Source organism: Thalassotalea montiporae (assembly GCF_053485855.1).
The window spans coordinates 57672-115342 of the sequence record NZ_JBQRUO010000003.1; the positions used below are offsets into that span (position 1 = coordinate 57672).

Annotated in this window: 54 protein-coding genes (1 of these 54 only partly in view); 25 read left to right on the forward strand and 29 right to left on the reverse strand. The window is 43.4% G+C overall.

The genetic code is table 11. The annotated features are described in order from the left end of the window. The 3 genes from ACSLUR_RS10910 to ACSLUR_RS10920 all read right to left on the reverse strand — a co-directional run. A protein-coding gene (locus tag ACSLUR_RS10910; protein ID WP_448554478.1) for a flavin monoamine oxidase family protein crosses the window boundary here: on the reverse strand, window positions 1-495 show its 5' portion. It extends 693 nt beyond the left edge of the window; the window shows 495 of its 1188 coding nt (coding positions 1-495); it begins with the start codon at window positions 493-495; the stop codon falls past the left edge of the window. Then, a complete protein-coding gene (locus tag ACSLUR_RS10915) occupies window positions 488-1171 on the reverse strand; it encodes a cupin domain-containing protein (protein WP_448554480.1) in 684 nt (227 codons plus the stop codon). The genes ACSLUR_RS10910 and ACSLUR_RS10915 overlap by 8 nt, the downstream gene beginning before the upstream one ends. A 102-nt stretch (window positions 1172-1273) precedes the next feature. After that, window positions 1274-2047: an SDR family NAD(P)-dependent oxidoreductase gene (locus tag ACSLUR_RS10920; protein ID WP_448554482.1), complete on the reverse strand. Its 774-nt coding sequence runs from the start codon at window positions 2045-2047 to the stop codon at window positions 1274-1276. Between the two features lie 307 nt (window positions 2048-2354). On the opposite strand from ACSLUR_RS10920, the gene gcvA reads away from it, so the two are divergent. Next, window positions 2355-3272 (forward strand): transcriptional regulator GcvA, encoded by a 918-nt coding sequence (gene gcvA, locus ACSLUR_RS10925; protein WP_448554484.1) that lies wholly within the window; start codon window positions 2355-2357, stop codon window positions 3270-3272. Window positions 3273-3320: 48 nt separating this feature from the next. On the opposite strand, the gene ACSLUR_RS10930 is transcribed toward gcvA, so the two are convergent. Beyond that, the gene (locus tag ACSLUR_RS10930; protein ID WP_448554486.1) at window positions 3321-5513 is read right to left on the reverse strand and encodes a winged helix-turn-helix domain-containing protein; all 2193 of its coding nucleotides are present in this window, start codon (window positions 5511-5513) and stop codon (window positions 3321-3323) included. A 229-nt stretch (window positions 5514-5742) separates the two neighbouring features. Here ACSLUR_RS10930 and ACSLUR_RS10935 point away from each other — a divergent pair, with 229 nt between their 5' ends. Next, entirely contained in the window at window positions 5743-6909 is a 1167-nt protein-coding gene (locus tag ACSLUR_RS10935) for an alpha/beta hydrolase-fold protein (RefSeq protein ID WP_448554488.1), read from the forward strand. 124 nt (window positions 6910-7033) lie between these two features. Next, window positions 7034-7579 carry a DUF2306 domain-containing protein gene (locus ACSLUR_RS10940; RefSeq protein ID WP_448554490.1) on the forward strand — a complete coding sequence of 182 codons (546 nt, stop codon included), beginning with the start codon at window positions 7034-7036 and terminating at the stop codon, window positions 7577-7579. Between the two features lie 101 nt (window positions 7580-7680). Here the strand turns inward: ACSLUR_RS10940 and ACSLUR_RS10945 are convergent, their stop codons facing one another. The 12 genes from ACSLUR_RS10945 to rnm all read right to left on the reverse strand — a co-directional run bounded on the left by ACSLUR_RS10945 (window position 7681) and on the right by rnm (window position 19102). Next, window positions 7681-9069, reverse strand: coding sequence for a M20/M25/M40 family metallo-hydrolase (locus ACSLUR_RS10945; protein WP_448555099.1), 1389 nt, complete (start codon window positions 9067-9069; stop codon window positions 7681-7683). Between the two features lie 377 nt (window positions 9070-9446). Continuing rightward, window positions 9447-10088: a hypothetical protein gene (locus ACSLUR_RS10950; protein ID WP_448554492.1), complete on the reverse strand. Its 642-nt coding sequence runs from the start codon at window positions 10086-10088 to the stop codon at window positions 9447-9449. 333 nt (window positions 10089-10421) lie between these two features. Next, a complete protein-coding gene (locus ACSLUR_RS10955; protein WP_448554494.1) occupies window positions 10422-10982 on the reverse strand; it encodes a YcgN family cysteine cluster protein in 561 nt (186 codons plus the stop codon). Window positions 10983-11128: 146 nt separating this feature from the next. After that, window positions 11129-11806, reverse strand: coding sequence for a fumarylacetoacetate hydrolase family protein (locus tag ACSLUR_RS10960; RefSeq protein ID WP_448554496.1), 678 nt, complete (start codon window positions 11804-11806; stop codon window positions 11129-11131). Window positions 11807-11863: 57 nt separating this feature from the next. After that, window positions 11864-12856 (reverse strand): lytic murein transglycosylase, encoded by a 993-nt coding sequence (locus ACSLUR_RS10965; protein ID WP_448555101.1) that lies wholly within the window; start codon window positions 12854-12856, stop codon window positions 11864-11866. A gap of 236 nt (window positions 12857-13092) precedes the next feature. Then, complete coding sequence (locus ACSLUR_RS10970) at window positions 13093-13410, reverse strand: YcgL domain-containing protein (RefSeq protein WP_116000729.1); 318 nt, start codon at window positions 13408-13410, stop codon at window positions 13093-13095. 223 nt (window positions 13411-13633) lie between these two features. Further along, a complete protein-coding gene (gene rnd, locus ACSLUR_RS10975) occupies window positions 13634-14773 on the reverse strand; it encodes a ribonuclease D (protein WP_448554498.1) in 1140 nt (379 codons plus the stop codon). Window positions 14774-15027: 254 nt separating this feature from the next. Beyond that, window positions 15028-15891 (reverse strand): 23S rRNA pseudouridine(2605) synthase RluB, encoded by an 864-nt coding sequence (gene rluB, locus ACSLUR_RS10980; protein ID WP_116000731.1) that lies wholly within the window; start codon window positions 15889-15891, stop codon window positions 15028-15030. A gap of 110 nt (window positions 15892-16001) precedes the next feature. Further along, window positions 16002-16628 carry an SMC-Scp complex subunit ScpB gene (gene scpB / locus ACSLUR_RS10985; RefSeq protein ID WP_448554501.1) on the reverse strand — a complete coding sequence of 209 codons (627 nt, stop codon included), beginning with the start codon at window positions 16626-16628 and terminating at the stop codon, window positions 16002-16004. A gap of 13 nt (window positions 16629-16641) precedes the next feature. Continuing rightward, a complete protein-coding gene (locus ACSLUR_RS10990) occupies window positions 16642-17418 on the reverse strand; it encodes a segregation and condensation protein A (protein ID WP_448554503.1) in 777 nt (258 codons plus the stop codon). A gap of 42 nt (window positions 17419-17460) precedes the next feature. Then, on the reverse strand, window positions 17461-18084 hold the full coding sequence (locus ACSLUR_RS10995) for an L-threonylcarbamoyladenylate synthase (protein ID WP_116000734.1): 624 nt from the start codon (window positions 18082-18084) through the stop codon (window positions 17461-17463). A 130-nt stretch (window positions 18085-18214) separates the two neighbouring features. Then, window positions 18215-19102: an RNase RNM gene (gene rnm, locus ACSLUR_RS11000; protein ID WP_448554505.1), complete on the reverse strand. Its 888-nt coding sequence runs from the start codon at window positions 19100-19102 to the stop codon at window positions 18215-18217. 482 nt (window positions 19103-19584) lie between these two features. Between rnm and aroF the strand changes: the two genes are divergently transcribed. From aroF to trpA, 7 genes are read left to right on the forward strand one after another with little or no spacing between them, the layout of a single operon-like run. Further along, window positions 19585-20604, forward strand: coding sequence for a 3-deoxy-7-phosphoheptulonate synthase (aroF, locus tag ACSLUR_RS11005; protein ID WP_448554507.1), 1020 nt, complete (start codon window positions 19585-19587; stop codon window positions 20602-20604). A gap of 27 nt (window positions 20605-20631) precedes the next feature. Then, a complete protein-coding gene (locus ACSLUR_RS11010; RefSeq protein ID WP_448554509.1) occupies window positions 20632-22245 on the forward strand; it encodes an anthranilate synthase component 1 in 1614 nt (537 codons plus the stop codon). Between the two features lie 38 nt (window positions 22246-22283). Beyond that, the gene (locus ACSLUR_RS11015) at window positions 22284-22946 is read left to right on the forward strand and encodes an aminodeoxychorismate/anthranilate synthase component II (RefSeq protein WP_448554511.1); all 663 of its coding nucleotides are present in this window, start codon (window positions 22284-22286) and stop codon (window positions 22944-22946) included. Between the two features lie 18 nt (window positions 22947-22964). Continuing rightward, window positions 22965-24011 carry an anthranilate phosphoribosyltransferase gene (gene trpD, locus ACSLUR_RS11020; protein WP_448554513.1) on the forward strand — a complete coding sequence of 349 codons (1047 nt, stop codon included), beginning with the start codon at window positions 22965-22967 and terminating at the stop codon, window positions 24009-24011. Continuing rightward, window positions 24011-25402: a bifunctional indole-3-glycerol-phosphate synthase TrpC/phosphoribosylanthranilate isomerase TrpF gene (trpCF, locus tag ACSLUR_RS11025; protein WP_448554515.1), complete on the forward strand. Its 1392-nt coding sequence runs from the start codon at window positions 24011-24013 to the stop codon at window positions 25400-25402. Before trpD ends, trpCF begins: the two co-directional genes overlap by 1 nt. 1 nt (window position 25403) lies before the next feature. Then, window positions 25404-26648, forward strand: a complete 1245-nt coding sequence (gene trpB, locus ACSLUR_RS11030) for a tryptophan synthase subunit beta (protein ID WP_448554517.1) — start codon at window positions 25404-25406, stop codon at window positions 26646-26648. After that, window positions 26648-27475, forward strand: a complete 828-nt coding sequence (trpA, locus tag ACSLUR_RS11035; protein ID WP_448554519.1) for a tryptophan synthase subunit alpha — start codon at window positions 26648-26650, stop codon at window positions 27473-27475. The genes trpB and trpA overlap by 1 nt, the downstream gene beginning before the upstream one ends. 116 nt (window positions 27476-27591) lie before the next feature. Here the strand turns inward: trpA and ACSLUR_RS11040 are convergent, their stop codons facing one another. Both ACSLUR_RS11040 and ACSLUR_RS11045 read right to left on the reverse strand, forming a co-directional pair. Beyond that, on the reverse strand, window positions 27592-28017 hold the full coding sequence (locus ACSLUR_RS11040; RefSeq protein ID WP_448554521.1) for a DUF4124 domain-containing protein: 426 nt from the start codon (window positions 28015-28017) through the stop codon (window positions 27592-27594). 113 nt (window positions 28018-28130) lie between these two features. After that, window positions 28131-29651, reverse strand: coding sequence for a hypothetical protein (locus ACSLUR_RS11045; RefSeq protein WP_448554523.1), 1521 nt, complete (start codon window positions 29649-29651; stop codon window positions 28131-28133). A 181-nt stretch (window positions 29652-29832) separates the two neighbouring features. On the opposite strand from ACSLUR_RS11045, the gene ACSLUR_RS11050 reads away from it, so the two are divergent. The 5 genes from ACSLUR_RS11050 to ACSLUR_RS11070 all read left to right on the forward strand — a co-directional run bounded on the left by ACSLUR_RS11050 (window position 29833) and on the right by ACSLUR_RS11070 (window position 34918). Then, window positions 29833-30180 carry a 5-carboxymethyl-2-hydroxymuconate Delta-isomerase gene (locus tag ACSLUR_RS11050; RefSeq protein ID WP_448554525.1) on the forward strand — a complete coding sequence of 116 codons (348 nt, stop codon included), beginning with the start codon at window positions 29833-29835 and terminating at the stop codon, window positions 30178-30180. A 68-nt stretch (window positions 30181-30248) separates the two neighbouring features. After that, window positions 30249-30434: a DUF3012 domain-containing protein gene (locus tag ACSLUR_RS11055; RefSeq protein WP_116018012.1), complete on the forward strand. Its 186-nt coding sequence runs from the start codon at window positions 30249-30251 to the stop codon at window positions 30432-30434. A 642-nt stretch (window positions 30435-31076) separates the two neighbouring features. Continuing rightward, window positions 31077-33143 carry a TonB-dependent receptor gene (locus ACSLUR_RS11060; RefSeq protein ID WP_448554527.1) on the forward strand — a complete coding sequence of 689 codons (2067 nt, stop codon included), beginning with the start codon at window positions 31077-31079 and terminating at the stop codon, window positions 33141-33143. A gap of 230 nt (window positions 33144-33373) precedes the next feature. Continuing rightward, window positions 33374-33895 carry a PaaI family thioesterase gene (locus tag ACSLUR_RS11065; RefSeq protein WP_448554529.1) on the forward strand — a complete coding sequence of 174 codons (522 nt, stop codon included), beginning with the start codon at window positions 33374-33376 and terminating at the stop codon, window positions 33893-33895. A 57-nt stretch (window positions 33896-33952) separates the two neighbouring features. Next, the gene (locus ACSLUR_RS11070) at window positions 33953-34918 is read left to right on the forward strand and encodes an enoyl-CoA hydratase/isomerase family protein (protein WP_448554531.1); all 966 of its coding nucleotides are present in this window, start codon (window positions 33953-33955) and stop codon (window positions 34916-34918) included. 5 nt (window positions 34919-34923) lie between these two features. On the opposite strand, the gene ACSLUR_RS11075 is transcribed toward ACSLUR_RS11070, so the two are convergent. Continuing rightward, window positions 34924-35535, reverse strand: coding sequence for a DJ-1/PfpI family protein (locus tag ACSLUR_RS11075; protein WP_448554533.1), 612 nt, complete (start codon window positions 35533-35535; stop codon window positions 34924-34926). Window positions 35536-35738: 203 nt separating this feature from the next. Here ACSLUR_RS11075 and mfd point away from each other — a divergent pair, with 203 nt between their 5' ends. From mfd to ACSLUR_RS11090, 3 genes are all read left to right on the forward strand, one after another. Then, the gene (gene mfd / locus ACSLUR_RS11080; protein WP_448554535.1) at window positions 35739-39281 is read left to right on the forward strand and encodes a transcription-repair coupling factor; all 3543 of its coding nucleotides are present in this window, start codon (window positions 35739-35741) and stop codon (window positions 39279-39281) included. A 74-nt stretch (window positions 39282-39355) separates the two neighbouring features. Continuing rightward, the gene (locus ACSLUR_RS11085) at window positions 39356-41131 is read left to right on the forward strand and encodes a CsiV family protein (protein ID WP_448554538.1); all 1776 of its coding nucleotides are present in this window, start codon (window positions 39356-39358) and stop codon (window positions 41129-41131) included. Beyond that, window positions 41124-41414 (forward strand): DUF1244 domain-containing protein, encoded by a 291-nt coding sequence (locus ACSLUR_RS11090; RefSeq protein ID WP_448554540.1) that lies wholly within the window; start codon window positions 41124-41126, stop codon window positions 41412-41414. Before ACSLUR_RS11085 ends, ACSLUR_RS11090 begins: the two co-directional genes overlap by 8 nt. A 229-nt stretch (window positions 41415-41643) precedes the next feature. Here ACSLUR_RS11090 and ACSLUR_RS11095 read toward each other — a convergent pair whose 3' ends face one another. From ACSLUR_RS11095 to rsuA, 3 genes are all read right to left on the reverse strand, one after another. Further along, window positions 41644-41772 carry a hypothetical protein gene (locus ACSLUR_RS11095; protein ID WP_448554542.1) on the reverse strand — a complete coding sequence of 43 codons (129 nt, stop codon included), beginning with the start codon at window positions 41770-41772 and terminating at the stop codon, window positions 41644-41646. Between the two features lie 132 nt (window positions 41773-41904). Then, window positions 41905-42591 carry a signal peptidase I gene (gene lepB, locus ACSLUR_RS11100; RefSeq protein WP_448554544.1) on the reverse strand — a complete coding sequence of 229 codons (687 nt, stop codon included), beginning with the start codon at window positions 42589-42591 and terminating at the stop codon, window positions 41905-41907. A gap of 227 nt (window positions 42592-42818) precedes the next feature. Continuing rightward, window positions 42819-43511 (reverse strand): 16S rRNA pseudouridine(516) synthase RsuA, encoded by a 693-nt coding sequence (rsuA, locus tag ACSLUR_RS11105; RefSeq protein WP_448554546.1) that lies wholly within the window; start codon window positions 43509-43511, stop codon window positions 42819-42821. A 138-nt stretch (window positions 43512-43649) separates the two neighbouring features. On the opposite strand from rsuA, the gene ACSLUR_RS11110 reads away from it, so the two are divergent. Genes ACSLUR_RS11110 through ACSLUR_RS11120 form a run of 3 tightly spaced genes read left to right on the forward strand, consistent with a single transcriptional unit; the run spans window position 43650 to window position 45011 of the window. Further along, entirely contained in the window at window positions 43650-44108 is a 459-nt protein-coding gene (locus ACSLUR_RS11110; protein WP_448554548.1) for a hypothetical protein, read from the forward strand. A gap of 6 nt (window positions 44109-44114) precedes the next feature. Continuing rightward, the gene (locus ACSLUR_RS11115; protein ID WP_448554550.1) at window positions 44115-44339 is read left to right on the forward strand and encodes a helix-turn-helix transcriptional regulator; all 225 of its coding nucleotides are present in this window, start codon (window positions 44115-44117) and stop codon (window positions 44337-44339) included. A 60-nt stretch (window positions 44340-44399) separates the two neighbouring features. Further along, entirely contained in the window at window positions 44400-45011 is a 612-nt protein-coding gene (locus tag ACSLUR_RS11120; RefSeq protein WP_448554552.1) for a uracil-DNA glycosylase family protein, read from the forward strand. A gap of 27 nt (window positions 45012-45038) precedes the next feature. On the opposite strand, the gene ACSLUR_RS11125 is transcribed toward ACSLUR_RS11120, so the two are convergent. The 6 genes from ACSLUR_RS11125 to ACSLUR_RS11150 all read right to left on the reverse strand — a co-directional run bounded on the left by ACSLUR_RS11125 (window position 45039) and on the right by ACSLUR_RS11150 (window position 51637). Next, window positions 45039-45587: a PepSY domain-containing protein gene (locus ACSLUR_RS11125; RefSeq protein ID WP_448554554.1), complete on the reverse strand. Its 549-nt coding sequence runs from the start codon at window positions 45585-45587 to the stop codon at window positions 45039-45041. Between the two features lie 169 nt (window positions 45588-45756). Then, complete coding sequence (locus ACSLUR_RS11130; protein WP_448554556.1) at window positions 45757-47082, reverse strand: ATP-binding protein; 1326 nt, start codon at window positions 47080-47082, stop codon at window positions 45757-45759. Further along, the gene (locus ACSLUR_RS11135; RefSeq protein ID WP_448554558.1) at window positions 47079-47786 is read right to left on the reverse strand and encodes a response regulator transcription factor; all 708 of its coding nucleotides are present in this window, start codon (window positions 47784-47786) and stop codon (window positions 47079-47081) included. Before ACSLUR_RS11135 ends, ACSLUR_RS11130 begins: the two co-directional genes overlap by 4 nt. A gap of 128 nt (window positions 47787-47914) precedes the next feature. Then, window positions 47915-49855, reverse strand: coding sequence for a TonB-dependent receptor domain-containing protein (locus tag ACSLUR_RS11140; protein WP_448554560.1), 1941 nt, complete (start codon window positions 49853-49855; stop codon window positions 47915-47917). A gap of 279 nt (window positions 49856-50134) precedes the next feature. Then, on the reverse strand, window positions 50135-50989 hold the full coding sequence (locus tag ACSLUR_RS11145; RefSeq protein ID WP_448554562.1) for an ion transporter: 855 nt from the start codon (window positions 50987-50989) through the stop codon (window positions 50135-50137). A gap of 3 nt (window positions 50990-50992) precedes the next feature. Next, window positions 50993-51637: an MBL fold metallo-hydrolase gene (locus ACSLUR_RS11150; RefSeq protein ID WP_116000765.1), complete on the reverse strand. Its 645-nt coding sequence runs from the start codon at window positions 51635-51637 to the stop codon at window positions 50993-50995. 183 nt (window positions 51638-51820) lie between these two features. On the opposite strand from ACSLUR_RS11150, the gene ACSLUR_RS11155 reads away from it, so the two are divergent. Beyond that, window positions 51821-53146: a sodium-dependent transporter gene (locus ACSLUR_RS11155; RefSeq protein WP_448554565.1), complete on the forward strand. Its 1326-nt coding sequence runs from the start codon at window positions 51821-51823 to the stop codon at window positions 53144-53146. A gap of 149 nt (window positions 53147-53295) precedes the next feature. Next, entirely contained in the window at window positions 53296-54387 is a 1092-nt protein-coding gene (locus ACSLUR_RS11160) for a GGDEF domain-containing protein (RefSeq protein ID WP_448554567.1), read from the forward strand. A gap of 31 nt (window positions 54388-54418) precedes the next feature. On the opposite strand, the gene ACSLUR_RS11165 is transcribed toward ACSLUR_RS11160, so the two are convergent. Next, on the reverse strand, window positions 54419-55720 hold the full coding sequence (locus ACSLUR_RS11165; RefSeq protein ID WP_448554569.1) for a DNA recombination protein RmuC: 1302 nt from the start codon (window positions 55718-55720) through the stop codon (window positions 54419-54421). Between the two features lie 483 nt (window positions 55721-56203). Between ACSLUR_RS11165 and ACSLUR_RS11170 the strand changes: the two genes are divergently transcribed. After that, window positions 56204-56737 carry a hypothetical protein gene (locus ACSLUR_RS11170; RefSeq protein ID WP_448554571.1) on the forward strand — a complete coding sequence of 178 codons (534 nt, stop codon included), beginning with the start codon at window positions 56204-56206 and terminating at the stop codon, window positions 56735-56737. Window positions 56738-56838: 101 nt separating this feature from the next. Then, window positions 56839-57378, forward strand: coding sequence for a hypothetical protein (locus ACSLUR_RS11175; RefSeq protein ID WP_448554573.1), 540 nt, complete (start codon window positions 56839-56841; stop codon window positions 57376-57378). The last annotated feature ends 293 nt before the right edge of the window (window positions 57379-57671 follow it).

Sequence of the window (57671 nt, forward strand, 5' to 3'; positions counted from 1 at the left end):
GGCGCTCTCTTTTCTAGCACTAACGGATTTAACACAAGTACCCAGTCGCAAATTGGCAGAGGTTAACGATGAGCTTAACGCTTGAATAAGTGAAGACATGCCACCTTTTAAACGCATTGAGGTTGGCACATTAATGTAACCATTCACCGCGTTTGGAGTTTGATTGTGCGTATGTTCTACCAGTGTTTTCCCTTGCTCATATTGAGCGAAACTGGCCAAACCAAGCTCACTAATCAACGCTGCTAATTGCGGCTGATAATCCGACCAATACCAAGTGGGTCCTAAATCAAACTGTTCGTTACCTGGCGCTGATTGCACGGTTAGGCTTTCAATTCGACCACCAAGCCACTCTCTTGCCTCTAGCAACACATAGTCAGTAATACCGTGCTGCTCAAGTAAATAAGCTGCGTATAGACCGCTTAGTCCGCCGCCGACAATGGCGATTTTAGTATGTTCTACCGATGTAATTTCACTTTCAGCCGTTGCCTTAATCACGAGTTACCTCTAATTGAGTATTTTTAAACTCACCCTGTTTTAGAAAAATTGTCGCACCATTTTTTCCCGTAACGATATCTGTTTGCTCACTGTTAGGCAGACGCAGCCAACTGCCTTTTGTGAATTCTTTTTCGTTACTGAACAAGCTGCCATCGACCACTAAAAGCTCAATAGGCTGTTCAGGCATACCGTTATCAAATATAGATTCATTCGCTTTGCGCTTTTCAAGTATTGTGACTTCACTGTCATTTTCAAAAAGCTTGCAAACAGCACGTCCGTTTTCAACTACCCAATTAGCTTTGTCTAGTGTATTAATGCGTACTGTCTCATTCTCGCAATCATCCATTTGCCAAAGCTTGACGAAAATCGCGCATCCTTGCTCACTAAATGGCTGATGCACAGAAGCAGGCGGATTACGTAAATACCAGCCTTCGGAATAATCACCTGATTCGTCAGAAAATGTGCCTGACAACACCAAAATTTCCTCACCACCAGGGTGCGAATGGCTTGGGAAGAACGACTTTGGCGCATAACGGACAATACTGGTTGCTCGTGCTTTTTCATCGCCAATTCGATCCAGCATTACACGGTCAACACCTTGCTGAGTAGAACGAGTCCAGCGTTGCTCGGTAGCTGCGGCATACGCACTTTGATTAAAGTCGGCATTGATATGCATAGATAACTCACTAGAAACAGTAAAAACGTAAGGGCGACAATTGGTTTATGATCTGTCGCCCTTTAACTTTAAGAGGGTTTAGAACGAAATCGCTGAGCTAAATTAGTTGCGACCAGCCATTACACCGCCATCAACATCCCAAACGGCGCCCGTTACCCAACTCGCCTGCTCCGACAATAAGAATACGATACTATTTGCGACGTCTTCCGGCGTGCCAACACGACCAATCGGGTGGAAACCATTAAAGCCTTGCATGGCATCGTTTACTTCTTCTTTTGGAATAAAGCCTTCGTAAATTGGTGTTTGTACTACCGCAGGCGATACCGCGTTTACGCGAATGTTATTAGCAGAAAGCTCCATCGCTAAATGCTGCGTTAACGAATGCAAACCTGCTTTCGCCATTGAATACGCCGATGATGGTGTTGCCGCAATAGCCTGTTTTGCCCACATTGAACCCACATTAACAATGGCACCAGCGCGTTTGTTCGCCACTAAGTTAGCTGCCACTTTTTGGGTGATAAAGAAAAATGCACGGTTAATGCTCATGTACTGATCGTAATCGCTACCAGCATGCTCCAAAAATGGCTTAGGGAAGAAAACACCCGCTGCGTTTACCAATAAATCAACATCGGCGTGTTTTTCGTCAATCGCGGTTAACAGAGCTTGAACGCCAGCTTCACTGGTTAAGTCGGCAGTTAATGCTTCTACGTTACCCAGTGCTGACAGCTCTTGACGTGCTGCTTCGGCTTTTTCAGCGCGATGACCAACTACCACGGCTTTGCCACCAGCTGCTAACACTTTGCGAGCGGTTTCTAAACCCATGCCGCTGGTGCCGCCAATCACTAATAATTTTTTACCTGCAAATTCGTTACTCATTTTCAATCTACCTTTTCATCTGTTTGCCGTGTTTTTGCTGTACTCTGGCTCGCCCTGAGCAATGAATTAACTAATCCGGCAAAGTTAATATTTAATGGCGCTTGCCATGTTTTACTTGCACATACGAAAAAGAAAAGCTTTTACAGTGCAACTGCTAAATAGTGTTTACCTGAAGTTGAGCTAAATTATTTTGGCAGCTAATGCCTTTAAAAAGTCAGCAACTTCGAATTCGGGTGTATTTTTCACCGATTTACTTCACTTCACAAACGAGATAATCTAACACCACGATAAAGAAAATATTTAACGCATGAAATTACCTATACATCTCAACGCACTTCGAGCATTTGAAGCGAGCGCTAGGCATAAAAGTTTTTCCGCTGCGGCAGAAGAACTCCACGTCACCTCGGCAGCAGTAGGGCAATTAGTACGCTCATTGGAAGAATGGTTAGACGCGCCATTATTTATTCGTATGAAAACCGGCAAAGTTAGGCTTATTCCCACAGAAACAGCCGAGAGAGCCCTGCCCGATATTCGCGCTGGCTTTGATAAGTTGCAGCTAGGGCTTGAGCGCCTGCAAGAGAATTCAGTTAGTGGTGTCTTAACCCTTACCGCTAGCCCTGCGTTTGCGGCTAAATGGTTATTGCCAAAACTGAATCGTTTTCAGGAAGTTTGCCCAGATACCGATGTTCGCTTGGAAACTACCATGAAACCTGTCGACTTTGCCGTGCAAAGAGTGGATATTGGCGTGCGTTACGGACGCGGCGACTGGCAAGGATTAATCGCGGAAAAATTAATGGAAGAAGAAGTGTACCCGGTGTGCTCGCCTGCCCTGTTTAAGAGAGAAAATAGCTTAAATGATGTTAATGAACTGCTGAAACAAACCTTAATTCACGACTTATCGCTAGACGAATTTACTGGCTTTCCAACATGGCAAGAATGGCTTAAACGGGCGGGCATAAAACAAAAAACAGGCGCTAAAAATATTCACATTAATAACTCCGCAGCGGTGCTACAAACTGCAATAGACGGCAGTGGTATTGCTCTGGCACGCAGTGTTATGGCACATGATGATATCGCTGCAGGGCGCTTAGTTCGCTTGTTTCCTCAAACGCATTTTGACTCACCACTTGCCTACTATATTGTTTATCGCCCTGAAAATGCCGAACTTGCCAGAGTAAAAGCGTTTAGAGAGTGGCTTTATCAAGAAAGTCGGCAAAGCACCTAATTGATATTGGCCATTAAAGCGAATAACCGAAGATAGTCGCAAACATACCTAATGAAGTGTTCGATGAATATCTCCTTCTAGGCTATCTATATCACTGACAATAGTTTTTCCGTTAGCGACATCGTAGCTCGAAAACCCTTGAACAAAATGTTTAGTTTTTGAACCTGCGTTTTTCAAAGAAATGGTATTTATGTACTCTTTTTCATTTTCACTAAGAACGTAATACAGCGTGCCATTGTCTACTTTCACATGATAGAAACCCACTGGCAGCGATATATTCATCGCGACCAAGGTGTTATCTTCGAGGTCAACGCGATATAAATTATTGCTCTTTTGCTCAATGAGATAGTAGTGGTCAGAATTCTCACTATCCGTTAATCCATATGCCCATAAACCATCCTGCTGAACAATACTTTTATTCTCTAAATCAATAACTATTAATTCAGGATTACCACTGTTGACGGCGGTAATTGCAGCGCTGCTATCACCTAAAAAGTCCAAAGAAATAATTGGATCTGTGCTCGTGTATAAAAGGTACTGTTCCGATAACTCAGTGATTGGCAGGCCACCCATGAGCGTTTCAATGGGTAACAAGTACACTTGGTTTCGGGCGTTGAGCAAGATATGCGAATCATCGGCAGAAACAGCCAAATACCCTATCCAATAAGGCTGAGCAAAATTGCTTACCGCCTGGGCATAGTTGGCTTTATGATCGGATGAAAACAGCTGCCGATAGCCATTGCGCTCCGATATAAATAAGTGCTTTTCGCTTTGGTGAAACAGCGCAGGATAAATATCATTTACCCTTGAGTTATCAATAGCAACACCATTATTCTCAGCATCCAACCATCTAAGGTTATAATTTTTTTGCTCCGTGCTAAATACAATATTTTTGCCATCGGGAAACAACGACATGCCTGACGATAGCCGCTCAGCGGTATTGATAACCACACTCGCGTTATCGCCACTTAGTTCACTTTTCAAAATTTGATTTACTGGCGGTGCGCCGTAGTAATAAACTTGCGTGGAATCATGGTGCCAAATCGCCTCGTAAACAGGCTGGTTGAACTTAACTCCTTCGGTAACCTTGCCACTGCTCAGATTGATCGACAAAAGCTGCGTTTTAAAATCGCTATCCGTGCTCATGATCAATAGCTTCTCGCCATCAGGAGAAATATCAAGGCTGTGATGCCCCCAACCATCAGGTTCAACTTGAGAAACCAAATGATGTGCTTTACTTGCTATATCAAAAGCATAAATTTGATTCGGCCAAAAATTTTTTGGTTGAGCTGCGTAGTACAGCTTTTGTTGCTGCGCGTTGTAGTCGATATCTTTTAAGCGCTTATCACTGCAATCGAATAATTGTTCAGTTGCACTTAACCGTTGTTTGGTTTGACTAGGCGAAGAAAGCTCAGCGCGATATACCGCGCAGCGCCGTTGCTGTTTGTCGAGAAAAAATAGCTCGGTAGTTTGGCCTGCTTCACCCAAAACGATAGCGATAATTTGGCTGATGTTGTGCTCATTGGTGTCGATTTGTTTGAGCGTTGAAGTATCTAAATTTTTAACCCAAAGCTCATATTCGCTGCCACTCTGCCTTCTTTTTAAACGTTTTTTCAGACTTTTTTTCAAGTAGTAAAGATGTTTACCATTTGGGTGCATACGCGCAGAGCTTTCAATGCCGGATGTCCGTGTCAGCGCTTTTGAAGAATAACTTTTATTATTTTCAATACCGATGCTGCGATAAACCATGAAAAAAACAGAGGCCATTAGTATGAATATAAATATCGCTATGAGGGTTTGGTGTGGCTTTTCTGCAAGCCTATTCAATCGTTCCTTCGATTGGCTAACGGGGTGGCTAGTGGATTGGCTAATTGACTGACTAATTGAGCGGGTCACACAATCAGCTTGCTCACTATGGTTAATCTCATCGCCCGCAACAACTCCGCAAATTAACCGATAGCCACGCTTTGGCACCGTCTGAATATAGCGAGGGTTTTTAACATCATCGCCCAGCGCTTTACGCAAGTTTGCAACCTGTTTATTAATGGCATTATCAGTAACTAGCGCCCCTTTCCAAAGCTTGTCGAGGATATTTTGTCGTGACACAAGATTATTGGGCTGTGCACTAAACAGCAGCAAAAGCTCAAACAACTTTGGCTCAATTATAATCTCTTGCTGTGTTTCCTTGTGTCGTAAAATTCCCTGCTCAACATCAACGACAAACTCACCAACTTGCTTCATAAGGTATTGTATTAATAACTAAAAATAATTGACCTATTTTGAGCTTACCACACGCTCCTCAAGATGGGAAAAACACTAAGTTAGGCCACGTTCACGCTTGGAACACCATCATCAAATAGCCAAATTCACCTTTTCATCACCTTTTTTCCTCTGTTTTTCATTATTTTTCGTTGAAAAAAAGCAAGGGTAGCTCTGCACATTTAAGTGAGTTAACAAGCAGGAAGATCTAATGACTAAAAACCTCATCATAGTGATAACATTAACCCTATTGGCCTTAATACATAACGCACAAGCAAAGGTAAGAGGCAGCTCAACACTTGATGGGCTTTACTCAACAATACTCGACGAGCAACGTGACTTAATCGTACAGCTACCTAATAGCTATAATTTAAACAAAAGCCGCAATTACCCTGTGCTGTACCTGCTCGATGGTCAAAGAAACTTTCAACATGTCGTCGGCACGTTAGATTTACTCAATCAGTCTCACATGGCTGACGAAATGATCATTGTTGCGATTAAGAACACACATCGTACACGCGATTTCACCCCAACATATGACGAGAGCTACAACCGATGGGGAGTTTCTGGCGGTGCTGATAAATTTCTCGACTTTATCGACCAAGAGCTTTTTCCTTATGTGAACAAAAAGTATCGCACTAACGGCTTCGATATCATCTCAGGGCACTCGCTCAGTGGTTTACTGGCAATATACTCGCTACAAACAAGGCCATCACTCTTTCAAGCGCACTTTGCCTTTAGCCCGAGTTTATGGTGGCACGAAAAGACCGTCATAAAGAATGCAAAAACGTTTTACGCAGGTAAACAGCCATTAAACAACTATTTGTATACCAACATGGGCAATGAAGGTGGTCATATGTTGGCTAGCTTTCAGCAGTATAAAGAGCTACTGAAAAGTACCGCTCGGCAACGCTTTGGTTACCACGCCGATTTAATCGAGCAGGAAGGCCATAACACCACTGCCCTTGTTGGCCATAACCAAGCTTTTACTCAACTATTTAAACACTTATCGCCTCCGCAAACTGATATTAACCAGGGCTTAGAGGCTGTTTTGCAATTCTACAAAGAAGCTGCCAAGCAGTATGGCTCAGCACTCAAGCCAAGCTACCAAACGTATAAAAATCTTGCTTACGCTGCTTTAAAGGAAAAAGAATTCGTAAAAGCCATTCAAATATTTGAAGCATACATCGATGCCTACCCCAACAATTCAGACGCTTATTTTCGTCTAGCACAGGTACACGAAATGAATAATGAGCCCAACAAGGCAATTGAAATGGTGGATAAGGCTTTGTCGCTAAGCCAGATAGAAAATGTCGAAAACAACGCATTTAAAACTTATAAAACTCACCTGCTGGGGCTAAGGGAAAAAGCGCATTAGCAGTGCTTATCGCCTGTATGTCGGGTAATTGTCTTGTCGGTAACGTTGTCATGACGTCCTAAAAATAACGCCTAGTTTCTAGAATGTTGATAACAATTTATCTCTATTCACGGGAAGGTAGGCTATGGACAATTTTATCAACGAGCCAATTGGAGCAATTCATACATTAGCTGCGGTTGTCGCACTTATCACTGGTGCGACAGTACTTGCCTCAACAAAAGGTAATGCTCGGCATAAAACATTAGGTTATACGTATATCGTTAGTATGCTTGTGGTTAATGTCAGTGCGATACCAATCACCAATATGTCTGGCAATATTGGGTTGTTTCACCTGTTTATACTGCTCAGTTTGCCAACCACTCTACTAGCAATTTATTACCCCTTGTCTGCTCGATTCTTTAGTAAGTTGTCTAGCAGCAATAAAGATAATTGGCTGATGCAACACTTTGCATTCACGTACTGGAGCTACGTTGGTTTAGTCGCCGCTTTTATCGCTGAAGTGATGGTGAGATTGCCAAGTATTATGCTTGTCGCTGACCGACAAGCCGTTAAGGAAACTGCTCTCGCCACAAATCACAGTGTTATCTGGGCATTTGCCATTATGGGCATTGTGATGTTTATTGCAGAATTACTGTTTCGCGTATGGCGAAAAAGACTCACAGTTGCCTAGTGCTTGTCGCCAATAAAGTGAGTCTGTTCAAATAAGTTACAAACATAAAAAAGGAAGGCACTTAGCCTTCCTTTCCATATTTTATGATTAATAAAATCAGATTAACGTTTCGCTTTTAAATCAACATCGGTATCAGCGAATAGATAAATAGTTGCGGCATATGCGGCAACGTTTTGTGCTAATTCGTCTGGGTTGATTTTATCTAACGTATCATCCGGCGTATGATGTAAATCAAAGTAGTCTGTACCTTCTTGGCTTAAGCGAATTGTTGGCACGCCTTTGTTATCCAATGGAATTATATCTGGACCGCCGCCTTTAACGTCTGAACCGCCGCGAACAATGCCTAACGGTGCAATAATTTTAGCAATCTCATCAACTAGCTTGGTCGCTTCTGGGTTAACGTTAGAAACCAGTTGCCAGATATTGCGCGCTCCAAAGTCAGACTCTGTCGCTAATACGTGATTGTGAAGGTTTGCTTCGTGCTTTTTCGCGTAAGCAAATGCGCCTAATAAGCCCACTTCTTCAGCACCAAACATTACCACGCGAATGGTACGTTTCGGGCGCTTAGGTAAGTTGGCAATTAACTTAGCTGCGGCAGTGGTGATCGCCACGCCAGCACCATCGTCAACTGCGCCAGTGCCTAAATCCCAGCTATCCAAGTGACCGCCAATTAACACAATTTCCTCAGGCTTTTCACTGCCAATGATATCGAGTACAACGTTACCGCTGGTAACTTCGCCTTTCCAATCAGAGCCAGAGTGAAGTGAAATCGCTAGTGGCTTGTTTAGGTTGTGTAAACGGCGTAAGTGGTCGGCATCAGGGTTAGAAATCGCAATCACTGGGATATTCGCCCATTTATCGCCATTTTTGCTCATCATGCCAGTATGCGGGAAACGGTGAGAATCAGAGCCAACAGAGCGAATCACTAGTGCACTAGCACCGCCGCGCTCAGCATGTTGCCAGCCAATTCGACGTTTTTGGTTTGACGGGCCGTAGCCAGCACCTGTTTGGCTTTTCACCATAGGCTCGCCATCAACAAAGGCGACTTTACCTTTTAAGCTGTCATCTTTAACCGCCGTTAATGCGTGAATATCTCGAAAGTAAACAATCGGTGCATTAATTTCTTTTTCACTTGGCGCGGCACCGCCAAGTGCTGACCCGTATAATTCTTGGTTGTAAGGTGATGTTAGCGCGATGTGTAAATGACCACGATCCCAAAACGGCATGGTGAATTCTTCAATCGCAACTTTGTCAAAACCTAACTCTTTACCTAAGTTCGCACCCCAGTCACGTGCACGCTTTTCAGCTTCAGAACCACCTAGGCGCGGGCCAATTTCCGTCGTTAATGACTCAACAATGCTAAAACCCAGCTCGCTTTTAAGCGCTGTTGCCATCAACTGCTGCGCAGTTTCTTTTTGTGCTGGCGTAATCGGCGATTCACCAGCGAATAGCGGCATACTCGCCACAGCTAACAAAGCACCACCTAACATAGCTTTGAGCGGTGCGTTTTTTAATAATTTCATTTTTGCTCCATGGGGTGAAACTATAATCTTTACATTATTTTTATTAGAAAGAGGCAAAGTCTATAACGTTAGCAGTGCTGACGCCAATTTTTTGGGAAGTTCTATTTAGTCTTAACTATCGATTATAGGAGGTCATAGACTAACTTCTGCGTGAATGAGTTTAAGCCTAGTGCATGTTAGAGCGAGTTGAAGTGGTAATACTCCCTAATATAAAAGATGTTTTTTAAAGCTGACGTTTGATAGCCTCTACTTGATTAGCGACTCTCAACATAAAGCGAGAGTCATGATTAAGCAATGTTAGTCGCTATACTGTTACAAGCTAATACTCAAAGTAGTGTATTAACTTAAGAAAATATATGCCTTAATTTACGCCAAAAACTCATAGACTCTTTGCTTTCGATGGATTTCGTAATAACCGGAACCTTTTTTAATGGAGATAATGCTTCTATTTCTTTTATTAATAGCTCTCCTGAGATTTGTGCCAATTCAATCACCTCAATCAATTTAAAAAAATTATCAATATCAAAGTAAATGTGGGCCCCTTTAGCTCCCGCATTGCTAATTAATAATGAAATACTGATTTGATCCGATTGTTTTTTTACAAAAATAGTAGGGGCTCCAGCGCAGTACTCTATATTCTCATAATCAGAAGAAATTTGGGCTTTTTGCAACTTAATAACTGTTTCCTTAGCTGCTTTTAAAGTGATAAGAAAACGCCAAAGACAGGACTTATTTAACGATTCTAGTGCAGGCTTTAGGCGACCATCAGTTGGAATTGCAAAGAAATCTAAGGTCCAATAATAAAAAGGCTGTTTACTTTCAAAGCGTTTTTCAAATGCACTAATACTAATAGGTTTATTAATTTCTTTATCAAACCAGTACGGACTAGTGTCATGAGGCCCATGGCATTTAGTAGCTAGACTTAATAAAAGTGTATCACCTGTTGAAGTCGGTACATCCAACTTCTTAGTTAAACTTTCTGACATTTGACATCCTTATCATATTTATACATTTATTTTGTTCCTACGAAAGAGCTCCTAGACAACCTCAGATTCAATACAGCCTTTGTTAAATAAAGGACATAATCAAAACAAACCGTTAATATTTATTTCTTAACCGCTTGATCTTAAAGGATTGTAGAAACCATCAACAATTAGCAGGAACATGCAAATACATTAGTACATTAACGCAAGAGTACAAAATAATAAAATTGAAGCTTTGAAAACAAAACTTACTTCGAAACTGAAAACGTCAACTAACCGAGCGTAGCTGAGATAATGAGCAATCGACGGTTATAAAGTGCAGCTTAGTTTTTTAACCTAATCAATATCATCCAGTGGCCAAGTAACGATATAGTCTTCATAAAACGATAAGTCGACTTCATTGTCTTTGATGATTTTACCTCGCACCGACATCCCTGCTTTGTGCATGGCTGCTTTTTTGCCTTTATGCAGCAGTGGGTGCCAGCTTGGCATGCCGCGGCCTTCACGCAAGCGGCGATAAGTGCAGCTTGGTGGCATAAAGAACACATCGTCTAAGTTGTCTTGGGTTAAACGCACGCATTCTGGTACTAGTTGGGTACGTTTTGCGTATTGGGTACAACCACAGGTTTTATCATTGAGTAGGTGGCAAGCAATATTGGAATACAACATTTGCTCGCCCTCGTTGATATAGTCGGTAGGTTTTAGCTCGTCTTCTTCTTCCGTTTCATCGTCTTCAATAAATTTGTGCAGACAACATTTGGCACAGCCGTCACATAATGACTCCCACTCTTGTCGAGTCATTTCTTCCAGCGATTTCACTTCCCAAAATGGTTTAATATCGGGCGTATTTTTTACTGCTGGTTTCTTTGGTTTAGCTGATTTTGCTTGCTTCGCCATAATTGCTGTGTCTGCCTATTGGATATAGAAAATTAAGAGCGGCGCATTATACACACTCTGCGGCGATGATTCTTTCTTGTTTTATCCTATTTAACCAAGCTACTTAAGCGAAGCCGATTGCGATAATCGGCTTCAGCTTATTTAAGTTAAGCAACTTGTGTTGAAAATTGCTGGTTGAGTATGTTTAAGTCTAGCTGATCGCCGCTAACAAGTGGCGCAACGCCTTTTGGCGTGCCTGTCATCACAATATCGCCCGGCAATAAGGTAAACTCGCGGCTAATAATCACTAATAAATCGCGAATGCTGCGCATCATCAGTTCAGTATTGCCTTGCTGCCTAAGCGCATTATTTACGCTCAAATCAAAAGCAATACTCGTTAAGTCATGACCTTGCGCCTTAATCTCTTCAAGCGCTATAAACGGTGACATTGGCGCTGATAAATCAAACGACTTAGAACGCTCCCATGGGCGACCTAATCGCTTTAACTCTTTTTGTACATCGCGCAAGGTTAAGTCTAAACCGATGCCGCAGCCCCAAATCGCAGCATCAATTTCTTCAACTGAAGCGTTAGACAGGGTTTCTTTGATCAGAATCGTCACTTCCACTTCGTTATGGCATTCACCGCGATCGTCAGGAATAACCAAAGGCTCAGCCAATGCGCAAAGCGCCGTATTTGGTTTTAAAAACAGCACCGCCTCTTCGTTGGCAATGCTGTTCATTTCCTGAATATGATCAAGATAGTTTTGACCAACACAAACGACTTTGCCAATAGGCAAATCAATCGCTGCGCCGCTAATATCCTTATGTTGATAATTGTTTATCATTTACTACTCCTGCTACTCAACCTTCCAGAACAACAACTATTGGTATATTAGTGCTAACTATTTAATTGGCGGAAACTTTATATGATCTGATAAGTGCCCTACCGAGCTAACAAAGTAGTACGACAAGTTCCAGTGCATTAAGCTTTTGTAGTTATCGTAAGCTAGGTAAGCACGCCCTTTTTCATCGTCAGGGAAAACCAGTGCAGCTTTAATATCGACTTTTGGCAGTGCGGTACCATCGGTACGACGAATGCCTAGTTCTTGCCATTCTTGCAAAGTTTTTTCGGTATTTGCCCATGCTTTTAGCCAGTTTTTGCGACTGCCGGTATTTTTAGGGATCGCCAGTGAAATATCGAAATCTTCAGGTAATTTCACTTGTCTGCCCCAAGTTAGGTCATCATTCCAACCTTCAGATTTTAGGTAGTTTGCCATAGAAGCAAATACATCTGCCTGATTACCCCAGATATCTTTTTTACCATCGCCATCACCATCAACCGCGTAGCTGATAAATGAGGTTGGCATAAATTGGTTTTGTCCCATGGCACCAGCCCAAGAGCCTTTCATATTTTCAACTTTGATATGACCTTCATCCAAAATGGTTAAAGCTGCCCAAAGTTGCTTTTTAAAGAAGGCTTCGCGGCGACCTTCATAGGCAAGCGTTGATAGCGCAGAAACAACATTGTAGTTACCCATAATTTTGCCAAAGTTGGTTTCCAGCCCCCATAACGCGACAATAAACCGCGGTTGAACGCCGTACTCTTCACCCACTTTAGTCAATAGCTCTTTGTGCCCTTTATAAAGCTTACGGGCGCGATCAATTTTCCACTTTGGTAAGCGCTTTGGTAAGTAGGTATCAAGGGTTTCAACGCGCTCTGGCTGATTGCGATCCGCTTTTACCGCGCGCTTATAAAAGGTGATATTGGCAAAGGTTTGGTCAACAAAGGCTTGGCTAAAGCCTTTGGCTAGCGCTTCTGTTTTTAACTGCTCAACATAAGTTTCATAGCTTGGCTTGGTTTGCTCTTGATTAGCGACATAATCAGCGTTTGCCATCGCTAGTTGAGGTAAACTTACCGAGCCCGCTAACATAGCAATTACTGAGGCAGTTTTAAGAATACGACTCTTGATAATTTGATGATAAAAACGATTCATTACGCGTCCTTTTTATTTTTAATATTCGGGGCTGCTAATATTGGGTAATTTTTACTTGCTGGCTCTATTTAGCTCTTTTTTATATAGGCATAGTGCTTACTGGAATAGCAGCATGCCAGCTTATTATTCCGAGGCAATTACTCTTCCGAAGCAATAGTTTTGCCTTGTTGCTTTAACATTTCTTTATGTTGGTCGAGCAAATTTTCTTGTGGTGGTGGTAGTTGAAGATAAAAACCTTGTTCACTCAAGCTTTCTTTCACTTTATCAATATCTGCCAGTGCTAGCTTTTCCTGCTTGGTTAAGTTCACCATGGTCACTAACACAGGTGTGCCAAAGGTTTTCATCAAGGCTTCAGGCACATCAGAGAAATCGTCGCGTTTGTTAATAAACAGGTAGGTTTGGTCTTTTTTCGGACTACGGTAAACCGCACATAATCCAGTCGGCGCAATTGGCATTTTTGTCAGCCTATTCATGGAAAAACAATAGAGGCCGCAATATAACATGTCGCGCTGTGTATGTTTATCATTAGTGGCTGATAATTGTTAACAATTGAGGTGGCGCCAAACGGTGATGATTCGGCGCTATTAATTAGATGTAGGATTAGCAGCTAGCGGGTGCTAAGTGAGATTGTTTTTTGAATCCCTAACGACTTAAAACAATGACTACTTAAAACAATGGCTACTTAAAACCACCATCGGCAAACTCGATTAGCGCTTCACCTGCAATTGGCTTACGCCATGAGTTGATCAAATCAACTGCCGCTGGTGATTGGTCAGCGCCGTTCAATTTAAAATAAAACGATAAAAACTGGTTAATTTGTTTCTTCGAGGCCAAACATTCAATCGCCAACTCGTGCTTATCTGCCACTTGCTGTAAAAAGTGTTTTACCTGCTTAAAGGTTTGTTTGTAACCTGGGTATTCGTCTAAACGGCGAAGTTTTGCAGGGTATGCGTCTTCTGGCGTTTGTGCTGCTTGCTTGAGCACGTTAATCATCGCCTTACCTTGATAACGCACATCTAGCGCTTCTACCCCTTCAATATTGGCCATCGCACGGACACTCATCGGCGAACGCTGCGCCACTAGCTGTAAGGTGTGATCTTTTGCGATAAAGCTGAGTGGCTGATCTTTCTTCACCGCTTTTTGATAGCGCCAACTGGCTAAAAATTTAAGGTTGTTAAGCTGCTTAGGTGATAACTTCCACGCCTGTTTCACGTTTTGATACAGCGTGTCTGGATCAATTGCCTGATACTTTTTCGCGATCATATTGGCTGACTCTTGCTGGCTCGCCGCTAACCAGCCTTTTGCTTCAATATCAGCCAATAACTTAGGAAATAGCGTGTACAAATGCTCAACATCGGCGGCAGCGTATTTCAGCTGATTATCAGTCAATGGTCGCTTCGTCCAATCGGTGCGAGATTCCGACTTATCCAGCTCAATATCTAAATAATGCTTAACCATGGCCGCATAACCCAGCGATAAGCCATGGCCTAAGAAAGTCATCATCACTTGGCTATCAATGAGGTTTTGTGGCGGCTTAGCACCTGCGGTCAGAAAAACCTCTAAGTCTTCAGAGCACGCATGCAACACTTTGGTGATAGCAGGGTTTTCCAGCAATTGCCAAAAAGGTGATAAATCGTCTAATGCCAATGGGTCAATCAGCGCGACTTGCTCGCCATCGCACACTTGCAATAAACCAAGCTTAGGCACTAAGGTTCGAGTACGAACGAACTCGGTATCCACGGTTAGCAGCTTTGCGGCTGATAATGATTCACATAGGGCAGTAAATTCGGCTTGGGTTTGGATAAAACGTTTTTGCACGCAAGCACACCTTTTTAAATTCTGAATATTTATATCGCTTGATTAACTAAACGCTTTACTGGTTGCATTCGACTACACATTTACTGAGTGCCAATTTCTCTCGTTAAAAAGAACCAGTCAGGCGCTTTTAAGGGAATGAAGAATAGCAAGTTACGCCAGAAACTAAAACAGCCCATCTGCAAGCAGAAGGGCTGTTTTGTTAATTTGGCTATTTTTTGCAACAAGCGCTAGCCATAAGCGCTTAAAATAAAAAGCTATTTGCGGTTGCGGCGTACCGATTGTTTATGACGTTGTTGATGCTTCTTAACGCTGCGACGAATACGGCGGTTCTTAGCGTTGTCGATCATCTTCTCGTTCACTTTTACTTTCGATTCGGTTTCTGGCGCAAGCTGTACCGCTTTGCGATAGTAGTTAACGTCTTTTAAGCCAAGCTCAGTCCAACCGCCCACGGGCAGTTGACGTTGCAACTCGATATCACCGTAGCGCACGCGAATTAAGCGGCTAACCTGCACGTCTTGGCTTTCCCATAAACGGCGAACTTCGCGATTACGACCTTCTGAAAGCACCACATGGAACCAGTGGTTACGACCTTCACCACCGCGATACATAATTTTTTGAAACTTGGCTGGGCCATCTTCCAGTTTTACCCCGTGGCGTAGACGCTGCAACATGGCTTCGTCGACTTCACCGAATACGCGCACTGCGTATTCACGTTCAATTTTATGTGATGGGTGCATTAAACGGTTGGCAAGTTCACCATCTGTGGTGAATAACAACATACCCGAGGTGTTAATATCTAAACGACCCACGGCAATCCAGCGACCACTTTCTAACGGTGGTAGGCGATCAAATACCGTTGGGCGACCTTCTGGATCTTTGCGCGTACACATTTCACCTTCCGGCTTGTTGTACATTAACACGCGACAAATTTGCTCTTGCTCGGGTTTGATGTTGACCTGATGACCGTCAACTCGTATCTGCTCGGTTCCTTCGACACGATCGCCAAGGAATGCTGTTTTACCGTTCACACTGACGCGTCCTGCGCTGATCACCGCTTCCATTTCTCGGCGGGATCCTTTACCTGCTCGCGCAAGCACTTTCTGTAATTTTTCAGACATAGGTCTTTATCTCGATACGTCAGTAGTTAGGCACTTCTGACTCATTAACAACATATTTGTTTTGTGCTGCTTTTAGTTACTGCTTGTGAGCTGGATTGCTACTATTCTTGCTAGCTCTCTTGCTCCAGTAGCGACGCTTCAACAGCATGGCTAGCATGATCGGCTTGACTAATTGGCATTAACTCAGGCAGCTGAGTTAGGGAGTTCAAGCCAAAATACGCTAAAAACTCAGGTGTTGTGACATAAAGTGCTGGTCGACCTGGCACCTCTTTATAACCGTCAGTTTTTACCCAAGCGCGTTCAGTAAGTGTTTTTATTATATAACTACTTACCGCAACTCCGCGAATTTCTTCAATTTCTGCGCGCGTGATGGGTTGCTTATAGGCAATTACTGCTAGGGTCTCCATCATCGCCGGCGAGATTTTACTGGTTTTCTCTTTTTGGATCGACTGAATTAATGGTTTTACTGCAGTATTTGTTTGAAAACGATAACCGCCAGCCACCATTGCCAATTGAATACCGCGATGTTGATATGTATTAACTAGCTCTGCCAGCTCGTCTTTAATCGCTTTTAAAGTGAAGCCTCGCCCCGTTTGCTCTTGAATATAGCTGCGCAACTGCTTTGGCGTTAAGGGTTTTTCTGCGGCGAAAATCAAAGCTTCGAGCATGGCGCTGAGCTTAGTTGTATTGTTGTTGGTTGTATTATTGCTGGCTGGTGTGTCGATTTCAGTTGTCATTGGTTGTTATAAGTTAAGCTGTATTTAGTTGCACATAAAGCTGTTCAGCCACTATGTCGCAGCTAATTTTTTGTAGTTTTAATAATTCCAGTAGCGCCAGAAATGTTACCACTGCGCCTTGACGCCCTTCTTCAATGATCAGCAATTGCACCAAAGTCTTCGGCTCTACCGTTGACGCCAACACCGATAAAATGTGTGCCATTTTAACGTGAGTAGCAATCGCTTCCCGTTGCACGTGGTGATGCTCAAAATTGGCTTGGCTTTTTAGCACCCGCTGAAAAGCACTCACTAAGTCGGCGAGTGATACTTCATCAAACTTGGTTGGCTGTTCGTGTAGCTCGCCATAGCCTTTAATAAAGAAATCACGCTCTTCTCGCGGTAAATGCGAAAGCTCATAAGCGGCAGTTTTAATTTGCTGATATTCCTGCAAGCGTTTGACCAGTTCAGCACGCGGATCGTCTTCGTCTTCTTCCACTTCAATAGTAGGCAGCAGCAATTTGGATTTAATATGAGCGAGGGTTGCTGCCATCACTAAGTATTCGGCTGACAAATCCATTTGTTGCTGTTCCATTTGCTCAATATAACTAAAATACTGGGCGGTGATTGGCGCTATCGGCAAGTCGGCGATATCAAACTTTTGTTTTTTGATCAGGTACAGCAATAAATCAAGCGGCCCCTCGAATTCATCTAAACGAATTTCTAACGCCGCATCGGGAATATACAGATCTGAGGGTTTATCAACGAATGCTTCCCCCCTGATCATTGCAAGGGGTAATTCTTGCTGTTCCATATCGCCTATTACTTGTCTTACTTGTTTTACTTGGCAGCTAGCTTATGAAGAGAATGGCTCAGCATCGCCTTCGCCAACACGTAAGATTTCCACCTCACCTTCGGAGAAGTCGATAACCGTCGTTGGGTGTTCGCCCAAGTAACCCCCGTTAAGAATTAAATCGACGCGCTTTTCAAGAATATCGCGGATATGCTCTGGGTCGTATTCCGCCATCGCCTCACCCGGCATAATTAAGGTGGTCGACATTAACGGCTCACCCAATTCTTCCAAAAGGGCTTGTGCGATTGCGTTGTCTGGGATGCGGATACCGATGGTTTTCTTTTTCGGATTCATCAGGCGGCGCGGAACTTCTTTAGTCGCTTTGAAGATAAAGGTATAAGCGCCCGGCGTATTGTTTTTCATTAAACGAAATGCTGTGTTATCCACTTTCGCATATTCTGAAAGCTCAGATAAATCGCGACAAACTAAGGCAAAATCGTGATCCATATCGATATGGCGAATTTGGCAGATACGCTCTAACGCTTTTTTGTCCCCTAAGTGACAACCAAGTGCATAGCCTGAATCGGTCGGGTAAACCACGACGGCGCCCTCTTTGATCATGGCTGCCGCTTGCTTCATTAAACGCCCTTGCGGGTTTTCTGGGTGTACGTAAAAAAACTGACTCATAACAGGTACCTTAGTGTCACTCGCTGCGGTTACCAGTGAGCATTTATTTAGTTTATGTATTTAGTAAATGTGTTATTGGAATATGTTGCTTGAATGCATTAATTCACTAGCACTGAGCATATCCCGAGATTTAATGGCCAAATAACTGCCAAATCGGTTTGACTTGCTCCGGCATGATTAAATTGCGCCCTAAGTCGCTCCACTTACTCGGATAATGAAAATCTGAGCCAAGCGATGCATATAAATCATATTCTAGACAAAAGGTTAGCATAAGTCGCCTTTGGTCTGGATTCATTTGTGGTAGCACAATTTCCATACCGTCACCACCTGCCGCTTTAAAATCTAAAATCAGGCGACGTAACCATTTCGAGGTCATATCGTAACGCATAGGATGCGCCAACACTGCTACGCCGCCTGCTTGATGAATCACATCGACGGCTTTTGCAATATCGCACCACAATGGTTTTACAAAAGCGCGTTTTCCTTTGCCGATATACTTATCAAACGCTGATTGCATAGTGCTTACCTGCCCTTCGTTATGCAGTACACGGGCAAAGTGCGCACGGGTGATCGTCCCTTCACCGACCAGCGCCTTAGCTTTTTTCAGCATGTCAGGAAAGCCGCATTTGGCGAGTTTCTCACCCATTTGTAAGGCACGCGATTCACGGGCGTGTTGCTGCTCGCTGATCAAGGCTTGCAGCGCTTGGCTTTCTGGGTTTATGTTCAGGCCAACAATATGAATTTCAAAATTCTGCCACATCGTAGAGATTTCTATACCCGATACCAAGCTTAATGGCAGTGCTTGCTCACTAATATGCTGCTTTGCGACCTCAAGCCCTGCCACCGTATCGTGATCAGTAATGGCCAATACATCCAGTTGAAAGTTTACCGCTCGCTCCACTAGCTCCTGCGGTGATAACTTGCCATCGGAAAAGTTGGTGTGGGAATGTAAATCAAAGCGCAAAGGTTTGCTTGCTTTTTCAGCAGGTGCAGAGCTTTCTGGTGCAATTAATGACATAAAATAAAATCAGGTGTTGACATAAAAACAGAATTGATGTCTTCTATTAGGGCTTTTATTCTACGAGAATAAAGTGATTTTTCATAACTAAACACTTAGATAAGTAAAAATTAGTTAAACACAAATTAAAACGATTAAAAGAAATAAAGCAGCAAGCGATGACACAAGCACAACAATCATTACAAGCAATTTGGTGGTGGCATAATCCAACGTAGGTGGGTTGTGAGCTTTTGTGCATGATGTGAAAACTGTGTAACAAGAAAAGATTCCGAAAACCCGCCTACTGGCGGGTTTTCTCGTTTTAAGCAAGAAAAAATTTTAAACCTAAATTATTCAAAAGAAAGAAACTAAAACGCAAACAGCGTTAAAAGGAAAACAGCAATGTTAACAACCAAAGTAAAAAGTTGGTTTATTTGGTGGCTTCAGCCCATTTATGCCGGATGACAACTCAAAGTAAAATCACACATAGGATCAAATAAACCATGATTATTGTACTTAAGCCGCAAGCAACCGAAGCGGACGCAAACGAAATTCTCGATAAAATAGCCTCACTTGGGCTAAAACCTTTATACATGCCAGGCATTGAGCGCACGGTATTAGGCGCCCTTGGCGATGAACGCATTCTTAACCAACTTCATTTAGACGCCTACCCTATGGTGGATGAAGTCAAACCTGTCCTTAGCCCATACAAGCTCGTTAGCCGTGAACTACAAGCGCATGACTCAATTGTTTCCATCGGTGGAGTAAAAATTGGTGGTGGCAATTTTACTGTGATTGCAGGCCCTTGCTCGGTGGAATCAGAGCAGCAATTATTTAGCGTGGCAGAGATGATCAAAGGCCACGGCGTTCCCCTGCTTCGCGGCGGCGCGTTTAAACCGCGCACCAGCCCATACAGCTTCCAAGGGCTAGGTGAAGAAGGCTTAAAGCTGTTAAAAGCTGCCAAGCAAGCTTATGGCCTGCCAACCGTTTCAGAAATTATCGACCCAAGTGATGCCAAATTGATGGCAGATTACATTGATTGCTTCCAAATCGGCGCCCGTAATATGCAAAACTTCCGCTTACTAGAAGCCGTTGGTGCTGAGAAAAAACCGGTACTATTGAAACGCGGTATGAGCGCGACCATCGAAGAATTGCTATTGGCTGCTGAGTACATTATCAACGCAGGGAATCCGAATGTGATTTTATGCGAACGCGGTATTCGCACCTTTGAAACGGCCACTCGTAATACGCTTGATTTAAATGCCGTTGCCTTGTTGAAAGAAAAAACCCATTTACCAGTTCTAGTAGACCCATCACATGGCACTGGCGTAAAATCCCTGATTAATCCTTTATCGCGCGCTGCCGCGGCAGTTGGCGCTGACGGCATTATTGTTGAAGCCCATTTAAATCCGAAAGCAGCGCTTTCTGACGGGCATCAAGCATTAACCGCCGATGATTTTGCCAAGCTAATGGCCGATATTAAGCCCTTTGTGCAAGCCGCAGGCAAAAGCTTGTCAGCTTAAGATACGAATTACTGATTGAGAGACACGATGCAAACTACCCTCAATGCGACGCCCGGCGCGGTAAACACCTTATCAGGTGCCGCCGAATATCAACCAGATCCACTGGCGGTTTACCAGCAATTATGTGGTATTGATGCTGGTAACAAGCCACATACGGTACTGTTAGAATCTGCTGAAATTGATAAAAAGCATGCGCTAAAAAGCCTGTTAGTGACTGACGCGGCGGTTAAAGTTACCTGTCATGGTTTAACCGTTACCCTTGAGCCATTATCGCTCAATGGTGAATCGGCCATTGAATTTGTCAGTAATGAACTGGCGGCCTATGCCAAAGTGAGCAAACAAGCAGCGCATACATTAATTGAGTTTTCGCCTGTTGATGGCAACCTTGATGAATTAACTCGCTTAAAAGCCCATAATGCTTTTGATGCACTACGTGTGTTTAAGCAAATTAACAACACTACTCACCATGAATTAGCGGTGATGCTGGCAGGTTGTTTCGCGTTTGACTTGATGGCAGTGGCAGAAAAGCTACCTGAGGTTGATAACAGCCCAAATAGCTGCCCAGACTATGTGTTCTATCTCGCTGAAACCATTGTCGTGATTGACCATGAAAAGCGCTCAACTGAGCTGATTGGCAATGTGTTTTCAGGGCCAGAGCAGCAAAAGTGCTACTTTGAAATTAGCCGCCGTTTATCAGAAATTAAAGCGCAGCTATCGAGCGTGATTGTTGCTAAGCCGCTGCAAGAAAAACCGAATGCACAAGTGGCTGAAGTAAGCGTTGATATTTCAGACCAAGCCTTCTGCCACACGGTTGATGCACTGAAAGAACACGTGCGCGCCGGTGATATTTTCCAAGTAGTGCCGTCACGTACCTTTACCTTACCGTGCGAACAACCGATTGTTGCCTACAAGAAACTTAAAGCATCGAACCCAAGCCCTTACATGTTCTTCTTGCAAGACAAAGACTTTGCCATGTTTGGCGCTTCACCTGAGTCGGCACTGAAATATCAAACCAGCAATAACCAAGTAGAACTGTACCCAATTGCCGGTACACGCCCTCGCGGTTTTAATGCGGATGGCAGCTTGTCGCTTGATTTGGACAGCCGCATTGAATTAGAGCTGCGCCAAGATCAAAAAGAAATGGCCGAGCATATTATGCTAGTAGACTTAGCCCGTAACGACATTGCCCGTGTGGCAGCGCCCGGTTCGCGCTACGTCGCAGAGCTGTTAAAAGTCGATCGCTACTCGCATGTCATGCACCTAGTATCGCGTGTTTGCGGCCAATTAAAGCCGGAATTAGACGCCCTGCACGCTTACCAAGCTTGTATGAATATGGGTACGCTATCTGGCGCACCAAAAGTAAAAGCAACCGAGCTTATTCGCAAATTTGAAGGCAAGCGCCGTGGCAGTTACGGCGGTGCGGTTGGCTATATCACAGGCGAAGGTGAAATGGATACCTGTATTGTCATCCGCTCAGCCTTTGTGGAAAACGGCTTAGCCCATGTACAAGCTGGCGCTGGTGTGGTGTACGACTCAGACCCACAAGCGGAAGCCAACGAAACACGCCAAAAAGCACAAGCGGTGATTAACGCCATTAAAGCGGCTGAAATCTTGGCTGAAGTAGAAGCAGTAGGAGCCTGATTTTGAGTAGTACAGTGATAGGTACAATGACAAACACAATGACAAATTCAAATAGCCCTGCTCGACATATCGTAATGCTCGATAACCTAGATTCATTCACCTACAACCTAGTGGATGAATTCTACCAGTTAGGTTTTGAGCCAAAAGTATTTCGCAATACCCTATCTGCTGATTTTGTTATGTCGCAGCTCGAAGCCCTATCAGGTGATGTAATGTTAGTTTTATCACCGGGCCCGGGAGCGCCGCATCAAGCTGGTTGCTTAATGGAACTGATCAGCAAGGCAGCAGGCAAATACCCAATTCTTGGGATTTGTCTAGGGCACCAAGCCTTAATTGAACACTATGGCGGTACGGTTGGCCGCGCCCCAAGTATTGTGCACGGTAAATCATCGCCAGTTCATCACAATGGTGAAGGCGCGTTTGCGGGGATTAATAATCCATTACCTGTCGCCCGTTACCATTCATTGGTGGCAACCTCGATGCCGGATAACTTAACCGTGACCGCAACAACAGAAGAGCCGAATCAAAGTTTGGTGATGGCGATTGAACACAGCGATGATGCCGTGGTCGGCTTTCAATTTCACCCAGAGTCTGTGCTAACCACCTATGGTAGCAACTTATTGGCACAAGCCATTGAGCGCGTTTTCACCCTGTTTTCGTCATCTGAAAACGCTACCTCAATAGCTAATAGCAATAAATAAGCAAGGAATACGCAAATTATGTCAACTGTTCTCAATACGTTAATCGACCAAGAAGCCCTTAGCCAAGCACAATCGCAGGACTTCTTTGAGCAAATGATTCAAGGTGAAGTGGCACCAGAGCTGCTTGCTTCCGTGCTAACTGCATTAAAAATCAAAGGTGAAACACCTGCTGAAATTGCCGGAGCGGCACTGGCAGTAAGAAATAACGCTACCGCGTTTCCTGCGTTAGATTTTGAAGTGACTGACTGTGTTGGTACGGGTGGTGATGGCGCGAATACCATTAACATTTCGACTACAGCAGCTATTCTAGCGGCAGCGTGCGGTATTAAAATGGCAAAACACGGTAACCGCAGTGTGTCGTCAATGTCTGGCTCAGCGGATTTATTAGAAGCGCTTGGTGTGAACCTAACCATGTCGCCAGAAACCGCGGCGCAGTGCTTACGCGATGCAAACTTATGTTTCTTATATGCACCTGCTTATCATCCGGGCTTTAAACATGCTGCGCCCGTGCGTAAAGCCATGGGTGTTCGTACCCTGTTCAATATTTTAGGGCCGCTGGTAAACCCTGCTGCGCCAAGCACTATGTTGCTCGGCGTTTATACACCAGACTTGTTACCTGTGATGGCCGATGCGCTAGCCCTTACTGGCGTTAAGCGTGGCTGGGTAGTGCACGGCAGTGGTTTAGATGAAATTGCCCTGCATGGTTCAACCCAAATTATTGAAATTACACATGATGGTGAAAAGTGCGAGCAAGTCGCGAAAACTATCACTCCAGAAGATTTCGGCCTGCAAGAATACACCTTGGAAGATATCAAAGGCGGTACACCGCAAGAAAATGCTGAAGCAATTCAAGCCATATTAGCAGGTCAAGGTAAGCCAGCGCATAATGCCGCTGTGATCATCAATGCTGCCGCTGTGCTCTATCTGCACGGCAAAGCGGAAACCTTAGCAGGCGCCGCTTCACTAGCGGAAGATATGTTACTTTCTGGCCAAGCAGCTAAGACCTTAGCCGCGCTGGTTGAAATTTCTAATAAAGAGCCAAATAAAGACGGAGTGCCAAGCTAATGGGTTCTTCACCTACAAAAAATGTATTAGCAAAAATCGTTGAAGACAAAAAAATAGTGGTAGAAGCGTTGAAAAAATCGCTACCACTGGAAAGCTTTATCAATGATTTAGTGCCAACACAAAAAAGCCTGTACGACCGCTTAAGCGAGCCACAAGCAGGCTTTATTCTCGAATGTAAGAAAGCTTCACCGTCAAAAGGCTTAATTCGTCCTGACTTTGATGTTGAGGCAATTGCGACCATTTACGATAACTACGCAGCAGGTATTTCGGTATTAACCGACGAAAAATACTTCCAAGGTACCTTTGAGTACTTGCAACAAGTGACCGCAAAAGTAAAAGCGCCAGTGCTGAATAAAGACTTCTTTATCGACACTTACCAAGTTTACTTGGCACGTCACTATGGTGCCGATGCCATTTTATTAATGCTGAGTGTGTTAGACGATAATGAGTATCGCGAGCTGGCTGAGGTTGCACAAAAATACAATTTAGCGATCCTCACTGAAGTTTCAAACCAAGATGAGTTAGACCGCGCATTAGCGCTAGATGCCAAGCTAATTGGCATAAATAACCGCAACTTACGGGATCTTTCAACGGATATCGAACGTACGTTTGAATTCGCTCCACAAATTCCAGACGGTAAGTTAGTGATCTCTGAATCCGGTATCTACACCAACGAGGAAGTTCGCTATTTAGCACCAGCGGTAGATGGGTTTTTAGTTGGTAGTTCGATCATGGCGCAAGACGATGTTGACAAAGCGTGTCGCCAGTTAATTTTTGGCCAGCACAAAGTATGTGGCTTGACTGACGCAGCAACAGCAACGGCGGTCAAACAAGCTGGTGGTTTATACGGCGGATTGATTTTCGCAGAAAAATCGCCGCGCTATGTCACGCTAGCGCGAGCAGAGCAAATTGTAAAAGCCGAGTCTGGCTTAGATTATGTTGGCGTATTTGTTGATGCTGAAGCTCAGCAGGTCGCTGAGTTTGCCAACACACTAGGGCTTAGCGCTGTGCAACTTCATGGCAATGAGTCAGCCGACTACATTGAATCGTTATCACCACTTTTGCCAGCGGGCTGCCAAGTATGGAAAGCCAAAGCGGTTACCGAGCAAGTGCCACCGCTTGATTTAGACGTTAACGGCTGGGTATTAGATGGCAAATCGCCCGGCTCGGGTCAGCCATTTCCATGGCAAGCGTTAGCTGACACCGAACAAGCCTTATCAACTTGTTTATTGGCCGGTGGTATTGGCGTTGACAACATTGGCGACGCCATCAAGGTAACGAACAAACAGCAATTAAAAGGGTTAGATATCAACTCAGGTGTTGAAACCAGCCCAGGTAAAAAATCACCAGCAAAAATTAATCAGGTTTTTGCTGAAATTAGGAATTACTAACATGACAGACACAGTTTCTACGAACATAGAGTCTACAGATACCGCTGAAAAGCGCCTGTCACCCTACTTTGGTGACTTCGGTGGCATGTATGTCAGCGAACTTTTAGTCCCTGCCCTTGAGCAGCTAGAGCAAGCATTTATCGACTCACAAAAAGACGAAGACTTTCTAAACGAGTTTAACTCACTGCTACAGGAGTACGCAGGTCGCCCAACACCATTAACCCTATGTCGTAATTTGGTGAAAAACCCATTAGCGAAAGTCTACTTAAAGCGTGAAGACTTATTACACGGCGGTGCTCATAAAACGAACCAAGTGTTAGGCCAAGCACTGCTGGCAAAACGCATGGGTAAAACTGAGATCATCGCGGAAACGGGCGCAGGCCAACACGGCGTGGCTTCAGCAATCGCTTGTTCACTGCTGGGCTTAAAATGTCGCGTTTACATGGGTGCGAAAGACTGTGAACGCCAACAACCTAACGTGTTTCGTATGCGTTTAATGGGCGCGGAAGTTATTCCAGTAACCGCAGGCAGCGGCACACTGAAAGATGCGTGTAACGAAGCACTTCGCGACTGGTCAGCAAGTTATGAAGATGCCCACTACCTATTAGGTACGGCGGCTGGCCCTCACCCATTCCCAACCATAGTGCGTGAGTTCCAGAAAATGATTGGTGAAGAAGCAAAAGCGCAATTGTTGGCACAAGAAGGTCGTTTACCGGATTACGTAATTGCCTGTGTTGGTGGTGGCTCGAACGCCATTGGTATGTTTAACGACTTTATTAAAGAAGAAGGCGTTAAACTTATTGGTGTTGAAGCAGGTGGTAAAGGCGTTGAAACCCAGCACCATGGCGCTACTTTAACTGCGGGTACTAAAGGTATGCTGCACGGCAACTACACCTACATTATGCAAAATCAAGACGGCCAAATTGAAGAGTCTTACTCGGTTTCTGCCGGTCTAGATTACCCTGGTGTTGGCCCGCAACACGCCTTCTTAAAAGATACTGGCCGCGCTGAGTACGTTGCTATTAACGACGATGAAGCACTAGAAGCCTTCCAAGCGTTAGCACGTAATGAAGGTATTATTCCTGCACTTGAATCTTCTCATGCCCTTGGTCAAGCCTTAAAAATGGCTGAGCAAGTGACCGAAGAAACGATTTTCCTAGTAAACCTTTCAGGCCGAGGCGATAAGGACTTAGCGCACGTTCACACGATTTTATCACCAGAAACCGCTGAAGGAGGAGTAGCGTAATGACTAAAAGTATTAAAGCAGGTCAAGACCGCTACCAACAGATGTTCGATAGCTTAGCTGAGCAAAATGAAGGGGCATTTGTGCCGTTCGTGACGCTTGGCGACCCTGGAAAAGCGCAATCAATTAACGTGATTAAAGCGCTTATCGACGCTGGCGCCGATGCGCTAGAGCTTGGTATTCCGTTTTCAGACCCAAGTGCTGACGGTGTGGTTATTCAAATGGCTGGTATTCGCGCCCTTGCTGCGGGTATCACCACGGACGATTGCATTGATATTTTAAAAGAAATTCGCGCCTACGCACCGCAAGTGCCAATTGGCTTGCTGCTCTACGGCAACTTAGTATTCTCGCGTGGTATTTCACGTTTTTACGAAGAAATGAGCGATGCTGGTGTCGATTCTATTTTGATTGCCGATGTGCCAATTCGCGAAAGTGCGCCATTTAGAAAAGCCGCTCGCGACAATGGCATTGCGCCAATCTTTATTGCGCCGCCAAACGCAACGCAAGCAACGTTAAAAGAAGTGGCAGCATTTAGCCAAGGCTACACTTATGTACTAGGTCGCGCCGGTGTGACGGGCGCAGAAACTAAAGCGACGATGCCAGCGGATAATCTGATTAACAGCTTAACCGAATTTAACGCACCTCCACCGGTACTGGGATTTGGAATTTCAGCACCTGAGCAAGTGGCTGCGGCCATTGAATCAGGTGCAAAAGGTGCGATTAGTGGCTCTGCAACCGTAAAAATCATCGAGCAAAACCTCAATGATGAAGACAAGATGTTAGCTGAGCTAACGACATTTGTTTCTGCGATGAAAGCAGCAACTAAATAAGTCTAATCCACTTGTTCTGAACGCAAAAAAGAGGGCTTAATTGCCCTCTTTTTAATTCAGTTTATTTTACGACAACTTTTACGACAACGCTGTCATAAAAAATGACTCACTTTATCCTATTGGCAGTTACCGCTTTCCAGCAGTTTTTCCGCCAACGTTAAGAAAATTCTCGCTTGTCTTGCTTTTTCCGGGTTACCGGCATTTAAATCACGTGAACGCTGATTCATTTCTACCCGTAAATCACGACAGGATTCTGCGCTATTCGGCGCTTCCCTAAATGCTAATTGGTCTTGAGCTTGGGCTAAGTCTTGATCAGAAATAGCGGTACTGTTATCAGCTACTTGTTCGGGAAATTGTGCCGTGTCGGCTTTTGATGTGATACCAGGCTGAACAAAGATAAGTTTGGCGTTCGGATTGTTCGGCATATCTGAATAGTGCACGTTGCCGTCTTTATCCACCCAGCGATAAACTTCAGCAGATTGAAATGCTGCAACGCTTGCTGAAAGTGTCAAAAACATTAACACTAATAAACGGTTAGCCAAAACTTGCTCCTTGTTGTTCGCCATTTTGCTCAGTATAGCCCGAACATTGCTGTAAGCCAACTGTTCGAGCTTTGAGCAATTAATCACTGAAAAATTTCGTAAACCACTCAACCCTAGGTTTGTGGCTTTTGATCGGCAAATGTCATTGTGTAGCCTGTTGCAGAGCTTACATCATTGGTTAGAATCAAGTATTGCTCGGCTGAGTCTTCATCAAGCGTTAACGATTGAGTCGCTAATATCACATCACTACTATTAACTTGTGCAACCACGTAAACCTGATAGGTATTGTTCAATAACAGCATGCTTTCATTAGACGCATAGGCAATTGTGTCTTTGTACTCGGCAGTCTCAATAAGCTCGTCACTTCGCACAAAATAGACATTAACAGAGCCAAAATCCTCGTCATCAATCAAATTCACAATATTCACATTGTGCTGATAGATGCCTTGGTAGCTGCTGTTACTGACAACGAGCGAATTAATGGTTACGTCGATTTCATCGACAATGCCATCGCCATTTTCGTCAACATCGCCGTCACCGTCTTCGTCGACAAATTCTTCAGAGGCATAGAAGAAAACCGTTCTGTCAGCATTTTCAGTTAAGGTCACCAAATGGTTTTTAAGCAATTGCTCGCTTGAATCGGGTAAAGTCAGCGCAAAGCTGTAATCTCCATAGGCGGTTGCAATCGCATCACTAAACTGACCAATAGCCAAACTCTCAATTGTCGCCTCTTGGTCAGCGGTATCCATAAACAAATCAAATTCGCCCTGATAAATTGCCAACTGCTCTGTTAATTGGATCGCGTTATAAGCGCGAAAACGGGCAGTTGAGCCAAGTTGTTGGTACTCAGTAGCATTGCTACTAGAGATCACATCGATAACAAAAGGCGTGCTATCAACACCTAAGTTTTCACGTACCGCTAACACATACTGAGAAGTGTATTGAAATGGCACCTCTTCCGACTGGAATAATACTTCATCACCACCATTTTCGGTGATATAGAAAGTGTAATCGTCTTGAGCTAGTTTGTGATTGATCGTCAGCTCTGTATAGGCAGTGCTATCAAGCAGCTCAGCTTCATTAAAGGTTTCGCTACTTTTCGACACGTATACATCTAGATTGTCAAAATTTGCATGTAGGTTTAGCACGCGAAGGTTGAATAAGTCGTCAGTGCTATCGTCTTCATCATCAACAATAGGAATGTTGTAGCTTAGAATACTTGGAGCCGTTATATCTCCTGCTAACACTAAGAAATTAATCATATTGCTTTCTATCGCGATTTCTTGCTCATAAATAATGGTCAAATCATCATGGTCATTACTATCTTCACTTTGCCAACCTAAATCGACAAAAAAGCTATCTGTGGGCAATTCGTTTCGACTACTGACATTGGTAAAATCTACCGCTGTGTAAGTACGTTCTATTTCATCATCGCTGTCTTCTTCAGGATCTTCATCAACCGTCATGTAGATAGCTGGCGCGTTTGCTGATGCATTGTAAAGCTGGATGTAGCCTATGTCTGAGCTATCATCAGAGCTTGAACCACAAGCACTGAGCAAGAATAAACAGGAGAGAATTGATAAGCCTGAACGGGCTTTAACAAGTTGAGGTGTTGGCAAAAAACTGGAAAGCATAAATCATCCTTTTGTCGTTATTAATACGCAGTTAGCACAAGCGAATATTCGCTGTTAAATGCGCTTAATAGAGTGAGAGGATTTAGCTTAGTTCCAGAGGTTTGCCCTACTTTACATAGCTTTACGCTTCTTTACGTCACTGCTAAATTACACTTATAAAAACTCTCTATAGGAAACTCGAATGCCGCATTTTGTGATTGAATGCTCGAAAAACATTACTGAACTTGTTGAGGAAACTGAGTTAAACCTGGCTGTTCATCAAGTTGCTGTCGCTAGTGAGCTATTTACGTTAGGTGACATTAAGGTGAGAACCAACAGCTACAGCACATATTTAGTTGGCGGCACCGAAACAGGGAGCTTTATTCATGTTTTCGCCAACATCATGCAAGGTCGAACGGTCGAGCAGAAAGCGGCGCTGTCAAAAGCGGTGGTAGAGCGCCTCACTGAACTGTTGCCCAGTGTTTCTAACATTGCCATGAATGTTAATGATTTTGAGAAGGCGAGCTATTGCAATAAAGCTATGCTTTAATTGTTTTGCGACACGACGAAAAAAATTACTAGAAAAACACAATTAGAAAAACAACAAGGATCAAAAGGATGACACATCAATACAGCACTTCAATAAAAAAATTAATCAGCGTTAGCCTGTTAGCACTATTTGTTTCGGCCTGTGCACCTGAAGTCGGCAGCGAAAAATGGTGCAAACAAATGAGCGAAAAGCCTAAAGGCGATTGGACCGCAACTGAAGCAAAAGACTACGCCAAGCATTGCGTGTTTAATTAACCTTTCTAATAACAAATGGAAGTACACTAGCTTTAGCCACCATTTAGTTAAAGTTAGTGTTAATAACCCCCTACTAATCAAGCGATTCCAACCGCCACTTTCATTGAATTTTTCGCCTTTTTATTGCGCTAAAACAAAGAAAAAATCCTTGCTCACTCATTTGCCGTGTTTGCGTTAGTAAATTCTGCGACATATTGTCGCACTTGCCACTTTTCCTTTGCTAACAGCAGTTTAGCTAAAGACAATAAGATTAAATTATTCATCTACTTTATACCAATTTGATTAATTATTTAGTCTCTCAGAATGGCATAAGCAGTATTAGAACAAACGAAATTTATGACGATATAATTGTTCTACATCAAGTGAATTTTGTGCAGTTATCATGCTGCTTATGCATTCCCAAGGGCGAGTTTTAAAGGCTCATATACTGCGTTATGCCGTTTGACAAGGGAGTAACCATTCTCTACACGCCAAGCCTTGTCTATGAGCCTTTAAATTCTCGCTGAGTGATCAAATAATTATTCAATTTGGTATTAATTAAATTGAGCTAACCTCGTTATGTCATGCTGCAATAAAAATTCTTGTGCTCTTTACAACAAACCTGTCAACCCAATTACCAAATCAATCATGCTTGCTGGTTTAATGCTAGCCACCAATTCGATCGTAGCTTATGCCGACGATAATATTGAAAAAATTAACGCACTGGAAGTGATCACCATTAGCCATCAACGTCATGGCTTAGAGGAGCATTCAGCGATTGCAAAAGGCAGTACCAGCGTGCCTGATTTAGCGAACTGGCTAGCTTCCGTGCCCGGTGCCAATATCAATCGCAATGGTCCAGTCACGGGAATTGCCCAATATCGTGGGTTATTTGGTGATCGCGTTGCCACCACGATTGACGCTCATCCGATCATAGGCGCAGGCCCAAATGCCATGGATACGCCACTCAGTTACTCAACACCGCTAATAGTTGACGCACTAACCGTTTACCGCGGCGTCGCCCCTGTTTCTGCGGCAATTGATACGCTTGGCGGGGCAGTGCAAGTAAAAATGCGTAAAGCGGAAGTAAGCCAAGAGCAAAAATTGACTATAGCTGGCGATTTACAACTGGGTTATCGCAGTAATAATGACGCAGAAACTGGCGCTGGCGTTATTAACCTTAGCCAAGGCGATTGGGGCGCCATGGTATTTGCTAATGTGCAGCAAGCGGACGATATGGAAACCGGTGATGGCAAAGACATTAGCCCGACTGAGTTTCAAAAGCGTCAGTTTGGTGGGGATTTTCGTTTTGATAATGGTAATAAAAATATCGGCCTCACCTATCACTACTTAGATACGCAAGATTCAGGCACGCCCGCGCTACCGATGGATATTGAATATATTTTTAGCCATCGTGTTAGCCTAGACGGCGGCTTTAGCTTGGCGAATTGGCAAATAAACTGGCAGTTAGGTTATTTAGATGCCGATCACAAGATGACCAATTTCTTGCTGAGGCAAAACAACAACCCAATGCGTCATCGTCGCAATCACGCTGAATCTGAAACGATTGACGTTAAGTTAAGCGCCGAGCAAGCCTTTAGTTTTGGCGACCTCACCTTAGGTATTGATGGCTATTTTGCTGAGCATGATTCATTTATTTCTAATCCCAACAATGCCATGTTCTTTGTCAATAACTTTAATCAAGTGGAAGATAATCGCTATGGCCTATTCGCCGAATTAGTGACAAAGCTTGCTAACAGTGAGATTAGCTATGGATTGCGCCTAAAACGTGCAGAGGCTGATGCGGGTAATGTCTCAACATCGATGGCGTCTATGCCAACAACAATGCCAATGCCAGCCATGCTATTAAATCGCTTCAACAATGCAGATCGCAGTGTCAGCGAAACCGATATCGACCTAGCGATTAATAGCGAAACAAGGCTCACTGACAACTTATCACTTTCAGCAGGCGTTGGCGTAAAAACGCGTGCCCCCTCATACCAAGAGCGCTTCTTATGGCTGCCAATGGAAGCAACAGCAGGCTTAGCAGATGGCCGCACTTATATTGGCAATATCAATCTCGATTCAGAGCAAGCTTACCAGCTAGATTTAGGCGTTAACTACCTTGATCAAAAACTCTCGATTAGCCCTCATATCTTTTATCAGCGTATTGATAACTATATTCAAGGCACGCCGTTACCGATAAGTGAAATGGCCGCGCGTATGGTGGCACAGATGATGGCAGGCGATTCAAATCCGCTGCAGTTGACCAATGTGGATGCTAAGTTGTATGGGGCAGATATCAATTGGCAATACAAGTTTAATGAACATTGGCAAATATCAGGCATTGCCAGCTATGTGCGAGGCGAGCGCCGTGATATTGATGACGAACTTTATCGCATTGCGCCGCTCAATGGCCAAGTGACTCTCAGTTACCAAGACACTGACTTTGCCACTAACCTAACATTGGTCGCGGTTGCCAGCCAAAATAAGGTATCTAACACTAACCTAGAGCAAACCAGCTCAGGCTATGGCTTAGTCAATCTAGACGCTCAGTATTTCGTTAACACGTCACTGACCCTTAAAGCAGGAATTGATAATGTATTAGATAAAGATTATCGCAGTCATTTAAGTGGTTATAACCGAGTGCAAGGGAGTGATATTCCGGTGGGTCAACGGGTACCTGGAGAAGGTGTGAGTGCTTGGTTAGAAGCGAGTTACTCGTTCTAAACTTACGTTAACAACCTTATTAATTAGCTCAGGCTGAACCAACTCAATTGATTCAGCAGAGCTAATTTCTTTTTAGTATTTTAATATCTCTTTCAAGCCAATGTCTTAATTGAGCCTACATCCGCGCGGACAATCGTAAACATAAACAAAAATCTTTGCCATATCACTCAACTGATTTAAGCTAAGTTTTCTTGTCTAAAAAATAACAACGAAAACAATTGGCTTAACCCATGGCAAACAACACAATAGACACTTCTTTAGCTGAAAACACTCTGGCTGAAAAATCTATCACTAAAAACAAAGCTGAAAACAAACAAGCCGTTGATCCACGTAAACTTAGTGGCTTAGAGCTGCTTACCGCTTTAACTAACCAGCAAGTGCCGCCACCTAGCATTGCCGATACGATGGGCGTTTACTTAGTTGAAGTGCGCGAGGGCTATGTAAAATTTGAAGCAACAGCCTCAGCACAGCATTTAAATCCGATGGGCGGCGTACATGGCGGCTTTGCCTGCACTGCACTTGATTCTGCCACTGGCTGCGCGGTTCATACCATGCTCAAGCCGGGGGAAGGATATGGCACTATCGATATTAACGTAAAAATGATGCGCCCTATTCCAGTGGGTAAAACCCTTTACGCGGAAAGTCAGGTCATCAATATGTCAAAATCACTGGGTGTGTCAGAAGGCAAGTTAGTAGATGATGAGGGTAAGATCTATGCATATGCTTCTTGTACCTGCAAAATCATTCGGTAGCTCAATTGCTGCTGCCACCTAACGGCATTATCAAAATTATTTTTCCTAACGAGTATCATGAGTATTCAAGTTCACACCCGTATCGCTAATCATACTGCGACGATTGCCTTTACCAGCCATGAGCACCACTTTATGACCCTTGAGCTGTTAGAAGCCATTCAAGCAGCTTTCTCGAAACTAGCGCGTGACCCGCAAGTGCGCGTGATCATTTTGACGAACTCATCGCCCGGCTATTTTATTACTCATTACTCGCTGGATGAAATCAATCAGCACATGCAGCAAGTGAGAAAAATCAAAGCACTAACCGGCCCCTTGTTCCCTTTATCCGTTCGTCTAGTCATGGCAATGTCAAAAGCCATCGTACGCCTTGATCGCTTTTCCTCTTTGCGAAATGTTATTAACCTCGCTGCAAAACATAACTTTATTGAAACAACACTGACTTATGCGCGGGTGAATCGCTTTTTACAGCAAGTAAGAAATAGTCAAAAACCGGTAATTGCGGCAATAGGTGGCAACGCCCAAGGCTTTGGTATGGAGCTAGCAATGGCCTGTGATTTTCGCGTGATGGCAAGAGGTGATTACTACCTTGGCCAAATTGAATCACTCATCGGCCTAATGCCAGGCTCAGGAGGCATGCATAGTCTTGCAAGACTAATAGGTGAAGCCAAAGCAATTGAATTAAGTATGTTAGGTAACCGTTTAACCGCCGACGAGGCCAAACAGTTAGGGCTTATCTATCAAGCAGTTGACGAAGCTGATTTAGCTGAGGCGAGTGGTCAACTTGCCGAAAAACTCGCAAGAAAATCGCAACTATCGCTTAGCTATATCAAGCAAGGTATTCACAAAGGGCATGTTCAAAGCTTTAGCCAAGCGCTAGCACAAGATGAAGTCGCTTTTGTTGATACCGCCAGCACTGACCAAGCAACAAAGGCTTATCAACGCCAGCAAGCTAGCCTAGTTGAGGGTAAGACAACAAATGCAGCGTTTGACCTTCAAGAAGTTAGAGATATTAACGAGGAGTAACTAACCTATGGCGTCTTTGCCCGTTCAAACTCCATTTGCCGAGCGGTGCGTGCAGCCAACTCAACTCCATCGAAATCAGCACTTTTGCTTTGCAGCACAAGCTCAATCAGTCGAAAGCTCATATCAATGCCAGCGGAAATACCTGCTGAGGTGAGGATATTACCTTGCTCGACCCAGCGCACATTTTCTTGCACGGTTAGGCAGGGAAATAAGGCGCTCAACTCACTAATATCTTGCCAATGAGTCGTTACTTGATGGTTAGTAATCACCTGAGCTTGTGCCAGTAAAAAAGCGCCTGTGCAGACCGAGGCAGTGAACTTTACTAGCTTGTGTTGGTGTGCAATCCAATCAATCACATTCTGCTTTTGCATTTCGTCGTTATGAACACCGCCGACAACAATCAGAATATCTAGCTTAGGATGATTATCAATACTGTATTGGCTCATCACTTTATAACCAGCGCGAGCCGTTACCAAACTGCCCTGTTCACTGATTAAAAAGGTATTAAATACTGGCTTGTCGCTAATGCGCTCTGCTGTAGTAAAGACTTCGAACGGGCCAGTAAAGTCCAGTACTTCCGCGTTATCATAAATATAAATACCGACATTTATTGCCATTGTCTAATACCCTCTCAAAACCTAATTCGCTCGATAAACTAAGCGCCTACAATGTAATCCCTGTCTCTTGTCTCAACGTAGCTTCAAAGTGACCTCAACGCAGCCAAAACATAACTGAGCACACTAGTTGAGAATAGCGAGTTGCGTGTTACACTAGCGCTTCAAATTTTTCCATCAATTCGACAATCCACTATACAGGTTTCATGAGTAATTTTACTAGTCTGCTGACCCCGTCACTTACCGAAAATTCAAGTAGCAAAATTGATAAAAAAGAATGGGTTAACCTACCGGGTTCTAGTGCCAGCGTGGCGCTGTACTATGCTGCAAAAAGTGCGGCAAAAAATGCTGCCAAGAATGCGGTAAAGAGCGCAGAAAAAAACAGCCAGCAACCATTTTTAATTATCACTCATGACACCCCAAGTGCGATTCGACTTGAGCATGAATTATTGAGTTTAGACAGCCAAAACGAACTCAGTATTTGCTTATTTCCCGACTGGGAAACCTTGCCTTACGACAGCTTTTCACCGCATCAGGATATTATTTCGCAGCGTTTAGCAACATTGTACGACTTGTCACGTATGGAGCATGGCATCGTTATAGTGCCGGTAACGACCTTAGTGCAACGACTCGCGCCAAAAGCCTATCTTGATGCCAATGTGCTACTGGTGAAAAAAGGCGATCGTAAAGACTTACCTGAGCTAAAACGGGATTTAGAAGCGAGCGGTTATCGCCATGTTGACCAAGTGATGGAGCACGGTGAATTCTCTGCTCGTGGCGCGATTTTAGATTTATTCCCAATGGGCAGTAACCAGCCGTTTCGCTTGGACTTTTTTGATGATGAAATAGAAGAGATTCGCCTGTTTGATCCAGATACTCAGCGCTCTAGCGACAAAGTTGAAGAGATTAACTTACTGCCAGCTCATGAATTTCCAACCGATCAAGACGGCATTAACTTATTTAGAAGTCAATATCGCGAAAACTTCAAAAGCACGATAGATAAAGAGTCGGTTTATCACCAAGTCAGCAATGGCATTATGCCAGCGGGCATTGAGTACTATTTGCCACTGTTTTTCGAGCAAACCAATACGCTATTTGATTACCTGCCACAAAATACCCTGCCGTTTGTAATGGGTGATATTGAACAAGCACTTGGCCAATACTGGCATGATATTGAATACCGTTACGACGACAGACGGTACGACCCAACGAGGCCATTACTACCACCAGCGCAGCTGTTTTTATCGGTAGAAGAATTATTTAGCGCGTTAAAACCCTTTGATCGCATCACGATTTCATCGCCAAGACCACCGCGTAAAAAGCCATCACAACATTTATTTAACTGTGAAGCGCTGCCAGAGTTGGCGATTGATCATCAACAAAAAACACCATTTGCTGCCTTAGACACTTTTATTGCAGCGCATAAAAAAGCGCGTATTTTATTTGTTGCCGAATCGCAAGGCCGCCGTGAAAGCGTGCTTGAACTGTTAAAACGCCACGAGATAAAGCCCGCGAGTGTTGAATCGCTTGACGAGTTTATCGAGAGCGACGATGCAACCGCCATTACCGTTAACACCCTTACCAATGGTTTTTTCTTCACGTTAGACGAGGAAGGTAATAAACAGGCAATTGCCGTTATTACCGAAACGGAATTACTGGGTGATCGCGTCAAGCAAACCCGTCGCCGCGCCAAAGCGCAAGACAGTCAAGCGGATGCAATTTTCAAAAATTTAGCAGAGCTCAGCCCCGGCCAGCCGGTGGTGCATATCGACCACGGTATTGGTCGCTATCTTGGCCTGCAAACGATTGATACCGGCGGTTTAACTACCGAATTTTTAACCTTGAGTTATGCCAACGATGCCAAGCTCTACGTGCCTGTTGCATCATTACACTTAATCAGCCGCTATTCAGGTAACGATCCAGATCAAGCACCGCTTCATAAACTGGGCAACGATACCTGGAGTAAAGCCAAGCGCAAAGCGGCAGAAAAAGTCAAAGATGTTGCGGCAGAGCTGCTAGACGTTTACGCCAAACGCGCCAGTAAGCAAGGCTACCAATTTAAGCGTAATAAAGAAGATTACTTAGCCTTTGCCGCCAGCTTTGGCTTTGAAGAAACGATCGACCAAGAGCAAGCAATTCATGCGGTGGTCGGTGATATGTTAGATCACAAACCGATGGATCGCTTGGTATGTGGTGATGTTGGCTTTGGTAAAACTGAAGTGGCGATGCGCGCAGCCTTTGTTGCCGTTAACGATGGTAAGCAAGTGGCGATGTTAGTACCAACTACCCTATTAGCCCAACAGCACTATGAAAACTTCCGTGATCGCTTTGCCAATTGGCCTGTTACCATTGAAGTACTGTCGCGCTTTAAAACCGCGAAAGAGCAAAACGCGGTGATTGAAAAAGTAGAAAGTGGCCAAATTGATATTTTAATTGGTACCCATAAGCTACTGCAAAATACCATTAAGTATAAAGACTTAGGCCTGTTAATTGTTGACGAAGAGCACAGATTCGGGGTTAAACAAAAAGAGCAAATTAAGCGCCTGCGCAGTGATATTGATATTCTGACCCTGACCGCAACGCCAATTCCACGTACCTTGAATATGGCAATGGGCGGTATGCGCGATTTATCCATCATCGCCACGCCACCAGCAAAACGCTTGGCGGTGAAAACCTTTGTCCGCCAGCGTGAAGATGCGCTAATTCGCGAGTCAATTTTACGTGAGATTCTGCGTGGTGGTCAGGTGTACTTCCTGCACAATAATGTTGAAACCATTGAAAAAACCGCCCGTGATATTGAAGCACTGGTGCCAGAAGCCAAAGTGGTTACCGCTCATGGTCAAATGCGTGAGCGCGATCTAGAGCGCATTATGAGCGATTTCTATCACCAGCGCTTTAACGTGCTGGTTTGTACCACGATTATCGAAACGGGTATCGATGTGCCAAGTGCGAACACCATCATGATGGACAGAGCCGATAACCTTGGCCTTGCCCAGCTGCATCAGCTGCGTGGCCGTGTTGGTCGCTCGCACCATCAAGCCTACGCTTACTTGCTCACGCCACATGAAAAGCGCATGACCAAAGACGCGAAAAAGCGACTTGATGCGATTGCCTCACTGGAAGATTTGGGCGCTGGTTTTACCCTAGCCACCCACGATTTAGAAATTCGCGGCGCAGGTGAACTGCTAGGTGAAGATCAAAGTGGGCAAATGAGCCAAGTGGGTTTTAGCCTTTATATGGAAATGCTTGATGAAGCGGTTGCCGCCCTTAAAGCGGGCAAAGAGCCATCGCTGGAAAATATTACCGCAAAACAAACCGAAGTTGATTTGCGTATTCCTGCGCTGCTACCAGAAGATTATATTTTTGATGTTAGCTTACGCCTGAGCTTGTACAAGCGTATCGCCAGCTGTAAGGACAAAACTGAGCTGGACGAAATTCAAGTAGAGCTTATTGACCGCTTTGGCCTATTGCCACAAGCTACCAAAAACCTAGTTCACATCGCTAAGTTAAAGCAAAAAGCACAGGGCTTGGGAATTTCCCGCATTGAAGTTGGTGCTGGCTCAGGCTCGTTTGAATTTAGTGATAATACCCAAGTCGACCCAATGAAAATTATTGGCCTTATTCAGCAACAACCCAAGGTGTTTAAAATGGAAGGGGCAAACAAGCTTAAAATTGTTAAAGCTACCGAAGATGCTGCTCAACGCTTTGGTCTAGTAAACAATGTGTTAGCAGAGCTTACCAAGCACTAGTAAGCTCTGTTATGATAACTTTATGATGATAACTTTGCCTCTGTTTGCAACAAACCTGTGGTTAGCCAAGTAGTATGCTCAACAAGAAATTAGCGCAGCTCAAAACAATAATTAAGCCAACGTGTGCGCTCTTGCCTGTGGCGGCTATGCTGTTAAGCGCCCCCAGTTTTGCGGCTAGAAAAATCGACAAACGCTGGTTTGAAGTTGAGGTGATCTTGTTTAGTCAGCTTGGCGACAAAACCCAGCTCAATGAGAACTTTTCGGGTCAAGCGTCTCTGCCACGCTATCGCCAAGTTATCGACTTGCTAACACCCTACCTGCAACCTGACACTTCAACTTTGGAGTTGCTGCTACCAAGTTGTGAAGGTCGAGTATATGCGCCTGGCTGGCAAGCAAGAGTCAGCCTGCCTGCACTGCATCAAGCAAAATCGTTAGATGAAATTGATCAGCTAACAACCGAAGAAGCAGCGTTTGGTTCATCAATTGAATCAAACTTAGAGGCTAAGTTAGAGTCCGACTTAAACCCAGAATTAACGCCACAGTTCGAGAATAGCTCAACAGTTTTAGCTCAAGCTGAGCAAGCCACTATACCCGAAATACTGCCCGAAACACTGGTAGATGGTGAGCTTAGCAACCAGCAGCTCTCAGGAGGCGAAAATAGTCTAACAGCCGACATCGATGTACAAGAAAGCATTGTTAATGGTGTTAGCAGTGACAGTAGTAATGCTAGTGAACTTCCAAACTCAATCGAGACACTTTCAAATGACTTAGGGTTAGTTGAAGAAATTCTTCCTCTTACTGAGGAAGAATTAGCCTTAGTCGCTGACGCAGAACAAACATTTAAGTCACCTGAACTTGTATTTGATTACCAGCAAGTTACTACTTCAGAACAGGCACTGTGCCAGCCAATTATCACCAATGCTGAAAGTACAATTAGCGATTACTATGCGTTAAGCCAAATTGCGGATAACAATGCCAATAACAAAGACTCAGTTGTTATTCCGATAGATAATTTTTCAGGCCGAGTTGATGGCAATGAATTTGTTTACAGCAACGCCCCGTATTTAATAGATGCCGACTCACTAAAATTAAAAGATATTGCGCTACAGCTTAGACGTAGCAAGAATTTTAAACCTTTGCTACACCTTGGGTGGCGACAGCCTCTCACCAATCGTAAAAAGCCTGCTCTAGAACCTGCCATTCGTTTATTTGCCGGTGACCACTACCAAGAGCAATATCGCCAAGCAAAAGCGGATTATCAATCACAATTGTCGTTAAAAGCATTGGCTGAGCAATTATCATCAGCAGATGAAAGCGCGATTGATGACATCAACAACGCGGAACTTGCTAGCAATAATCAACAAGCGGCACTACTGGCAAGCATTTATCAGCAACTAGATGAAGACGCATTTACGCTGGAATCTGTGCTAGCAGATATCGATAATCCAGACACTAGCACGCTAGGTTTAGATAAAAATTCAGGTGAAAGCCGCCTCTCAGAGAACCAACTAGCAGAACAAGTATTAGTTGAGCCTACACCACCAAATCAAGACTGGCTACTTGATGGCCTATTTAGACTACACCTTAATCACTATTTGTTTATCACCGCAGATTTTAACGTCGCTGTACCTTACACAGCAGATGAGCTCGCGGACCAGCAGACTAGCGAACAACTCACTGACACAGATAAATTTACCTATAAGCTGATCCCGTTTAGCCAGAATAAACGTGTGATCAGTAAAGAAGTACACTATTTCGATCACCCGTATATGGGTATGGTGGTGCAAATTCGTCGTTACAAACCACCGGTACCAGAAACCAAGACAGAGAACGAGAAAGACAATGGATAAAGAAATTGAGATCCAAGCAGCGGTATTTCGCCGTTTATTAGCGCATTTAGATAGCCGTAAAGATGTGCAAAATATTGAATTAATGAACTTAGCTGGTTTTTGCCGCAACTGCTTTTCTAAGTGGACGGTTGCCGAAGCAGAAAAGTTAGGCGTAGAAGTTGATATCGAGACTGCACGTGAAAGTGTTTACGGTATGCCGTATAGTGAGTGGAAAGAAAAACACCAAACACCAGCCACGCCAGAGCAGTTGGCAAAGTTTAACGAGTTAAACCCAAAGAAATAGCTTAACGAGTTAAACCCAAAGAAATAGCTTAACGAGTTAAACCCAAAGAAATAGCTTAGCGAGTTAAACCCAAAGAAATAGCTTAATAAGTTAAATCCAAGAATTAACTCGCTAAACTAAGACACTAAATTAAGAGAATAAAAACAGGAGCTTGCTCCTGTTTTTTTAGTGCATCAAACAATGCAGCATAAAGTGAACTGCGTAAGACACTAAAAATCTAGCAATCGGCCTAACTGCCAAAGCCTTGCTCTTCGCAGCCCATTAGCCCAAGCCAAAATAAAAACTCGAACAACATACCTACGCCGACTACTAACAAAATACCCTTGTCGAAGCCAAGCCAATAAGAAATAACAGCCATAACTCCGCAGAGCACTATCACCAACGCCCTCATCTAACCGCTCCCTTTCGAATGTTTCAGTTCAAGTATTCCTTTTCTATTGCGATACTGTCATAGCTAAGTTGCTTAACTAGCCTTAGTTATTCGTCTGCCCTAAGTTTGTTCCGGATCAAGCGGTTGAAAGAAACGCTCTAATCGTGGCAAATAATAGTTGTCATAGTTCAGTGAAAAAGCAACGTGCTCACTTTTACCGACAATTTCACGACGAGGTACAAAGCCAATAAAACGTGAGTCAGCGCTGTTATCTCGATTGTCACCCAATACTAAATAATGCCCTTCTGGCACAGTAACTTGGTTAAAACTATCAAATGCTCGTTTGGTGTTAGAGGTGCGAACAAAGTGTTGTTTGTGACTTGAATGGCTAGGCTGCTCTATGTAGTCATTAACCGCATTTGAAGAAGCGACAATTTGATAGTTTGACGGCTGTTCATTAATAAATACGCGATTATCGATCATCGACACGGTATCACCAGGTAGACCAATCACCCGCTTAACCAGGCGATTATCTGCCGCTTTAGAGTCGAAAATAACAATATCACCATAAGCAGGCTCACCGGTTTTCACTAGTGAAATATGGGTAAATGGTACCCGTAAGTCATAGGCCATTTTATTGATAAAGATGCGATCACCTTCAACGATAGTCGGCTTCATTGAGCCGGTAGGCACATCGTTCCAGTCTGCCACCGCGCTTCGAAACACACACATCAATGCGATAAAGACAAAAAGTGAACGGTTTTCTTTGAACCATACCTTAAAAGAAGAGCCAAGTTTCCTAGTCATTACGAGTCCTTTTTAAACAACGAAAGATTGTGATTGTTAGAATTTAAAACACTAGCAAAAAACTACTGTGATTATAAAAATCGTATCTTTAATCAATCAGCTAGCTGCATTATCAATTGAAATAAATACTCAGGTTAGGACTCAATTACTCCCATTAAGTTCCGCATCATAATATTTTGTAACATTTGGCTGGTATGCTTCGCGAATCTGGGAAAATTAACTAGGTGCTAGAGAAACAAAGCTATTTCCTGATCGGTTAAGTAACGCCACTCACCCAGCATTAAGTCATCATCTAAAGTGATTCCGCCAATACGTTCACGATGCAGCGCCTCAACATGGTTGCCAACGGCAGCAAACATCCGCTTAACTTGGTGATATTTGCCTTCAACTATAGTCAGCAGCACTTCTCGCTCATCAATCATTTCAAGTTTAGCTGGCAGGGTGAGCTGGTTTTCACCATTTAATTGCACACCTTCGGCAAATTTTTCTGCTACCTCATCGGTGACTGGTTCAGCTAACCACACGCGATAGGTTTTTTCGCACTGTTTTTTTGGTGAGATAATATTGTGTGACCATTTACCGTCATCGGTAATTAACACTAAGCCAGTGGTATCGGCATCTAAACGGCCAGCAATATGCAGTTCAAAAGCGCGATCAATTTCTAAAAAATGCAGCAAAGAAGGGTGAACTTCATCAACGTTCGAGCAAATCGTATCTTGCGGCTTATTCATCATAATATAGCGCTGACCAATTAGGCTAAGTTGCTCACCTTCAATGGTCACCTCAGCATCATCTGCAACTTTAAAAGCACTATTTTTTATTACTTCACCATCAACCCGCACTTCGCCACTTTTTAGCAGCTTCTTCGCTTCATTACGGGTTAACTCTGTGCTTTTACAGATATATTTATCCAGTCTCATTGCGAGCTCTTTATCTATTTGAAAACGCCTCTAGTATACGTGACAAAATTTACATACACCATGTTAAAAATATTTGACACATCATTATTCAAAGTCTAAGTTAACAATGTCTAATATTTTTTACATAGGGAATTCGTAATGCCATTTAAGATGAAAGTTTCGCTACTCACAATTATCACAAATTTGTTAATCCTCGGCTTTTACTTGTTGGGCACCAATAACTTAGCGAGTAAGCAGCCAGTAGAAGAAGCAGAAATCATTAACCTAGTTATACAAAATTTGATCACCTGTGGTGTTATCTTTGCTGTATTAATGATTATAGTTGCCGCCATCAACCATAAAGATGCATTACAAGGTGATGATGAACGCGACAAGCTTATTGGCTTATATGGCGATCAAACTGGTTATTTTGGATTAACGCTAGTTATGGCATTGTTACTAATTTGGTGGTGGGGTGGCTCACTGTCGACTAAACCATTCGCGATTGCCTCGGTTACCGACTCGGTTAATTTTATACACTTTCTCTTTATTGGGTTTCTGATCAGCGATTGTGCCAAAAGTATGCGACAAATTTGGCTATATCAGAGAGGCTGTTAACTGATAATGAAAAAAACAATTTCTAACGATATCCGTCGGCTTCGCTTTAATAACAGTGAAATGACACAGCAAGCCTTAGCTGACGCTGTCGGGGTATCAAGGCAAACGATTGTTGCGATTGAGAAAAACAAATATTCACCATCTCTGGAAGTCGCCTTTAAAATAGCCGATGTTTTTAATGTTGGTATTAATGATGTTTTTCAATACGAATGTGCGGCAGCTATTGATTGATATTAGTGCTGAAAGCGGCACCGTTCATCAGCAAGATTAAACTTTCAACTTTAAACAATAATGACGATAACTAAGCTATTAACCCAAATTGAGCAATGCACACTATGCCAAGAGCAATTGCCCTTGCCTGCTAAACCTATTCTGCAGGCCAGTCAGCACAGTCGTATTTTGTTGGCAGGACAAGCACCGGGGCAAGCCACCCATGACAAAGGCCGTCCTTTTGATGATAAAAGTGGTGAACGTCTGCGGGATTGGTTGGGCGTCAATCGTGAGCAGTTTTATAACCCTGAGATTTTTGCCATTGTGCCGATGGGATTTTGTTATCCGGGTAAAGGAAAATCTGGGGATTTGCCGCCAATCCCTAAGTGCGCACAAACTTGGCGTGAACCTTTGCTGGCTGAGATGCAAAATATCGAGTTAACGATTCTGTTAGGCAAATACGCACTTGATTGGCACTTAGCGAGATTAACGCCAAGTATTGGCGATAGTATCGCCTCAGCGAAAAACTTAACTGAAATCGTCAAATGTCACGAACTGCTATTTGACCATCAAGTCATTGCCCTACCCCACCCAAGCCCTCGCAATAATCTTTGGTTAAAGAAAAACCCGTGGTTTGAGCAGGAAGTACTTCCTAAGCTTAAACAACGGGTTCTATCAGCCATAACTAATTAATAACTAACTAGCATGTGGCAGCTAGCGCTAAATAAACAGTCCAACTAAGGTCACTGTGCCTGCCGCCAGCATCATTACTGACTGCTTTTTCAACTGCGGTAATTGCAAACTAATAACAACACCACTAATTAGGCTAAAAGTTAAACTAACACCAAATAAAATACCCAATAGCCAGAAAATATAACCTGCATGGCCTTTGTGAATCATTAACATTTGGCGCCAAACATCATATTCTTTAACTATCAATTGGCTTGTTTGATTTTCTTTATCGAGCTTGAGTGATACTTGTTGCTTTTGTCCATACCAGTTATGACCACCGCCGCGCTTTGAATAGTCTTCAGGTAGTGATAAATGCTCGTATTTCGCAAGTAAAGGAACCACAATTTGAGCGGCACTTTCCTCGTTTTTAGGCCACTCCTTAACGGCTATGGGGTAGCTGTACTCTTGTTTCACCTCGCCGGTAATATCGAACATATAAAGCACACCGGAGACAATGTAAACTAAGGTCAAAGGCAAGAAGAAACAAGAAAAATAGGCATGGAGTTTCATCCATAACAAACGGATTTTTGCTTTCATAGGTAATTATTACTCTTATTTAGTTAATAAAATGCTCAAGACTGCCAAGCAAAACAGCCTTTCTGCGGTAATCGTTGTGTAAATTGGGTGATATGTCGTTACTGAATTAATAACGGCAATTCAGGTAGATAGTGTTACACGGTCAAGGGCACCAGTTATAGACATAACGTCATGGGCTAAGACTAATTGTCATCACCAAGCCATGTGGCAGATTATTACTGGCCACTAAGCTGCCGCCGACCGCTTTTATTTGGCGTCTAGCCAATGCGAGGCCTAGACCATACCCACCACTGTCGCGATCCCTTGACTTGTCGAGGCGAACAAAGGGCTTAAAGATATCTTCGAGTTGCGCCGCTGGTACACCGGGCCCTTGGTCTTTAATCTCGATAAGTACTTGGCCCTCATGCTGGCGACAACTAATGCGAATGCCCGCATCAATTGGCGTGTACTTCATGGCATTACGCACAATGTTTTCAATCGACTGCCCCAACGCGCGGTGATTGCTGTTACAAACCATACATTCACTTGGCAAGTCGAGTGCTAGCGGGTGATTTGGAAATTCAAACTTGGCATCCTCGGCAATGCTTTCAATTAAGGCCACGAGATCGACGTCTTCTTGATTAAGCTCTGGTTTTTCATTGTCGAGCCAAGCGAGCGTTAAGGTATCTTCGACCAGGTCTGCCATGCAGTTAATTTCTCGTTCGATACGCTCATACATTTGCGCTGGCTGGTATTGGCTGTCTAGTGTTAAGCGCAAACGAGTGATCGGCGTGCGCAGTTCGTGTGAGATGTCGGCGATCAGTTGGCGCTGGCTACTTAGAAGCTCCGCAATACTGTCTGCCATATGATTAAAGCTGAGCGCAAGTTGGCCAATTTCATCATGTCGATTAGCGGCATTTACCGACGTCCTAGTATCAAAGTTACCCGCCCTAAATTTCGTAGTATCTGTATGCAAAGCCTCTAGCGGTTTAATGATATGGCGATAAATAAAGTAGCTTAGTACCGCCACTAATAGCAGTGGCAACAATATGGTAATACTCAAATGGATCAGCTGCCAATGCGCGCCCGGGCGCATGCGCTGTGGCAGTTGGATCAGCAAATGATAATCTTGTACACCTATTGGCACATCAATAATTGGGTTTTGCTCGTGCTCTAAATGAATGGGCCAGTGCACACCACGGCCGAAATTAACTTCCTCGCCAATATAGTCAGCATGCTCTTGGCCTTGCAGCCAGTTAGGTTCCATACGCACAATGACCAAGCGTGTCTGCTCGTGCTTTTCAACCCAATTAGCCCACTCGCTAAGTTGTGCAGGGTTATCTTCAAAAACTGCTTTCGCTTGCTGGCCATAAGCGATGAGCTGAGCTTGATCTGCTGGCGAAATATAGCTCATTTTGCGCTCTACTTGTTCACTTAAATATGACAAGCCCCAAACCAGCGAAACACTGCTCAGTGCAATGCTCAAGTAAATTTTCCAGAACAGCTTCAATTTCATACGTCACCAGATTGATGTTGCATATCCACATTGCTGAGTGAAAAGTCCGGTAAATGTGTGAACATATAGCCCTTGCCGTGCACGGTTTTAATCACTGTCGGATCTAAACCCGCACGCTTGAATTTCTTGCGAATATTGGAAATATGCATATCAAGCGTACGATCGTAACGACCAAATTCCTTATGCAGAATCACCTGATAAAGATAGGGTTTACTCAGTGCAGTTGCCGCATGCTCCGCGAGCAATTTGGCAATATCAAGCTCAATGGCTGTTAGCTCTGGCACACGTTTATTCAATGCCCGATAACTTGGCGAGTTGTCTTGCAGCGGTTGTTGGCTGTACTGATAACGTCGTAAAATCGCTTCGATTCGCAGCGTTAGCTCTTCCATATTAAAAGGTTTGGCTAAATAGTCATCAGCCCCTAAACGCAGACCTTCGATGCGATCTTGCTCATTGCCAAGGGCGGTTAGCATTAGCACAGGAGTCGAACTTTGCTTGCGCACTTGCTTTAGTACAGACAGGCCATCCATAGTCGGCAACATAATGTCGAGTAAAATCAAATCGAAGTTTTGGCCTATGGCGAAATCCATCCCTTGCTTGCCATCTAAACACGACACCACTCGATATTTACTGGCACGCAAGTTATTGGTGATCAGCTCATTGACAACTTTGTCATCTTCAATGATTAAAATACTGGCTGGCATGGTGTTCTCTATCGGTGGTTGTGCTTGGCTTTACGCAGCTATACACTGCTTTGTGCGAGTGATTGCTCATCATAAAAAAGCGTATGACGGGTGATCATACGCTTTGTGTTATGGTGTTCAATAACCGGTTACAATTTATAACTAACCGTCAAACGAGCATCTCGACCTGGCTCAGCAAGGCCAAGGTACTGCTCTGAGCTAGTGCTGTAACCATAGGTGCCATGATCATAATATTGCTTGTCAAAGGCGTTGTTGATACTCAAATTGACTGACAAGCTATCATCCGCTGTTGGATACCACTCTAGGTAGATATCGTGAACGCCATAGCCAGGCTTGTTAGGTTTACCTTCAGGTACATCAGTTAAGCTTTTCACTAAACGTGCATTCCAACCAAGCTCTAAATCTAATCCGTCAAACACATAGTTAGCGTTAATGGTCAAGGTATCACCAAATGCCGTACCTAAGCCTAAATCGCTGTCGTTTAATGGTTCGCCATCTAGCTCAGGCTCGTTGTTAGAGTAGTTTACTGCAACTTCAACTTGGTCCCACTTTTGTGACGCGCTCAAGGTATAACCGGTCGTTTTTAACTCGCCGGCATTAGCGAAAAAGCGGCCATCGGCACGTCTAACAGTACCAACCACATCATCGACTCGGCTGTCATAAACTTGCGCGCTTAACATTAAGCCGTTGTTCTCATAAGCAAGCATCAAATCAGCGTTAGTTGCTTCTTCTTCTTTCAAGTCAGCCGCATTAGAACGGTAGCCAATTAAGTAGGCTTCTTTGACTTTCTGGCCGCGAATGGCCTCTGAGTAGCTCGCTCTTACCGACCAATGGTCATCAAACTGGTATAGCGCGCTAATGTTTGGGCTAAGGCCTGATGAATCAAAACTTTGGCCGTCAGCATCGTCAAGCTCGTAGTCGTCGTAGCGAGCACCTAAGCTTACGGTTAGGCTGTCGCTTAGCTCAATTGTATCCTGTAAGTAAATACCCACCACTTTGGCTTTTTCATCAACGTCACTGCCGTTAATGTAGTAACCAGTGTCTTTGCGCTGGTCAACACCATAAGTTAATTGGTGCGCGCCCAACTCACTAGTATTACGCAGATCAAAACCTGTGCTTTCGACGCCTGCACCGTCACGGCTATCATTACCCTCATTTTGGGTTAAGTAGCTGTCAGTTTTGTAAAGCGTTACCGATAGGTCGACTAAATTGCTATCAGGTGCGTAGAAGTAATTTGCGGTAGAGGTTTCACGGCGACTTTTCTGCTCGTTCGCTGGGTTCCAACCGGCGCTAAGAAAATGCGGGCGAACATTGCGCATGCCGTCGTCGTTACGAATTTCGTGGCTCAGCTCAAGTTCGTGATACTCTGCCAAGCGGCCATTAATTTTCACTAAATCTAAGTCTTGATTGGTTTTAGTATTTTGCAGCTCAACACCGTTACCGTCTTCAATATTGTCGGTGTCGTTTTTACCAACAATCAATAAGCCGCTCCAGTTGTCATTAACACGGCCGTAAAAGCTGCCGCTTAATTTAGTGCCGCTGGTGTTGCTGAAATAACCAGCTTTTAATAAGGCGCCAAAGTTCTCGCCTTCGTCTAGCAAATCATCGGCATCTTTAGTTTCAAATCGAATGGCACCGCCTAGTGCACCTGGGCCATCTAATGCTGAGCCAGCACCAGCTTTTACTTCAACATGCTTTAACATTTCAGGCTCAATCGACAAGCGACCTTGATGGTGGAACAAGTAACCAGCTTGTGTAGCGCCATCAACGCTGACATTTAAATTAGTATCTTCAATACCGCGCACGTAAATTTTCTGAGCAATACCAAATGAACCACCAACAGTAATGGCTGGTTCGCCCCGGAAAATATCTTCTAAATCATTCGCTTGTTTTTTACGAATATCACTTAAGTCAACCACGTCAACACCAAGAAGTCGCTGGCCTGTAACTTCAATTTTCTCAATATCACTGGTATCTGTTATGTCTTCCGCAAACACCGCACTGCTGCTAGCGGCAACAGCTAAACCAACACAAAATGCAACTTTGCTGGCTTGAAACATCTTAGTCATACAATTTACTCCTTTAACAAATTGGCGCGAATGATAATGGTTGTTATTTACATATTTAAATAACTTTACATTCTTTACAAAAGTGCCGTTTCCGATAGTTTTTGTGTGATTTTTAAGCTGATAGAAAGAAAAAAGCCCGTTATCTTGTTTTCAAGATAACGGGCTGAACATCTAAAGAAGCTGACTGTAAGACTCTCTATTTATTTAGTTAGAAAGCTAAATTTTTGAGAGCTAAATTCATGTGAAATAAGCTTAATGATATAAGTTAAGTCATCTAGACTAGCTCGATTTACTTTGCTGGTTGGTCAATGCACCTTCTTTTATTAACGCTTTTAATTCGGCGATTTCTGCATGCAGCGCTTCAATTTGCGCACGGCTGGCAGGCTCGCCCCCTTCCTTTGATTCACCGTGTGATTCCGCGCGGAAGTTTTCGTGCTCTTCGCTCATGACCTCTAAAATCGTACCCACCATCATATTTAAGAAGATAAAGGCCGTTAAGAAAATAAAGGTTAAATAGAACATCCAGCTAATTGGATAAACCGCCATGGTTTCATACATAACATCAGTCCAATCCTCGAAGGTCGCCACGCGGAACAGGGTTAACATGGCAATCGAAACATCACCCCATAGCACCTCATTAATGTCTGCAAATACAATGCTGCCAATCGCAGCGTAGATGTAGAAAATGACAAACATTAATAGCCCAATGTAACCCATACGTGGAATGGCTTTGATTAACGCGTTAATGAGTAAGCGCAGCTCTGGCACCATAGACACCAAGCGCAATACACGGAATACCCGCAATAGGCGCGCAATTAATACACCTGAGCCGCCAGCCGGTATCAGCGAGCCAATCACAATAATCGTATCGAAGATATTCCAGCCGCTTTTAAAGAACTCGCCTTTTTTCGGGTAAGCGAGAAATCGAATCACTAGCTCAATGACGAAAAACACCGTTACTGCAACATCAAGTATCGCTAAAACAACGATACCTTCAGGCGGTAAGTTATGGGTTTTCGCGCCGACCAATAGTGCGGAAAGAATAATGACCGCAATAACAATCCCTTGAAACCACTTACTTGAATCAATTTCTTTTAAGCGGCGCTGTAATGAAAAAATAGTACCTGTTTTCATTGGTTAGCGAACTCCATCGCCAACAAATGGATTCGTACGACGTTCTTCGCCAAAGGTGCTCATAGGGCCATGACCTGGAATAAAACGTACATCATCACCGAGCGGGAACAGATTATCGCGAATTGAGCTGATCAAGGTTGCGTGATCACCTTTCGGGAAGTCAGTGCGACCAATCGAGCCTCTAAATAATACGTCGCCAACTTGTGCCAGCTTTGACTCACGATGATAAAACACCACATGACCCGGCGTATGACCTGGGCAGAAATACACTTCCAGCTCAATATTACCGAATGAAACGGTATCACCTTGGTTTAACCAGCGATCGGTATCAAAGGCCTCGGCATGGGCAAAGCCAAAGCGCTCTTTTTGCATTGGGATCAAATCAATCCAGAATTTATCTTCTTGGTGTGGACCTTCCACATTTACACCGTAGTGGCTTGCAAGTGCTTTGGTTGCACCAGCGTGGTCGATATGTGCATGAGTTAACAGCACTTTTGCCATTGTTAGCCCTTGGCCGTCGATAAATGCGATGACTTGTTCAACATCGCCACCTGGATCAACAACTGCTGCCAGCTTGGTTTCATCACACCAAAATACCGTACAATTTTGCTGAAACGGGGTCACAGGAATTATTTTATATTGAAGCATATCGCGCCCTAATCTTGGTTTTTATCATAATGTTTCGATCATATGGGCTAATTGTCAGCAAGCCAATAGCTGGGCGATATTAAATATACAATCGAGTAATAGGCTAGTATTTTTCACTTCACTAACTAACGCGAAATCGGTAAGCTCGCTACATTAAAAAATAACAATAACCTTGAGTAAACTTTGACCAGAGATTCCTTCCATTCCCGTATCGGTTTTGTTTTAGCAGCGGCTGGCTCAGCCATAGGTTTAGGCAATATTTGGGGCTTTCCCACCAATGCAGCCAATAATGGCGGCGGCGCCTTTTTATTCGTTTACCTTGTGGTAACCTTATTGCTCGCACTGCCGGCACTGTATGCCGAAATTTATATTGGTAACCAAACACAGAAAAACCCTGTAAGTGCGCTTGGTGAAGCGTGTGCCGAGCGAATGCCAAGGTTTGGCCGTTTTGCTGGCAAACTTGGCCTGTGCGGCGCCATTATGATGTTAAGTTTCTATACGATTGTTGCCGGTTGGATGCTCGCCCATGCGTTATCGGCAGTTGCAGCACTTGTGGGAACAACAGACTTATCCGTTTGGTTAGCAACCGATAGCACAGTTCGCAATGTAATATTTACGCCAATATTTATTGTGCTTGGCGCGCTAATTGTGCACCAAGGGGTACATAGCGGTATCGAACGTTGGTCGGCGCGATTAATGCCTATGTTGTTAATAATGCTTGTTGGTTTAATTGTTTATATTTTGCAACAAGAAGGCGCAATGGCGGGCTTAAAGCAGTACTTAATCCCTGACTTTAGCCAAGTAACGAACCCAAGTTTAGTAATTTCGGCTATGGGACAAGCCTTTTTCTCGTTATCAATTGGTGTTGGTGGCATGATGGTGTACGGCTCATATATGGCGAAAGACAAAGATATTGGCAAGCTCGTGCTGTCTATTGGCGCGCTTGACACCTTTATTGCGTTTTTAGCTGGCTTATTAATTATTCCAGCGCTATTTGTGGCTCAGCACGCTGGCCAGCAAGTTTTTGCCAATGATCAATTGATCGGTGAAGGCCAGCTAATTTTCCAAATTCTGCCAACACTCTTTAGTTCGATGGGCACCATAGGTTTAGTGGTCGCTGCGGCATTTTTCTCGCTACTTTCCATTGCCGCACTCACATCAACGATTTCATCTACCGAAGTACCTGTGGCCTACTTGGTAGAAGAAAAATCGTTTACACGCCGTAAAGCAACCTGGTTAATTTCAGCGATTGTACTGATGGCAAGCATGGTTTTAGTGGCATTTTTTGATGTGTTATTTGGCTTAATCATCCAAGTGTTAACCACGATTATGCAGCCGCTTAGTTGCCTGTTTTACTTTATTGTTGTTGGCTGGGTATGGAAACGCGGTAACAAGTTAAAAGACCAAGCAAGAATTGCTGAGCACAAATGGCTTGGTTTATGGGGCAATTATTTAGCTTATGTTTGCCCTATTTTACTTACTGTTGTATTTGTTAATGTGGCGTTTTAATACGCCACTTTTTATACACGATAAAATAGCCAAAATGATTATAAGCGCTTAGCAATTAGCTTTGTTAAATAACAACCTCGCGCTTCATATAAAAGCCCGATATTTAGACATAAGCGATTAATTAAAAACAATACATAATAATTATAACAATGTTGTTTCAAAAACTACTTACTACAGGCATTGCCCATCAAAGCTTTTCAGTGACCAATAAGGTCAGGATGATGAATTTGATAGGCATTATCACCACCCTAGTTTCAGGTCTTTACACGTTTGCCTACGCCTTTGTGCTCGACAACATATCGGTCGCGTTAATCAACTGCGTATTCACGCTAGCCTATGTTGTCACACTAGTGTTCAACTATTTTCAAGCATTTCGCGGCGGTAAAATCTGGTTTTTTGCCACCTTAATGTTGCACTTAATGGTGTGTACTAATTTGTACGTTACCAACGCAACAGGCTTTCATTTATATTTTTTCCTCGTCCCTACTGGCGTATTTTTACTGTTTGAATTAAGGGAAAAAACAGAGAAAGTTACCCTAAGTTTAATCGCGCTCGCTTTATACTTTTACTGTGAAAACACAATAAACCCAGCCCCACTGATTGATTTGTCTGACAGCTTTAACCACATTCTTTATCAATCAGTTGTTTTAGTGATCATGCTCGAAGTAATTTTAGTGCTAACAATATTTGCTAATGAAATTGAAGCCAATGAATTAAAGCTAACTAAACAAGCAACGACTGATGCGCTAACTGGCTTATCAAACCGTCACGCTTTCTTTGAACACGGCAGCAGTTTATTTGAATCAACGAAGCACCTTAATCGCCCACTGACCATCATATTAGTGGATATTGACCACTTTAAACGTATCAATGATCAGCATGGTCACTTTGTTGGCGATTTATGCCTAACCGAAGTCACAAAGTTAATGGCTGCCCAAAAGCGCGAGCAAGATATGCTTGCCCGCATCGGCGGTGAAGAATTCGCGATAATACTGCCAGACACAACCTTGTCAGAAGCGAACAATATTGCTGAGCAAATGCGTATTACCATCAGCCAACATCACATTCCATTGGTAGGTGATCAGCATTTTCACTGTACCGTTAGCTTTGGAATTGCCAGCAGAGATGCAGATGCCAGCTCGCTTAAAGAAGTACTAGTGCACGCAGACAAAGCGCTTTACTTAGCCAAAGAACTTGGCCGAAATCGCGTACAAATTTTTCAATCGCCTAGCGATAACTAATTTCAGAACCTCGCTAATTTTCAGAAACTCGTTAATTTTTAGATAGTAGCGGATTAGCTTCCGTCTCTTGGCCAATGTCTACTTGTTCAATTTTTTCAAAGCGACGGGTAATTTTATCTGCCGAGGTATGAATTTGTTTAACATCATTTGCCGCTTGGTCGATATGGCGTGCTAAGTTGTTAAAACGCCCTTGGAAGCGGCCAAAGTCTTGCGCCAGCATGCCCAAGTGCTCTTGAATTAAATGCACTTGCTGTTTAGTCGCTTCGTCTTTAATCACCGCTCGTGCCGTAGTTAAAATGGCCATGAGCGTAGTTGGCGATGCTAACCACACACGTTGTTTATTGGCATATTCAACCAAGTCAGCATGGTGGGCATGAATTTCCGCGAAAACCGCTTCAGCAGGAATAAACATAACTGCACCGTCAGCGGTTTCATTTTCAATTAAATACTTGCTGGCGATATCGTTAATATGCTTTTTAATATCTTGCTTAAACTGCTTTTCCGCATTTTTACGCACCAACAATTCATGCTCAGGGTTGGTCATGGTTTGGTAGCTTTCCAGCGGGAATTTCGAATCCACCACCACATTACCTGTCGGTTTTGGCAGAAATAAAATACAGTCGGCAATCTTACCGTTCGATAAGGTATGTTGCAGGGCAAATTGGCTCTCAGGTAATACATTTCGCACTAGCGAGTTTAATTGTACTTCACCAAAGGCACCGCGCGAGCGCTTATCCGCTAACACTTCTTGCAAACTCACAACATTGCTGGAAAGCTCCGTAATCTTCTTCTGCGCGTCGTCAATTAAAGCCAAGCGTTTAAGAATATCGTTAAAGGTTTGGGTGGTTTTTTCAAAGCCTTCACTTAAGCGTTTGTCCACCTGACCACTAATTTCTTGCAGCCTTTTATCCGTTGATTGGGTGAGCTTTTCAATACTTTGCGCCTGCTCATCACGGTTCACTTTCGCCATCAAGGTAAGCTGCTCTTGCAACTGCTGCTGTTGCTGACGAAACAATTGGTTTAACGACTGAAACTTCTCAAAGAGCTGCTGCTGGCTATTTTGATCACTTTGTTTATGTTGTTGCATCAACTGCAACTTAGTCTCTGCCATCAACTCTTTAATTTGATGCTGATTATTGACATAGCCTTGCTGAAACTGCTGAATCAGCTGGCTTAAATTCGCCTCAATACGGGCAACTGACGCTTGCTGCTCGCTCTGGTTTTTCTGTCTAAAAACACCAACTAGATTGATTAGAAAATTAAGGATAACTAAGGCAAGTATTGAAATTAGCAATAACTCGCTAGTGGATAACTGTTGGAAAAATTCGTTCACTGGCTCACCGTGAAAACGCTTATGTTTTGTCGAGCAAAGCAACTAAGCTAAGCCCTTTTAACACAAACACTGTAAATATTAACAGTTATTAGTAACATAAATTAGCACAATAGGAAATGCTAGCAGTGGTAATAGCTTGAAACTAGCCAGAATTTAGTGTTTTTCGTGCAATGAAAACGACAGTATCATAGACGAATGGGGACATTAGTTCGAAAGAAGCTATCAACTTCTATCAGTAATTAATTTATTAAATTTAACATGTATATAAATACAGTTCATGATGAATCCTTCTTTCCGCGGTGAAAGCGCGCAAATTGCTCCCTTTTAACAAGCATATGTTTTTTCGTATTTGCTAAGTTATTGGCTAGTATAGAAAAGTACTATTCGCTAAAGTAAATACTAATAAACTAAAAGTTAGGGGCTGAGTGTGGAAAGCGCGCAATTTGCCTTCTAATAAACTGTTAGAAGAATAAAGGAGTAGGTTTGGAAATCGAAGAGTTTTTCAAAAACACAATAACTGGTATTTTATTGCTAAGTTGTTTCGCAAGTATTATGTCAGTAGCACTATTAAAACTAGGTAAAACTTTTCTTTATAATGTATTTCCCAGATATAGAAACAAAATAAAATCGATACCTAGGTTAAGAGCATACAAACAAGGATATTCGACAAGTTATATTAATAATGATGACAGCGGTAGGTTTGCGACTTCTTACTTTTTCTATCACATGTCATTGTTGGTTTTATGGTCAATATTTGTCGCATTTTGCTTTTCTGTATTTGCTATTATTGCTCTCAGTAGAGAGCTAGTTGAAATTGATATATGGATCTTTATTTTTCCATTTCTCGGCTTTTCTTCATCATACAAAGCTTTTGAAAGTTATGAGTATATCTATCGTATGTATTTGTCGTCATGGGGCAAAGCAATGAAACACGCTGAAAAAACATTTTATGAAGCATATCCTGATGGCGTTAATAAAGTGGAAAATTCTTCTAACAAGAAAATCAAATCGGACTAAAAACGCTTGGCTTAGTTCGCTGCGCTCACAAGTATAGCCAAGCATTTTTAGCCGTTTATTTAAGCGTTAGGTTTACTTTAATTTAGGAGTAATTTGAAATTATGCCGAAGGATTGGATCGATGTTGCAGATACTGCTGTTAAAATAGGTTTAGGCTCCTTGATAACAGGTATATTTACTTATTTAGGTGTTAAATTCAGTAGGAAATCAGATAGAGCGCAATTTAAATTAGAGCACAAAACTAAATTACTTGAACAAATATCTAGTGACGCTGAAGGGTATTTCTCTGCTTGGAACCTCTTAATTTCACCAGTTTCAGCAGCTGCAAAAAAACTTCCACATGATGAGCCCGTGAAAGAGTATCCTGAGCGTAACCTTAAAATGATAAGAATAAGAGACGGAGAATTAAGAGATTCTTGGACACAAAAGCATGCTGTAGTTTCTAAACTTAGCCTGTTAAAAGCAAACGACGCAAGTGAAAAGTTCATATATTGTGCTGAAGCTGAAAAAGAGCTTCGCGATGCTTTGTGGTTTGATGAAAGTTACTTAAATTATAATCAAGTAGAAGAATACAGAAATAGAGTCAGGACGCTACAGAAAGACTTCTCTGAAGCACTAGCTAATTACTACAATGAAATGTAAACCTAACAAGCCAATGCAGGCAGGGACTTTTAACAGTTGGCTTCCGTCACTGCGTTCGTTATTTTAGCCAACTTATTAAAAGCCCCTGATTGGGGCGTTAGGTGTCATTCGTATTGCATTGAAGTTTTTAATTTTTCAAGCAATTTGTAATATCAAGTACAGGCTTACTTAAAGGGAGTTTTCTTCAGCGCTAATGGATTAATTCAACGCCCTACTTTCCATTAGCCAATTAACCTTTTAAGTGTCATTAAAAATGTAAACATAGGTGTTTTTCCAAGCGCTCAGGTGTTGGC

What these genes read in the sequence shown, in the direction of transcription:
- ACSLUR_RS10960 (WP_448554496.1), bottom strand. Translation starts at nt 11,806, where the DNA reads ATGATAAACAATTATCAACATAAGGATATTAGCGGCGCAGCGATTGAT.
- ACSLUR_RS10945 (WP_448555099.1), bottom strand. Translation starts at nt 9,069, where the DNA reads ATGTTAGGTGGTGCTTTGTTAGCTGTGGCGAGTATGCCGCTATTCGCT.
- ACSLUR_RS10995 (WP_116000734.1), bottom strand. Translation starts at nt 18,084, where the DNA reads ATGAGTCAGTTTTTTTACGTACACCCAGAAAACCCGCAAGGGCGTTTA.
- ACSLUR_RS11075 (WP_448554533.1), bottom strand. Translation starts at nt 35,535, where the DNA reads ATGGCAATAAATGTCGGTATTTATATTTATGATAACGCGGAAGTACTG.
- ACSLUR_RS11125 (WP_448554554.1), bottom strand. Translation starts at nt 45,587, where the DNA reads ATGAAAGCAAAAATCCGTTTGTTATGGATGAAACTCCATGCCTATTTT.
- scpB (WP_448554501.1), bottom strand. Translation starts at nt 16,628, where the DNA reads ATGACAACTGAAATCGACACACCAGCCAGCAATAATACAACCAACAAC.
- ACSLUR_RS10915 (WP_448554480.1), bottom strand. Translation starts at nt 1,171, where the DNA reads ATGCATATCAATGCCGACTTTAATCAAAGTGCGTATGCCGCAGCTACC.
- rnm (WP_448554505.1), bottom strand. Translation starts at nt 19,102, where the DNA reads ATGTCATTAATTGCACCAGAAAGCTCTGCACCTGCTGAAAAAGCAAGC.
- ACSLUR_RS11070 (WP_448554531.1), top strand. Translation starts at nt 33,953, where the DNA reads ATGAGTATTCAAGTTCACACCCGTATCGCTAATCATACTGCGACGATT.
- ACSLUR_RS11085 (WP_448554538.1), top strand. Translation starts at nt 39,356, where the DNA reads ATGCTCAACAAGAAATTAGCGCAGCTCAAAACAATAATTAAGCCAACG.
- ACSLUR_RS11045 (WP_448554523.1), bottom strand. Translation starts at nt 29,651, where the DNA reads ATGCTTTCCAGTTTTTTGCCAACACCTCAACTTGTTAAAGCCCGTTCA.
- ACSLUR_RS10990 (WP_448554503.1), bottom strand. Translation starts at nt 17,418, where the DNA reads ATGGAACAGCAAGAATTACCCCTTGCAATGATCAGGGGGGAAGCATTC.
- trpD (WP_448554513.1), top strand. Translation starts at nt 22,965, where the DNA reads ATGTCAACTGTTCTCAATACGTTAATCGACCAAGAAGCCCTTAGCCAA.
- ACSLUR_RS11130 (WP_448554556.1), bottom strand. Translation starts at nt 47,082, where the DNA reads ATGAAATTGAAGCTGTTCTGGAAAATTTACTTGAGCATTGCACTGAGC.
- rsuA (WP_448554546.1), bottom strand. Translation starts at nt 43,511, where the DNA reads ATGAGACTGGATAAATATATCTGTAAAAGCACAGAGTTAACCCGTAAT.
- ACSLUR_RS10920 (WP_448554482.1), bottom strand. Translation starts at nt 2,047, where the DNA reads ATGAGTAACGAATTTGCAGGTAAAAAATTATTAGTGATTGGCGGCACC.
- ACSLUR_RS11090 (WP_448554540.1), top strand. Translation starts at nt 41,124, where the DNA reads ATGGATAAAGAAATTGAGATCCAAGCAGCGGTATTTCGCCGTTTATTA.
- ACSLUR_RS11160 (WP_448554567.1), top strand. Translation starts at nt 53,296, where the DNA reads ATGTTGTTTCAAAAACTACTTACTACAGGCATTGCCCATCAAAGCTTT.
- ACSLUR_RS11010 (WP_448554509.1), top strand. Translation starts at nt 20,632, where the DNA reads ATGCAAACTACCCTCAATGCGACGCCCGGCGCGGTAAACACCTTATCA.
- ACSLUR_RS10940 (WP_448554490.1), top strand. Translation starts at nt 7,034, where the DNA reads ATGGACAATTTTATCAACGAGCCAATTGGAGCAATTCATACATTAGCT.
- ACSLUR_RS10930 (WP_448554486.1), bottom strand. Translation starts at nt 5,513, where the DNA reads ATGAAGCAAGTTGGTGAGTTTGTCGTTGATGTTGAGCAGGGAATTTTA.
- trpCF (WP_448554515.1), top strand. Translation starts at nt 24,011, where the DNA reads ATGGGTTCTTCACCTACAAAAAATGTATTAGCAAAAATCGTTGAAGAC.
- aroF (WP_448554507.1), top strand. Translation starts at nt 19,585, where the DNA reads ATGATTATTGTACTTAAGCCGCAAGCAACCGAAGCGGACGCAAACGAA.
- rluB (WP_116000731.1), bottom strand. Translation starts at nt 15,891, where the DNA reads ATGTCTGAAAAATTACAGAAAGTGCTTGCGCGAGCAGGTAAAGGATCC.
- ACSLUR_RS10955 (WP_448554494.1), bottom strand. Translation starts at nt 10,982, where the DNA reads ATGGCGAAGCAAGCAAAATCAGCTAAACCAAAGAAACCAGCAGTAAAA.
- ACSLUR_RS11055 (WP_116018012.1), top strand. Translation starts at nt 30,249, where the DNA reads ATGACACATCAATACAGCACTTCAATAAAAAAATTAATCAGCGTTAGC.
- gcvA (WP_448554484.1), top strand. Translation starts at nt 2,355, where the DNA reads ATGAAATTACCTATACATCTCAACGCACTTCGAGCATTTGAAGCGAGC.
- ACSLUR_RS11140 (WP_448554560.1), bottom strand. Translation starts at nt 49,855, where the DNA reads ATGACTAAGATGTTTCAAGCCAGCAAAGTTGCATTTTGTGTTGGTTTA.
- ACSLUR_RS10950 (WP_448554492.1), bottom strand. Translation starts at nt 10,088, where the DNA reads ATGTCAGAAAGTTTAACTAAGAAGTTGGATGTACCGACTTCAACAGGT.
- ACSLUR_RS11095 (WP_448554542.1), bottom strand. Translation starts at nt 41,772, where the DNA reads ATGGCTGTTATTTCTTATTGGCTTGGCTTCGACAAGGGTATTTTGTTA.
- trpA (WP_448554519.1), top strand. Translation starts at nt 26,648, where the DNA reads ATGACTAAAAGTATTAAAGCAGGTCAAGACCGCTACCAACAGATGTTC.
- ACSLUR_RS11150 (WP_116000765.1), bottom strand. Translation starts at nt 51,637, where the DNA reads ATGCTTCAATATAAAATAATTCCTGTGACCCCGTTTCAGCAAAATTGT.
- ACSLUR_RS11120 (WP_448554552.1), top strand. Translation starts at nt 44,400, where the DNA reads ATGACGATAACTAAGCTATTAACCCAAATTGAGCAATGCACACTATGC.
- lepB (WP_448554544.1), bottom strand. Translation starts at nt 42,591, where the DNA reads ATGACTAGGAAACTTGGCTCTTCTTTTAAGGTATGGTTCAAAGAAAAC.
- ACSLUR_RS11175 (WP_448554573.1), top strand. Translation starts at nt 56,839, where the DNA reads ATGCCGAAGGATTGGATCGATGTTGCAGATACTGCTGTTAAAATAGGT.
- ACSLUR_RS11015 (WP_448554511.1), top strand. Translation starts at nt 22,284, where the DNA reads ATGACAAATTCAAATAGCCCTGCTCGACATATCGTAATGCTCGATAAC.
- ACSLUR_RS11110 (WP_448554548.1), top strand. Translation starts at nt 43,650, where the DNA reads ATGCCATTTAAGATGAAAGTTTCGCTACTCACAATTATCACAAATTTG.
- ACSLUR_RS11115 (WP_448554550.1), top strand. Translation starts at nt 44,115, where the DNA reads ATGAAAAAAACAATTTCTAACGATATCCGTCGGCTTCGCTTTAATAAC.
- ACSLUR_RS10970 (WP_116000729.1), bottom strand. Translation starts at nt 13,410, where the DNA reads ATGCCAATTGCGCCGACTGGATTATGTGCGGTTTACCGTAGTCCGAAA.
- mfd (WP_448554535.1), top strand. Translation starts at nt 35,739, where the DNA reads ATGAGTAATTTTACTAGTCTGCTGACCCCGTCACTTACCGAAAATTCA.
- ACSLUR_RS11060 (WP_448554527.1), top strand. Translation starts at nt 31,077, where the DNA reads ATGCTAGCCACCAATTCGATCGTAGCTTATGCCGACGATAATATTGAA.
- ACSLUR_RS11145 (WP_448554562.1), bottom strand. Translation starts at nt 50,989, where the DNA reads ATGAAAACAGGTACTATTTTTTCATTACAGCGCCGCTTAAAAGAAATT.
- ACSLUR_RS10935 (WP_448554488.1), top strand. Translation starts at nt 5,743, where the DNA reads ATGACTAAAAACCTCATCATAGTGATAACATTAACCCTATTGGCCTTA.
- ACSLUR_RS11065 (WP_448554529.1), top strand. Translation starts at nt 33,374, where the DNA reads ATGGCAAACAACACAATAGACACTTCTTTAGCTGAAAACACTCTGGCT.
- ACSLUR_RS11135 (WP_448554558.1), bottom strand. Translation starts at nt 47,786, where the DNA reads ATGCCAGCCAGTATTTTAATCATTGAAGATGACAAAGTTGTCAATGAG.
- trpB (WP_448554517.1), top strand. Translation starts at nt 25,404, where the DNA reads ATGACAGACACAGTTTCTACGAACATAGAGTCTACAGATACCGCTGAA.
- ACSLUR_RS11050 (WP_448554525.1), top strand. Translation starts at nt 29,833, where the DNA reads ATGCCGCATTTTGTGATTGAATGCTCGAAAAACATTACTGAACTTGTT.
- ACSLUR_RS10965 (WP_448555101.1), bottom strand. Translation starts at nt 12,856, where the DNA reads ATGGCAAACGCTGATTATGTCGCTAATCAAGAGCAAACCAAGCCAAGC.